Raw genomic sequence first — 57,671 nt, forward strand, 5'->3', positions numbered from 1 at the left:
TAACATCTGCCCTTTTGCATAACGCTGTATGTAATAAACGATTCCGATAATCACGGCGATGGTAATGACGTAGAAAAACCACATTTGGCCGGCTAAAATCCCCCACGCCGCTCCCGTGTTGCGATGAGATGTGATATAAAGCACCTGATTGATGACAGGTATGCTTTGTCCCAATTCCATATGGCTGACGACAAGCCATTTGGTCAATTGGTCGGCAATAATAATAAAAAGAGCGATAAGATAATAAAGCACACACGTTCCTCCAGTATACAGTTACTTTTATCCTTTATGAATTTTATCAGTAAAAGATGCCAGAGTAAAGGCAGATCATAAGCGCATGCAAACAGACGCTGTCACTCATACAGCGCCTGATCATATGCATAATCTCCGGGTTCCCAATATGGAAGGGTTTTCTTTTCAAATTGAGCGGGATAATAAAAATCATCAGCGGTTCTGGCCGTCGGCAACACCGCAAGTTTTTCAATCGGAATGGGGGCGCCTGTTTTTTCACAATAACCGTACGTATTGTTTTCAAACTTAGACAGGGCAAGAAGAACGTCCTGAAGTTCTTCTTTTATATGATAGATCAGAGTTGCTTCTTGGTCGTTCATTGAAGGTTCAACAGATGCTGACATTTGAAAGCAAGAATATTCGAATAATCTTGATTGAAGTTCTTCTTTCATCATGAGAAGCTCCGTGTGGATTGCGGTCAGTTGATCATTCATTCATCACAACTCCTGCTCTTGATGTTATGGCTTTATTGTTGCCCCCAGAGCGCCATTTGAAGCCCATAAGATTTTTCCTGTCGTTCTAATCGATGACATTGCTGGCATGTAAAAAAGCGCCCGGCTGACACCGGGCGCTTTCCCATTTATTATTTTTGATAATATTTTTCAACGATTTCCGCATTGCGCAGTGATAATGTCGGATATTTCGGATTGGCTCCGACATCTTTAGAAATGACGCGGGAACGTTCACACATCTGGCCTTCCGCTTTTTCTACGGTCATTTTTCCTGTTGTGAAACTTTGCGCGTTTTCAGGCGCTTCACTTTCGTCTTTTACTGTCAGTTCTGAGACGATAAACAGCTGCGCGATGTTTTCTTTAATGGATGACAAGAGGTCGCGGTTTTCTTTGTTCGGATACAAAGTCAGGCTCGCTTCCAATGATCTTCCGATAATTTTTTCGTTACGGGCTGTTTCCAAAGCTTTCAGCACGTCGTTTCGAAGCTCCATGAAGCGGTCGAACTTTTCTTCTGTCGCTTGACTGTCCGGAACAGCAATGGTTTCCGGCATATCTGTCAGCTGCACGCTTGCTTCTTCAACAAATGATAAGTGAGACCACATTTCATCCGCCGTATGCGGGAGAATCGGCGCCGTCAGCTTCACTAACGCCAGCAGCGTTTCATAAAAGACGGTCTGCATGCTGCGGCGGTCCGGATGATCCGCATGCTCGATGTACACAACATCTTTTGCAAAATCAAGATAGAAGGAGCTGAGCTCGATCGTACAGAAATTGTGAATGCTGTGATAAACCACCGCAAATTCATATTCATCGTACGCTTTTTTCACCTTATCAATCAGCTTATTCAGCTTGATCAGCATATATTGATCCACTTCGCGGAGATCTTTTACATCAACGGCATTGACACTTGGATTGAAATCGAACAGGTTGCCGTGAAGGAAGCGGAACGTGTTGCGGACTTTCCGGTATACTTCCGCAACCTGCTTCAGAATGGCGTCAGACACGCGAACGTCCGCCTGATAATCCACTGACGATACCCATAATCTTAAGATGTCGGCACCAAGCTGTTTCATGACTTTAGCCGGAACAACAACGTTACCGATTGATTTACTCATCTTGCGTCCTTCTCCATCCAGTGCGAACCCATGGCTGAGCACACCTTTATACGGCGCTTTTCCTGTTACGGCTACTGCTGTAGAAAGAGAAGAGTTAAACCAGCCGCGATATTGGTCAGATCCCTCTAGGTATAAATCAGCCGGGCGAACGAGGTCATCACGTTCTTCAAGCACTGCTTGATGTGAAGAGCCTGAATCAAACCAAACATCCATGATATCCTGTTCTTTTGTAAATGTGCCGTTCGGGCTGCCAGGATGCGTAAAGCCTTCCGGAAGAAGATCCTTTGCTTCTTTTTCAAACCAAATGTTTGATCCGTGCTGTCTGAACAACTCAGAAACATGTTCAATGGTTTCATCTGTAATAATCGGTTCTCCGTTTTCAGCGTAAAATACCGGAATCGGCACACCCCACGCACGCTGTCTGGAAATACACCAGTCTCCGCGGTCCCGAACCATGTTGTGCAAACGCTGCTCGCCCCATTCAGGAACCCATTTGGTTTCTTTAATGGCATCCAGCAGGTCTGATCTGAAATCTTTAATAGACGCAAACCATTGCGCTGTCGCTCTGAAAATGGTTGGTTTTTTTGTTCTCCAATCATGCGGATAAGAATGAGTAATGAATTCAAGCTTCACAAGTGCGCCTTTTTCATCGAGCTGCTGTGTGATCGCTTTGTTTGCATCATCATAGAACATGCCTTCAAACCCAGGGGCTTCGCTTGTCATTACACCTTTTTCATCGACTGGGCAAAGCACATCTAAACCGTATTTTTGGCCAATGATAAAGTCATCTTCCCCATGTCCTGGCGCTGTATGAACACAGCCTGTTCCGGCATCAGTTGTTACGTGTTCACCAAGCATAACGAGAGAGTCTCTGCCATATAGCGGGTGTTCAGCGATAATGTTCTCAAGGTCTTTTCCTTTGACCGTTCTTGTCACTTCATACTGATCAAATCCGCATGCTGATGCAACACTTTCGACTAAGGCACTTGCTACGACAAAGCGGTCTTCACCTACTGCAATCACGCTGTACTCAAGATCAGGGTGCACTGAGATTCCGAGGTTCGCCGGAATTGTCCAAGGCGTTGTTGTCCAAATGATGATGCGCTCGCCGTTTTCAAGAACGCCTTTTCCGTCTTTTACACCAAAAGCGACGTAAATAGATGCTGAACGTTTGTCTTGATATTCGATCTCGGCTTCAGCCAGAGCAGACTCACTTGAAGGTGACCAGTTAACCGGTTTAAGGCCTTTGTAAATGTAGCCTCGTTTTGCCATTTCACCAAATACGCGGATTTGCTGCGCTTCGTATTCCGGTTTTAATGTCACGTATGGGTTTTCCCAGTCACCGCGGACACCAAGACGTTTGAATTGCTCACGCTGTCCCTCGATTTGCTTCCAAGCGTACTCTTCGCATAGTTTGCGGAATTCCGCTACTGACATTTCTTTCCGGTTTACTTTTTTGTTTTTCGTCAGAGCTGTTTCAATCGGCAGTCCGTGCGTATCCCAGCCCGGCACGTACGGTGCGTTGTAGCCGCTCATTGATTTATAGCGGACGATGAAGTCTTTCAGGATTTTGTTCAGGGCATGGCCCATGTGGATGTCTCCGTTTGCATAAGGAGGTCCGTCATGCAGCACGAATTTCGGGCGGTCTTTCGTCCGTTCTTGAACAAGACGGTAAATGTCCTGCTCCTCCCAGTCTTTTTGCATGTCCGGCTCACGATTCGGCAGATTTCCGCGCATCGGAAAATCTGTTTTCGGCATTAACAGCGTATCTTTGTAATCCATTTCCATTCCTCCACAACATTTTTCAGAAAATAAAAAAAGCCCTCTCATCCCATAAGGGACGAGAAAGCTTATCTCGCGGTACCACCCTTTTAGAAAAAACGGATCATCCGTCTTTTCCTCTCGAACATCGTAACGTGATGGAACGTCCTATCCTACTCTCGGTTCAGAAAGGAAACTAAAGGGCTGATCTGCATGATTCCGGCCATCCCGGGCTTTCACCTTCCCCGGGTCGCTTTATAGCCTGTTTTGAGTCATGCCGGTCCCTTTCAATCGTCTTTTCATCTGAATTTATGAACGTATTATATTCGAACGGGCCGGAGAATGTCAAGAAAATCAGAAAATTATTCTTTTTCCTCAAAAACCGCGTCGACTTCGTATTCCAGCAGATGATCCCAATCATCGTTCTTCAGCAGGTCGAGCTGCGCCTCAATCAGCATTTGGAAACGCGTTCTGAAGACTTTAGACTGTTTTTTCAGCTCTTCAATTTCCATTGCGATTTTTCTTGATTTGGAAAGCGACTCATTGATGATGCGATCAGCATTTTTTTCTGCTTCACGGACGATCAGCTTCGCTTCTTTCTGCGAGTTGCGCTTTACGTCTTCTGCGGCTTCCTGAGCTACGAGAATTGATTTATTCAGCGTTTCTTCGATATTGGCAAAGTGGCCGATTTTTTCGTCCAGCTCGTTCACTTTCGCCTCAAGCTCCGTTTTTTTACGGAGTGCGATTTCGTAATCTTTTCTGACCTGCATTAAAAATTCATTTACTTCATCTTCATCATATCCGCGAAAACCTTTTGTAAACGTTTTGTTATGGATATCATTCGGCGTTAATGGCATATTGCCACCTCCATTTTTACATTTCAGTACGGTTATCTAGTTCACATTATAAAACAAATACGGCGCAGATGGAGAAAAAAACTGAAAAAACGACTCATTTTTGCCGTTCAAATGTAACTTTCCATTTGTCTTTTTTCGTTTTTCCGTCAACTTTTGCCAAACTGCATCGTCCGAAGCCGCGAATCGAGAGCATGTCCCCTTCAGCAACCTGATAAGACGGATCTTCAATGGCTTTCCAATTCACCTTAACGAGCCCGTTTTTCACAAGCGCCTGCGCTTTCTGACGGGATTGCCTGCTCATTGAAGCGCAGACGGCGTCGAGACGCAATGAAGAAACCGTGTCATCCCTTATTTCGACATCTGAAGCGGGAATGTGAAGAGCGGAAAGCTCGATTTTCTCAAGCTTTACCGGCGCTTTGCCCGCTTTGGTCAGCTGAGTGCTGACAAAATCGGCGATTTCACCAGAGACGATGAGCTGCACGGCTTCCTCTGAGAAAATCAGATCGCCGTATTTCTGCCGCTTTAAGCCGATCCCCATTAATGATCCGAGAAGAGAGCGGTGGTCAATGCTGACGAATTTTTCAGCGTATTGAACGTCAAAAGCCCGAAGCTCAAAATCATCCTGTTCAGGTTCCATATATTCAGGGTATAAAATCGCGCGTTTGCGCTCAGCTCTGTCATATCCTCCGAAAAACGCAAGACCGCAGGCGTCGCCGATAACGGCTTTTACAATCACCTGTTCTCTGGGATCTAAGAAATCAGTCAGCTTCATCCGATACTGGTCCAGGACAATCTGTTTCCATTCAAGCACCTGATCAATAAAAGGCCGCTCGTCTTGTCTGAAGTGCTGGTAAATATCGCTCATGTTCTTTCCTTTCTATGTAAAGAGGCTTGGCTGGTGCCAAGCCCGTATCAAACTGTCGCATTCAAGTATACATTGCGATCATGCGGTATAGGCCCCAAAGTCCCGTCGTGGCAAACCGAAGCACGATAATCGCTACAATCGGGGATATATCCAGCATGGCAATGGGCGGAATGATCCTTCTGAACGGCTCTAAATACGGTTCGCAAATCGCTGCGAGAAACCGTCCGACCGCCGTTTCTCTCGTACTCGGCACCCATGACATAAAGATATAGATGATCAGGGCAAACGAGTAGATGTAAATTAAATAACTCAGAACGGAAAAAATTTGATAAAGAATCATCCTGCTTTACCACCTCTGATGTTCGTCTTCATTTATAAGCTCCGAAATCGTGCCGGAAACGTCGACATTATCAGGCGTGCACAGAAAAATATCTGAACCGATTCTCTGAATGTCGCCGCCGATGGCGTAGACGGTACCGCTTAAAAAGTCGACGATTCTTTTCGCCTGATCATGCTGGATGCGCTGCAGATTGACGACAACCGCCCGCCTGTTCTTTAAATGATCGGCGATTTCCTGCGCTTCCGCATATACACGCGGTTCACTCAACACCACTTTAGAGGATTTCTGAACACTTTGCAAGCTTACTACGTTCTGCTTGCCCTGCGGCTTCTGAGCGTAAGCAGGCTGTTTATCTTTCTGCTGTTCATGCTCTTCCGGATGATCCTGCTCCGTTTCAATGTATTCGTACTCGTACTCCTCCTCATCCATTGAGAAAAAGTTTTTCAGTTTATTTTTCATGCTCATTTGTTTACACCCCCCGGTTCATTTCCGACTAATGAAGAGCCGATTCTGATAAAAGTTGCGCCCTCTTCAACAGCGATTTCATAGTCATTTGACATGCCCATTGACAGTTCCCGGCACGGTGCGTTTGTCTGATTCAGTTTTTGCACCTGATCCCTCAGATCACGCAATTGCCGGAAGCAGGCTCTGATCGTTTCTGTATCGTCTGTCAGGGGAGCCATCGTCATCAGGCCCTCTACAGAAATGTTTCTAAACTCAGAAAGCTCTCTGATAAAGGGGATGACCTCCTCTGTTTTCAAACCGTGCTTAGACGGCTCAAGCGAAGTATTCACCTGCACAAAACAGCGAACCGTATGCTGCGCCCGTTTTTCAATCTCTTTTGCCAATGACAGTCTGTCTAAGGAATGAATATAAGATACACGGTCAACGACGGCCTTCACCTTTCTGGACTGAAGACTGCCGATAAAGTGCCACTCCGGGCTGCCTTTGATGACTTCCTGCTTACGGATAAGCTCGGCATCCCGGTTTTCTCCCAGACTTGTAATACCGGCATCAACGGCCTCTTGAGCCCTTTCGGCTGATACGTATTTTGTAACCGCGATGACGGTAACATCTTCGGGGCTTCGGCCCGATCTGTTACATGCTTCGTTTATTCTTTCGTTTATATGTCGTAATTGATCAGCAACACGCAAGATCTTACGCCTCCTTCATTCCGATAAAGGACATCATGCGTCCCGTTTTCCCTTTGTCGCGGCGGTGTGAAAAGAATAGTTCACGCTCTCGTTCGGTGCATAAACCGCTGACTGAAATGTTTTCTTCCGGAATGCCGCAATGTATCAGAAGAAGACGGTTGACCTCTTTTAAATCAAGCTGATACTGGCCTTTTTCCGTTTCGCATATGGCGGATTCAGCCGTAAAAGGCAGCGCCCGCACTTCATTGATGACGCGGTCGTCGACTGTATAGCTTCCCGCGCTGATGGACGGACCGATGACAGCCTGAATATCTGTTAAACGGGAGCCTTCTTCGTTTACCCAGCGTTCCGTCATGATGCGTCCGATTTGTTTGACCGTCCCCTTCCATCCGGCATGGGCAGCGCCGATAATGGATTTCACCGGGTCATAAAAATACAAGGGCACACAGTCCGCAAAACAAAGGGCCAAAAAAAGATTCGCATCTTTCGTGTAGAGCCCGTCCGTCCCGCGGAATGCGGAAGAATAGTCTCTCGCTCCTTTTCCTTTATCCCCGGCTGTCACGCGCCGGACGCGGTTTTCATGTGTCTGGTCGGCGAACACCCAGGAATCCAGATCAGTACCGCATAAGGACGCTATGACTTCACGGTTTGTCACAACATCATGAGCTTCGTCCCGGACGTGCAATCCGGTATTTAATGACTCATACGGAGGATTGCTGACCCCGCCGTTTTTCGTCGTGAATCCGGCGATGACCTTTGTGTTAAGCTGATTCACACAGTTCCAGTCTTCTATCATGAGTGCCGAGGGGGTGGTAAGACTAAACGGGTGATATGTATTCATGGAGATCCAACCTTTCGACAAACATTAAAAAAGCGTAATTTCCCACTCATTTTAACACAATTTTAAGCATACGTTTAGCGGCTGATTGAAAAATGAGATAAATAAATGTGCCGGAAACATTGAGATTTCCGGCTTTTTACAAGTGAAGGGAGGATTACGCTCCCCCTTTTGGTTCATTTACACGCACTAAGATGACATCTTCCCCAATTTTAACTATATTTCGCCAAGGAATGATCATTTCCTCTTCTTTTCCGAAAAAACCGAGAACTTTTCCGCTGCCGCCTAAAATAATCGCCTGAATTTTCCCCGTTGTCACGTTAATATCAATATCACCGATGCTTCCGAGTTTTTTTCCGTTCGACACGTTTACCACATCTTTTATTTGAAATTCAGATATGCTGATCATCCGTATCACGCCCTTTGCCCGTTCTTTTTCCTATTATATGAACGGCCGGGCTGAACCTTGTCACATCGGGCAATCTTTTTTGCGGCTGCACCAGCCGAGGATAAATCTCAGCATGATTTTCGTATAGTCCATAAGCTCATCAACGGACACTTCCTCGTTTACGGAGTGGGCGTTTTTTAAATCGCCGGGGCCGTATATGACGCTCGGAATCCCGGCATGATAAAGCCACCCTCCGTCTGTTACGGTTTGGGAAACATCAATGACGGGCTCCTGTTTTTTGACGGCTGAGTGTGATGCAGCCAAGACAGAAACTGCCGGATGGTCCGGGTCGATTTTCAGCGCCGGGAACACCTCTCCTCTGTCTTCAATCATCGAAGATCCGCCCCATTTGAACACCGGCCTGTTTTCTTTGAGCCACAGATCACTGTCAGCGACACGATTAATATAGTCTTCGATTTCTGCGGCTGCTTGTTCGTGCGTTTCGTTCGGATAAAAGTGGACGGTGATCCATAAACGGCATTCATCGGCGACAAACGCTGCGTGTCTTCCGCCTTCAATGACGGCGGGGTTGATCGTATTGGTGCCGGGCGCAAAGCCGGGATAGCTTTTCGTTACCGCCCAGTGGCGCTCCAGCTCTCCCAAGGCAGCAATGATTTTCGCCATTTTTTCGATGGCGCTCGCTCCGAATGTGCCTCCGCCTGCATGAATCATATTGCGCCTCATGCCGTCATGAAATGTTTGTTTGCTTTTCAATTCTATCCAGCCGGTGATGACACCGCCCTGCCCTTGAATATGCAGGCTGCTCGTATCCGCGACAACCGCAAAATCCGCGTGATAGCCGCGTTTGCAGCATTCCAGCGTCCCCGCCTCACCGACTTCTTCTCCGATTACAGACTGTACAATGAGGTCGCCCGGAAGCTTAATGCCGGCATCATGGATCAGCTTCAGAGAGAAAAGAACACACGCCAATCCCCCTTTCATATCAGCGGCGCCCCTTCCGATCAGCATGCCGTCTTTTACGAGCGGCTGAAACGGGTCAGAGTGCCAGTCTTCGCCCCCGGCTTCTGCCACATCAATGTGTCCGTTTAAAATCAGGCTTTGATGCCTGCTTGAATCTGTCCCTTCTAAAACACCGACTACATTCGGGTCTTCCGGATACACATCCCACATATCGACCGAGCAGCCCGTTTCTTTTAAAAAGCCGGCCACCCACTTTTGGGCTTCTGCCGTATTTCTTGCTGGCGGGGCCGGAGTGGGAAAGGCTATCAGTCTTTCAGCAATATGTATGAAGTCGTGCCGCCGTTTCTCCGCCTGGTGTAACAGCATATCAATCTGATGCATTGGAAACCTCCCCTTTGGCTGTATCAAAAAACCCGTTCATTCATGAAATGAAACGGGTAAAAAACGGATCTTCCTCCGCTTTTTTCACCGCTTCCCTCCGCCGGCATGATCCGGATCAGGTCCGTTAAGGGTTGAGACAACGTCTCTCTCAGCCGCGTGGCAGCACCCCCAGGGTGAATTTATGTTATTTTACGGATGATGCCTCTTTTGCACGTGTTAAAAACGGGCGGCCATTGTTCCATAAGACATTGACAGGCATATCGAAAAACGCTGTAAGCCGCTCGTCAGAAAGCATGTCCCTGATTTTCCCGGAGGCGAACACCTCGCCCTGTTTTAAAAGAAGCGCCTGATCAAATACCGGCAGAATTTCTTCAGCGTGATGGGTGACATAAAGGATGGACGGCGCATTTTCTTTTTCGGCGATCGACGTAATCGTGTCCAGCAGCTGCTCCCTTGCCATAAAATCAAGACCCGTCACGGGTTCGTCCAAAATCAGCAGTTCCGGATCAGCCATAAGCGCCCGCGCAATCAGCGCTCTTTGTCTTTCCCCTTGTGATAATGTTTCATACCGTCTGTCGGCGTAACTGATGGCGCCCAAATCCTTCAGAAGACCGATCGCTTTTTCCCTTACTTGCTCACTCGGAGTTTCGTACAGCCCGATTGAGGCGTACGCGCCGCTGAGGGCGATTTCAAAAGCGGAGTCCGCGGCATATAATTTGTGCTGAAGACCTGCCGAAACAAGGCCGATTTTCCTTCTGAGCCTGTCACCGAGCTCTGTTTTGCCGAATTGATGGCCGAGCACCTGCATCTCTCCTGAAGTGGGGAAGTAATAAGAGCATAACATATTCAGCAAAGCCGTTTTCCCGGCTCCGTTTAATCCGTACAGCACCCAATTTTCGTTTTTCTCGACGCGCCAGTTGATATCTTTCAAAATCCATTTCCCGTTTCTTTTTAATGACACACTGTCCAGCTGTAAAATCATTGCAGTTTCCCCCGTTTACTTTATTAAATTTTCTAAAAACTTTTACACATTAGAATACATCACTTCTTTGCAAACGTAAACCATCGCATGAAAAAAGCCTTTAAACAAGGTTTAAAGGCTTTTTCCGTTATTGATGGATATTCTTATTCATTTGTTTAATGGCTGCCTTTTCAAGCCTTGAGACCTGAGCTTGGGATATGCCGATTTCTTCAGCGACTTCCATTTGGGTTTTCCCTTGGAAAAAGCGCTTTCGCAAAATCATTTTTTCCCGTTCGTTCAGTCTTCTCATGCCTTCTTTCAGAGCCAGCTCCTCAATCCATTGTGTATCCTTGTTGCGCTCATCGCTGATCTGGTCCATCACGTAAATCGGATCGCCGCCGTCATTATAAATCGGCTCAAACAGTGAAACCGGATCCTGGATGGCGTCAAGGGCAAACACAATTTCTTCATGGGGCACTTCAAGAACTTTGGCGATTTCCTCTGCTGTCGGCTCCCTGCTTGTCTCACTGATTAACCGCTCTCTTACTTGAAGCGCTTTATATGCGATATCGCGAAGCGACCTCGAGACGCGGATCGGATTATTATCCCGCAAATATCTGCGGATTTCTCCGATGATCATCGGTACAGCGTATGTTGAAAACTTAACATTATGGCTTAGGTCAAAATTATCAATGGATTTCATTAGTCCGATGCAGCCGACCTGAAATAAGTCATCAACATACTCTCCTCTGTTGTTAAACCTCTGAATGACGCTTAAGACAAGGCGCAGATTGCCGTTTACAAGCTTTTCCCTCGCTGAATCATCGCCCTCATCCTGTAATTGCCTAAACAGCTTTCTCATCTCTTCATTCTTGAGCACCGGTAATTTGGAGGTATCCACCCCGCAAATTTCGACTTTATTTCTTGACACGTTTTTCCCTCCCACTAGGAGCTGCTGTACAACGTTAAGTATCTCCTCGGGTGGGAAAAATATGCACCGCCATTTTACAGAAATAAACATCCGGCTGCGGCAATCCTTGCAGCAGTAAGGGCTGTCAGATGGAAAAAATTTTACACCATTTTGTTAAACTCTTTTCTCAGTCTTTTGATAATCCGCTTTTCGAGCCGGGAGATATAAGATTGTGAAATCCCCATCATGTCGGCTACATCTTTTTGTGTTTTTTCTTCTTCTCCGACAAGCCCGAAACGCAGTTCCATAATCTGCTTTTCTCTTTCGTTTAATTGCTCAAGCGCTTTTTTCAGAAGTTTTTTATCCACATTGGCTTCAATGTCTTTTGTAATAATATCATCATCTGTGCCGAGCACATCCGAAAGCAGCAGTTCGTTTCCGTCCCAATCAATATTCAGCGGTTCATCAAAGGACACCTCTGAACGGATTTTGTTGTTACGGCGCAAGTACATTAAAATTTCGTTTTCGATACATCGCGACGCATAGGTGGCGAGTTTGATTTTCTTTTCCGGATTAAAAGTGTTTACCGCTTTGATCAAACCGATGGTGCCGATGCTGATTAAGTCCTCGATATTGATGCCGGTGTTTTCGAATTTGCGGGCAATGTAAACGACAAGACGTAAGTTTCTCTCAATCAGGATGGCCCGCGCCGCCTGATCCCCGCTCGGCAGCTTTAATAAGAGCACCTGCTCCTCTTCTTTAGACAAAGGCGGCGGCAGCGCCTCGCTTCCTCCTATGTAATATACTTCATCGCTTTTCAGTCCGAGTTTCATCAGCCATTTATACCACAAATATGTCAGACGCAGCTTAAGTTTTTTCATCTTCCTCCCCCTTCTAAATACAATGCATTTTGAGTATGATGAATAACAGACTTTTCGTCAGGAAACATGTTTTACAGCCTTCCCTGTCAGCATCTTCGGATGAACGATTCCGTCAAATTCACCGTCCGCGGATAATGGTTTCGTGCTGATGCCGATCAGGCATTTTTCACAAGCGATCATTTCGTCTTTTGTTAAAATCGTGACGTAATCCGGCTTTAAACAGAGTAAAAATTGATTGTCCTGGCCGACGCCCCTGTACGGAATCAGCCTCAGCTTATCCGCATGGCGGAACGAATCATCAAGCTGCTCTATCACTTCAAGCGGACTGGCGGATTTGATGAGGTCCGTTTCCTTTTCGCTGAGAATCGGAGCGAATTTGTCAATGCAAAGGATCATGACCGGCGTTTTCGTCAGCGGATCATACAGCTGATTCCCGGAATCCACCAATCCTTTCGCGCGGATTGTCTGTCCGCTGAATTCCGCCTGCACCATGACAAGTTCATCGTACTGAATGGACTTCGTCTCGATGTCTTCAATTCTCTTTTTCGAAAAAAACCATATGGCCGGAAATCCGATAACTACAAACATCCAGCTGATCGGGTCGCCGAATCCGGTCTGGCTTGTGACCATTACGCCTTGCTGCACAATTGATTCTGTCTGCAGCAGGGAATGTACGCCGATCATTCCCCCGCCGACGAGAAAAGTCGCGAAATAAAAGGCGAACAAATTTTGAAAAAAGTATCGGAACCGTTTAAAGCCAAAAGCCGTAAGCACGATGACTACTGAAAACGCCATTTTTCCCGCCGGATGCTCCACAAAGGGAGAAACAGGCGTAAACATCAGAAGCACAATGGCTGACCCGATGAAACCGCCGGCGGCCACTCTTCTTTTTTTCACCTGGCGTTTTAAAATAAAGGCGGTCAATAAAAGCAAAAGAGAATCAAAACAAAAGTTCAACAGCCAAATGACATCCAGATAGATTTTCACATCTGACCCCTTTCCTCTTTTGTCTTACTTATCTGTTTCTCTCTCTTGTTTCATAAGTATAAAGCAAGCTCTGTGGGAAAGTCTGTCAATTAATGTTGAGGGTAAAGTACAATTTTTAAGGGATAACCGTTTTATTTGTCGAGGGCCGAAAGGGTTGATTTCCTATTGTCCCCTTCAACTAAAAAAGCGCTGCCGTGATTTGGCAGCGCTCTGTTTTTACTCATTGATATAAAGTTTTCCTTTAGCCGTCTGTCTCGTTTCATTTCCGTAGTCATCTCTTGCGATAACGTCAATTTTTGCTCCGCTTGCTTTGATGGAAGAAGTCGCCGTCCAGTAACCCTCATATCGTCCCGGAGAAATTTCTCTCAGCGGAAGCTCTGTTGCGTTTTGGCTCCCTGCCCGGGCGTTTGTCAGAGGCAGACGGATCACGAAGGAAGCGTCTAATTTCTTTCCGCTTGAAAAAGCGATTTTCACTGATTCTCCGGCTTTTAATTCCTTATCCGCTCCGGGAACCAATCCGGAAATGACGGGAGCATTGTAATTGACATCGATTACCGTCTTTTTCGTTGTTTTGTTACCCGCTTCATCTGAGGCCGTGACCTTGATCTCATTGCTGCCGTTTTCCAGAAGGGTTCTCGCTTGATAAGAACCGTTATTTACTTCAGCTTTTTTTCCGTTCACCTTTACCCATTTTAAATGGGCGTCGTGCACTTTTCCTTTTACAGTCACTGCTTCTTTATTTGTTTTATCACCGTTTGCCGGACTGTCAATCGTCACATCCGGCTTATCCTCATCCAGTATGACCGTGACAGGGCGTGACTCATCGGTTGACCCGCTGTCTGTCACAGATGCCGCTGTCAGCCGATTGGCATCTTTAGTGAGTGTGACATCAGCCTGGAAATTGCCGTCTGCATCTGCTTTCGTTTCTGCGGCGGTTTTACCGTTATTGGTAAGACGGACAGCGGTTTTTGGTGAAGCCGTTCCCTTCACCGTGATTGACTTCTTGTTTGTAAATGACTGATCTTCAGGCGAGGTTATCTCAGGCACAGAAGCTTCATAGTCGACCAAAGCCCTGATCATAAAGTTTCCGTCTGATTTATCGGCTTTTGACCAGCGGCCGTCGAGGTATTGCCAGTTTCTGTTCGAGTACGGACTGCCGTCATCAGATGACAGGGCAGGTGTATAAGGATCGGGTTTCGTCTGGCGGAACACAAGATAAAAATCCTTTCCGACCGCGATTCCTTTTGAGCTGAGATCCACTTTGGTCCATTCGCCGTTTCGAAGCGCTTCAGCTTGGAACGGGCCGGCAATTTTGCTGCCCGGAGCTCCATCAGGGCCGGATGCATCATATACTTCTGCTTGAAATTCGGTACCTCCCGGATCAGGCCAGTCGGCGCCCCAAAATTTAAAAAGGCCTCCCGTCAGCATACCGTGTTCTTTTCCGTCTTTAAGCGTCATCTTAACGGCAGATTTGCTGCCGGCTTTAAAATATGACAGCGCGGCTTCTTCCGTCCCGTTATCATAGGCAATTTCCCCTTCATAACCGACATACGGCTTAAGCTTGACGTTTTTTTCAGCATCTCCTTTGATGTCAACAGAAAATTCGCTATTGTAAAAGCCTTTTGCCGCTACTTTGATTGTGTAGGAGCCTTCGTACGCCTTAAGCGAATATTCCCCTTTATCGTTTGTCACCGCCGGTTCAATTGCGGCATCCTCAGCCACATAAAGCGCAGCCCCTTTTACCGGTTCGCCTGTTGACTGATTGGTGATGGTTCCTTTTAGCGTGCCGGACGGCATTTGCTCCAGTGTAAAGTCTGCCTGTGCGGTTTTGTCTGATTGAATAGAAACTTGTTTCGAAGCGGACTTAAATCCGTAAGCCTCGGCTTTCAGCGTATAGCTTCCCGCCTTATGTGACAGGCTGTAGCTTCCGCTTGCAGGGTCGGAATATACGGATTTCCCCGTCTCGGAGACACTGATTTGCGCTCTGAGCGGCAGGAGGTTTGTTTCACGTTTCACTCTTTTTCCGGGTGATTTCACTGCCGGTTTGGCCTGTTTCGGACTGACGGCTTTTTTCTTCAGGTGGCCGGGAGGTGTTTGTCTTTTGTGTTTATTTTTTTTGGCCGCCTTGCCGAGAGGGCTGCTTGAAAGCCGGACATCATCGATATACCATCCGTCTTCATTCAGTACTTCGTCTGACTGCATATTAAACATGAGCTTTATGTTTTGGCCTTTATACGCAGATAAATCAGCCTCTTCATCATTCCATCCTGCGGAGTCACCATTGTAAACGGCCGCCTGCTCCCAATTTGATTTTCCTTCCGGCAGAACGAACACATACCCGTAATCAAAAAATTCTTCGAGCTTGTGCCAGCTTTTAAATTGCAAAAACAGCCGTCCTGTTTCCGGAACTTGAATCGGAGGCATCACCAAATTCATGTTGGCTGAATCGGCATAAGGGCCGGACAGATTCGTCGCATACACTTTATCTCCGGAAAATGCGGTGCCGGGCCCTGAACCCGGGGTACCCCATTCCCATTGGTCATGTGTCCCGTAACTGGACCACCCCGCCGGCTGTGATTCAAAATCCTCTTTGTATCCCGCCGTAACGCTCGGTTTCACGTCAGCCCGGTACGTATCAGATTCTACAGAATGACCTCCGAAATCTTTTATGGTCCATTTATAACTTATCTTGCTTCCCGTTACATCCGGAATTTCCGCCTGGTATGTTCCCTTTTTTTCATCACCGCTTTTTTGAACGGCGGCTGTCGTTTTCCACTCTCCTTCATCAAACTGATAGGAAAGGATGACTTCAGTTACGCTTACATCGTCTTCTGCTGTAACCGTTAACGGAAGGTTTGCCCCTTTGTAAGCCACTGAGACCGGTTCATGATGAAAGCTGGGCGGATTGTGATCTTCGCCCGCAGAAGAGACCTTGCCTTCTACGCTTCCGATTCCGTCCGTTACGGCAGAAACGGCATCAAAAGCGTTAACGAGACCGTGGCCGTAACCGTTATTCGGTGATTCCGGAAAAACGGAATCTGTCAGCTTTTCCGCGGTGCGCGTCAAAACGTCTTCCATTTCATCGACCGTAATAGAGGCGTTTGCCTGCCTTAACAAAGCCGCCGTCGCCGCCACATGCGGCCCGGCCATTGAAGTTCCGTCCCAGCCGCCTTCGTATGTTCCTCCAGGAATCGAAGAACGGATATTCACTCCCGGAGCCGAAATGTCCGGTTTTGTTTCATGATACGGTGAGGGGCCTTGAAGTGAGAAATCAGCGAGTTTCTTGTCGATGTCAGTCGCACCTGTCGCAAATGCTTCAGGATAATTGGCCGGATTCGCGATTGAACCCGGTCCTCCCGGTGTAAATAAGTCTTCATTTCCCGCAGAGAATTCCGGAAAAATCCCTGCCGCTCTCCACGCATTCACCATATCGCGGTACCACTCGTCCATTCCCGAACCGCCTGCCCAGGAATTATTAACAACATCCGGCGCCATCTCGGGATGCGGCGTGCCGTTTTTATCTTTAGGCGCGAGCACCCATTCACCGGCATCCAAAATATCGGCATCGGTTCCTCCGTCATCTGAAAATGCTTTTACTGCGATCCATTTCGCCCCCGGAGCCACACCGATTTGATTTGAGCCGTCAGGTTCTGAACCCGTCATGGTCCCTGTTACATGAGTGCCGTGTTCAAGATCATCGTAGGGAGCGTCTTTATGGGACACGGCATCATACCAGTTCATTTCATGATTCGGCGCTGCGGGATTTGCAGGATCGTAACCCCGGTATTTTTCCTTAAGCGCCGGATGATCCCACTGAACTCCCGTATCAATGGAGGCGACAACCGTGCCGGTTCCGTCGTATCCTGAGGCCCAGGCCTGCGGCGCATCAATTTGGCTGATATTCCATTCGATGCCTTCCTTTGCTTTGATCTCTTTTTGTTTTTTCTTCATTTGAAAAGGAGCTATTGATTGTCGTTGAGTAAGCTGACGTTTTTCATTCGGAAGAACTTTTTCTACTTCAGGAAATGAGGCGGCTTTTTCCATTACCTCTTTCGAAGCAGTGACTGCCATTCCGTTGACAATATAATAGGAATGGATGTGATCAGCCTTGCCTTTCTTTTTTTGTTTTTCCAAATATGTTTTCAGATTCTGCTGCGCATCATGAGCCGCCAGTTTTAAAGAAGAAACGACGGCTGACCGCTTTTGATATTCGGTTTTTGCTGCGGAAAGCGATTGAGACTTGGCGTTTTTTTCTGCTTCTTTGACCGCTTTTTTCGTATTGGCTTTCTCTTTAAATTTGATAAGAAACGTGACTTTATCATTTTTTTCAAAACGCTTCTTGACTGAATCGGAAATCTTATGCTGAATGCTCTTAGAGGAAGAAAGATCTTTGGTGAAAGAAACTGCCCCCGGTGTGCTGTTCGCTCCGGCTGCACCCGGAAACAACAGTGAACTGACGACAATCGCGCTTAAAACGGAGCCTGTCCATCTGTTTCTCGTTTTTTTCTTCAATCGTATCCCCCCTTATTTGGTAACGCCCTATAAAATGTGTATCCCTCCTTCATAATTGGAATCGTTTGTCATTTTCGATGCTGTACGTTAAATGTAGACAATCTTCCATCCAGATATTGTCACATTCTGTAGAAAGCCGTATAAAACTAAAAAACAATCAATTCGTCATAGGTATAAAGTTTCTTTTTTCACTGTATAGATCATGGGGATAGGAAGGAAGACTGGCACAAAAAAGAAAAAGGACAAAACCATGTGGTCTTGTCCTTTTTTACATCAGCCGCGTTTGTTGCGGTTTCTTAAAAATGTAGGAATGTCGAGGGCATCATCCGCCGGCTGTGATGTATGGCGGTTCGCCGTGTTTTGATGCTGTGTTTCTTCTCGTTTCGGCTCACGTTTCGCAGCGTTTTGGCTTTGAGACTTCAATCCTTGGTTTAAAGTCGGGCGCTGCGGTTTTGAGTCATCTTTTTCCTGTTCGATAAAACCGGTCGCAATAACGGTGACGACGATTTCATCTTTCAGATTTTCATTGATAACTGAACCGAAAATCATGTTGACATCAGGGTCAGATGCAGAAGCGACGATGTCGGCTGCTTCCTGCACTTCGTAGAGGCTCAGGTTTGTACCTCCCGTAATGTTCATCAAAACACCTTGCGCTCCGTCGATTGCCGCTTCCAGTAACGGACTGGAGATCGCCTTTTTGGCGGCTTCAGCAGCACGGCTTTCGCCCGTAGCGATCCCGATACCCATCAATGCTGAACCTTTGTTGGACATGATGGTTTTGACATCGGCAAAGTCCAAGTTGATTAAACCAGGCGTTGCGATGAGGTCAGAGATACCTTGCACCCCTTGGCGAAGCACGTTATCAGCTTCACGGAATGCTTCAAGCATCGGTGTGTTTTTATCGACAATTTCAAGAATGCGGTCATTCGGAATAACGATCAGTGTGTCAACGGCTTCTTTCATTGCCGTGATACCGCCTGCAGCCTGCAGCTGGCGTTTTCTTCCTTCAAATGTAAACGGTCTTGTTACGACACCGACAGTCAAAGCGCCTAAGTCCTTTGCGATTTGCGCGATAACCGGTGCGGCTCCCGTTCCGGTACCGCCTCCCATTCCGGCTGTAACGAACACCATGTCAGCGCCTTTTAGCGCTTCTTCGATTTGTTCCTTACTTTCTTCAGCGGCTTTTTTGCCGACTTCCGGATTCGCACCCGCTCCGAGACCGCGGGTCAGCTTTTCCCCGATCTGCATTTTCACTTCCGCTTTTGACAGGTTAAGAGCTTGCGCGTCCGTGTTTACCGCAATGTACTCTACACCCTGTACTTCATTTTCAATCATTCGGTTGACCGCGTTATTACCGCCGCCTCCTACTCCGATTACTTTAATTGATGCTAAGCCGTCTATGTTTGTTTCGAAATCCAACATGCTAAATCCTCCTAATCTGCCGAATGACTATCAATCTATTCCCAAAACATGCTTAATAGTTTTTTCATTTTGCTCGGTTTGTTGTGTTCGGCTTGTGTTTTTTGTTTTGCTTTTGGACGCTGCTGCGCCTCTGGCCGCTGATGATGTTCTTCTTCGTGAGAGACCGCGATTTCCTGCACGGCTTCTTCCGGCATATGAAAGCCTATTTTTCTTCCCTGAATTCTGGCATTTCGGCAGGCAAATTGTATCAAGCCGACACCCGTCATATACTGAGGGTCTCTTACACCGATATAATTCGGGCTTGCAACCCTTACATTGTGCCTCAGCACTTCCTGTGCCAATGAAAGCACTCCGGGCATTGCGGCCTGTCCGCCGGTCAGCACAAAGCCGCCGGGCAGATCTGTAATTCCCATATGCTCAATTTCGGCTGCGGCAATCTCAAGAATCTCTTCCACTCTTGCTTCAATAATATTGGCAATTTCCTGCTGTGTAAAAGATTGCTTTTGATTCGTTCCTATGACGGTGACTTCAAATACTTCATCTTCTGAAGCCTCATCATAGAATGCATGTCCGAATTGTTTTTTTACTCTTTCAGCCTCTTCGGTGGAAGTGCGCAATCCGATCGATACATCTTTCGTGATGTTTTCGCCTCCGAGCGGAATGACGGCTGTCTCCTTCAGGTGCCCCTGTTCAAATACCGCCACCGTCGTCGAGCCGCCTCCGATATCAATCATGGCGACTCCGAGGTTTTTTTCGTCTTTTGACAAAGCCGCCGAACCGGCCGCAAGCGGCTGCAGGCAGATATCAGTAATTTCAACGCCCGCTCTCTCCACACAGCGAAGTAAATTATGTAAGATCGTTTTGGAGCCGGTAATCAGCGTGCCTTCTACTTCCAGGCGCACGCCGAGCATTTTTTTCGGATCGGTAATTTCGTCTCTTCCGTCAACGATAAACTGTTTAGGAACGACGTCAACGATCAGCTGCTCATGCGGAACTGACACGACCTGTGCCGCTTCCATTACCCTGCGGACGTCTTCAACGTGAATTTCTTTGTTTTCACTGGAAACAGCGACAACGCCGTTCGTATCTTGAATATGAATATAATTTCCATTAACGCCGACAATGGCTTTTTTCAGCGGAAAACCTACCATTCTTTCAGCTTGGTCAAACGCTTTTCTTATAGAATGAACGGTTTCATCTATATCAACGATTGAGCCTTTTTTCAACCCTTCAGACGGTACATTTCCCACTCCGATAATGTTAAGGGAATCATCTGTCATTTCTCCGACGATCACTTTTGTATTGGACGTACCGATGTCAAGACTGACGTAAAGTTCATTGTTGTTCATTCTATGGCACCTCCTCACATTTCGATCAAATTCTATTCTATTATTTGCGGAACAACAATACAATGAATGTGGCTTTACAAGTGTGTAACAAAAACAACAGCATCAACAAATTCTTATCTGATTTCTCACAATTTATGTTTAATGAAACTATTCGTTATATTCTATGTATATCCTCTTTTATATCGCATTTTTTTTATTTTTTTTAGAGACGGCCCACCTTACCGTAAGATTTCCTGTCACGGTGCCATAATGTGCAAACCAGATGCAAATATACCCGCTTTCCATTAGTCTACACTAAGATGAACCTCCAGAAAAGCTATAGATATTGCCAGAAACATCCGAAAAAAGAAGAAACAGGAGGAAAATTCCAAATGCAATGCTCATTGCAGAAGACACGCCCATTGCATTGAGAATTTTCCGCTTGTCCGGCAGCCATATCCCGGGCAAAAACAAACATAGTCATAATGATTCCGCTATCGGTTATATCGGCTGCCCCGCTGATTGTAATAGATTCTTTTGAATCACCTTTAAATTAGTTCTTTAGAACTATTAATCATTTTCTTTTTTCTTGGCGGATTTACCTTTGTTAAATTCTTCAAAATACGTAGCGACTTCTAAGTGGATAATCCCCTTTTTCCCGCCGTCCAGCTGGGAAACGATAGAAGGATAGGTCTTCATCCGGCCGGCAAACGTTTTAATAGAAGCGGTAACTACATACCCGTCGTTCATATACAGCTTGATCCGGTCCTGATCCATTTTTACCGGTGTATAATAGATTTCAGAAATCGACTGCTTTAGCGAACCGGAAAGCTTATCAAGCTGCTCCGCCATTTTGACCCGCTTTTTCGCGTTTGTCCAGTCAACCAAAATCGGGCCCGCGTCATCCGGCGTGACTTCGTTCGGCAGCACAGTGCCGTTCTCGAGCACTTCATAATACACATCATGTCGCTGCAGATACGCGATCGTCTTGTATTCTTCAATGTGAATGCTGACTTTGTTAGGAAATACTTTTGAAAGTTCCGCCTTTTTCACCAGCTTATTCTGCTCAATCTTTTCTTCTGTTTGTTTCTTGTTCAGACTCCAGAACTCGGTTTGTCCGTTATGTATATCAGAAAGCGCGTTGATCTCTTTTACAGACACGTTTTCGTTTCCGGAAACGGTGACAGAAGACACTTTGCTGATCGGCATCTGCAAGTACACGATGATCAGCACCATCATAAAAAAAAGCACAATGAATGAAATCAGCCGGCGGTTTGCTTTTTGTTTCCGCTGCTCTTTGATTTTCGGAATCCGCTCTTCAATATTTACGATTTTTTCTCTTTCATGATTTGGGTTCACTGCCTGTCCACCTCACTAAGAATGAAACAGCTTGACATTCGTCTGATTGAAAAACAAACGGCATGCTGTGATGCCGTTTGACATTTGTTAAAAGTATATCACATGAGCTCATGTAATCAGAGAACCTTTTAACGATTCCCTCCGATGATTTCAACTTCTGTATGCATGTCAACATCATACTGCTCACGGATTGTCTTTTTCACATACTCAATCAGGTCGAGAACGTCCTTGGCAGTCGCTCCGCCGGCATTGACGATAAAATTGCCGTGCATTTCGGACACTTTCGCTCCGCCGATCTGATGTCCTTTTAATCCCGCTTTTTCAACGAGGTTTCCGGCATGATTCGGCAGCGGATTTCTGAATATGCTTCCGGCGCATGGGCTTGAATACGGCTGAGTATTTTTTCTGTAATCTTTGTTCTGCTGCATTTGCGCCGTAATGGCTTCCCGTTCCTTCTGCTCAAGCTTAAGAACTGCTTCGAGACAGACACCGGGGCGTTTTTTCTGCAAAACAGACGTTCTGTAGCTGAAATCCATCTCTTCGTTTGTCAGCCATTCGATTGTGCCGTCTTCAAATAAGATACGGGCTTTCACAAGAATCTCACTCATATCAGATCCGTGCGCCCCGGCATTCATATAGACGGCTCCGCCGATTGATCCGGGAATGCCCGCTGCAAATTCGAGACCGGACATTCCTTTTTTACTCATGGAAGTCGCAAGCCGGACGACCGAATAGCCGCCTCCGACCGTCACTTGATCACCGTCAATCTCCAAATGATCCAGACCCGCGCCCAGTTTGATGACAACTCCTCTTATGCCTTCATCAAGCACGAGCAGATTTGAACCGCGGCCGATAACCGTCCATGGCAGATCATGTTTCTTCACAATATCCATAATATCTTTGACCGCTTCCACACGGTTAGGGATGATCAAAATGTCCGCCGGACCGCCGATTTTCATCGTTGTATGGTTCGCGAGCGGTTCTTGTTCCAGCACTTTGCCGACTTCGCGGTCTCTTAATTCCTGAATTACGTTCTCCATCATAAACCTCCGCATTCCATTTGCTCTATTTTTTTATGTCTTCCATGATACTGTACAGTCTGGCTGCCGCATCCGGAACACCGAGTGATTTTGTCCGCTCACTCATGTCTTTTAAGGTTTCTTCATTCATGACGATTTTGTCCAGCGCAGCGATCAGTTTTTCTCCGCTGAGCTCGGTTTCCTTCAGTACGATTGCAGCGTCATGCTGGCTGAGCGCCTTCGCATTGACCTCCTGGTGATTGGCTGTCACATACGGGCTCGGAATAAGCACGCTCGGAATGCCGAGAGCGGTGATCTCCGCAATCGTCGTCGCTCCGGCTCTTGCCACAATGACATCAATTGATTGTAAGTACTCCGGCATTTGGTGCAAAAACGGTTTTGTCACCATATTATCAGCGGCTTTTCCGCCTTTCAGCTCAGCCGTTACCTTCTCGTAATGCACTTCCCCGGTAATATAAAGGACTTGGTAAGGTCTCGTTTTCAATTCTTCCTGCATCTCTATAACGGCACGGTTAATGGGAGCCGCGCCTCTGCTTCCGCCGAAAATGAGCACCGTTTTTTGATTGTCTTTCAGCCCGAACTCAGTTAATGAGCGGCCTGTCTTAATTGAGACGACTTCAGAGGCTCTCGGGTTTCCCGTAAACACAACTTTTTCAGCAGGAAAATGCGATTTTGCCTCTTCAAAGCAAATTGCCACCTTATTAACATATTTCGAGAGAAACTTATTTGTGATGCCGGGCAGGCTGTTTTGCTCATGAATGATCGTCGGAATCCCCATTTTTGCCGCCGCGTATACAACCGGACCGCATACATAGCCGCCTGTACCGATAACGGCATCCGGTTTAAACTCTTTTAAATATGATTTGCTTTTCGTCACGCCTTTTAAGAAACGCATGACGGTTTTTACATTTTCAAAAGAAAGTTTTCGTTTGAAACCTGTAATTTCAATGGCGCGAAACGGAATATTTTCCCGTTCAACAATTTTTTTCTCAAGACCGTTCTCTGTTCCGATATACAAAAATTCCACATCCGGATGCCGGCGCTGAACTTCTTTAATAAAGGCCAGGGCCGGATAAATATGTCCTCCGGTTCCGCCTCCGCTTACTGCAATACGCATTCGTATGTCCCCCTTAATCACATAGCGATAACCCTGTTTTTTAGGACAGGGTTATTGATGTTGTCTGTTTTTTTATAGATAACGAATAAATCATGAGTGATGAGGCAAGATACAGATCAATACCTCGAGTACCGGCTGACATTTAAAAGCACGCCGACCGCTGCGAGCATCAGCGTCAGTGATGAGCCTCCGTAGCTTAAAAACGGCAGCGTAATTCCTGTTACCGGGATCAGCCCCGTCACAACGCCGATATTAATCATGACTTGAATAGCTATCATAGAAATAATACCGATGGCGACAAAGCTTCCGTATAAATCCGGCGCGCCGAGGGCAATCCTGACGCCCCGCCATAATAAAATACTGAACAGCAGCAATATGAGCGAACCGCCGATAAAGCCGAGTTCCTCAGATAAAATAGCAAAAATGAAATCGGTTTGCGGCTCCGGCAGGTAAAAAAACTTTTGCCGGCTTTGGCCCAGCCCCATCCCGAACAGACCGCCCGGACCTACGGCATAGAGCGACTGAATGATCTGAAATCCGCTTCCAAGCGGATCCTCCCACGGGTTTAAGTAAGAGGTAATCCGTTTAATCCGATAAGGAGCGGACAGAACAAGCGCCGCAAATCCGCTTAAACCGATGAGTCCGAGAAACGCGAAATGAGCGATTCGCGCACCGGAAACAAAAATCATCACGATGCACGTGCCCACCATTACCGTCCCCGTTCCCAGGTCGGGCTGGCACATAATAATAATAAATGCAGAAAACACGATTCCGAGCGCGGGAACGAATCCGCGTCTGAATGACGTAATATTCTTCTGTTTTTCAGAAAGAAATTTAGCCAGAAACGCGATCATCGCGAGTTTCATAAACTCCGAAGGCTGAATGCTGAACGCTCCCACTCCGATCCAGCTTCTTGAACCGTTCCGCACCATTCCGACTCCCGGAATCAGCACAAGCACAAGCAGAAAAAAACAAATGATCAGAAGCAGCTTCGACCATGTGCGCCATGTCCAATAATCCACATTCATAATGAAAAACATGGCAATGACGCCGATCCCCGCAAACAGCAGCTGCCGTTTCGCGAAGAAAAACGAGTCGTCAAATTTATAATCCGCCCATACTGCACTTGCACTGTAGACCATAATTAATCCTATTGTTAAAAGCAATAACGTAATGATAACTAATAACAAATCAGGCGCTGTTTTTTTAGTAGTCAAAGCAATCGACACCCCAAGCATAAGTCATTTAGGGCTGCCGATGAACAGAGACAAGCCCTTACTTAAGCATATGCACGGCATCTATAAACATGTCACCGCGTTCTTCAAATGTTTTGAACTGATCCCAGCTTGCACACGCGGGTGACAAGAGGATGACGTCTCCTTCATTTGAGAGCGCAAACGCCGCAGATACTGCTTGTTCAACATTATCGACACGTTTGACATGTTGTATTCCCAGCTCATTGCCCAGTTTTTCTATCTTCGGCGCTGTCTGTCCGAACGTCAGGACCGCTTTGACATTGTCCATATACGGTTTCAGGTCGTCAAAACCGTTGCCGCGGTCCAGTCCGCCTGCAAGCAGAATAACCGGTGCTTTGAATGCGGAGAGCGCTTTGCTTGTGGCCAAAATATTCGTCGCTTTGCTGTCATTATAAAATTTACGATTCTGGATCGCAGTTACATACTGCAGACGGTGTTTGACTCCGGTAAAGCTTGTCAGCACCTTCTGAATCGCTTTATTAGACGCGCCCGCCGTTTTTGCCGCGGCTACAGCGGCCAATATATTTTCTAAATTGTGCGCGCCCGGCAGTACGATGTCATCAACAGGCAGAATCGCTTCATTGCCGAACATCAGCATTCCGTCTTTAATGAATGCGCCGCTTGACAGTTCCTGGTGAACTGAAAACGGAACGGTGCCGGCTTTTCCGCTTTCGGCAAGCCGCACGACTGTTTCATCGCTTTGATTCACGATGGCCGTATCGCTCTCAATCTGATGAAGATACACGTTCTGCTTGGCTTTTTCATAGTTTTCACGGCTGTGATGGTAATCCAAATGAGCGTCGAACACATTTAAAATCAGGCCGATTTCAGGTCTGAACGCATGAGTCCCCATAAGCTGGAACGAAGAAAGCTCTGTGACGATCCATTCATCACCGTCAGCATGATAAGCCACTTCACTGGCGACAGTGCCGATATTCCCTGCGATCAGCGCCTTTATCGAGTCAGCTTTCAGCATTTCATAAATCAGGGTAGTCGTTGTTGTTTTCCCGTTTGAACCTGTAATGCCGATGAATTTTGCATTGGTGATATAATACGCAAGCTCGATTTCCGTCCAGACCGGGATGCCTCTTCTTTGCGCTTCCTCCACCATGATATTTTCATACGGGATTCCGGGATTTTTGATCAGAATGGTGATGTGATGCTGATCAAAAAGTGACGTCGGATGCTCACCGCAGGTGACCTCAATTCCTCTTTCTGAAAGCCTTTGGGCAGGTTCGTTCTCTTCAAAGGCTTTTTGATCATTCACGACGACGTTAACGCCTTTTTCATGAAGAATCGACGCAGCCGCATATCCGCTTTTCGCCAGTCCGAGGACCAGAAAGTTTTGTTTTTGCAAAAAAAGTTCGTTTTCCACTTATAACCACACCTCGATGTAAATTCCTAAAACGGCAAGCAGCAGTCCCGCAGTCCAGAATGTGACGACAACTCTCCATTCAGACCATCCGACCAATTCGTAATGGTGGTGAAGCGGACTCATCTTAAAGATTCGTTTTCCTGTCGTTTTAAAGCTGATGACTTGTAAGATAACAGATAAGGTCTCAATAACAAATACTCCGCCGATAATGACGAGCAGAATTTCAAGCTTCGTCAGAATGGCAACGGTCACGATCGCTCCTCCGAGCGCAAGCGAACCGGTATCCCCCATAAATACCTTGGCGGGATGGGCGTTGAATACAAGAAAACCGAGAACGGCGCCGACAACGGCAACCGAGAAAATCGCAACGTCATATTGTGACTGGTTCCACGCAAGGATGGCGAAAGCGCCGAATGCGATAGCCGCGGTACCGGACAAGAGACCGTCCAGACCGTCTGTCAGGTTGACAGCATTTGAACCTCCGACAAGCATAAAGAGAACGAGGATAAAGTATCCCCAGCCGAGATCGATTGACAGATGTGTGCCCGGCACCCTGATGCCGGTTGAAAAATGGCAATAATGATATACTCCGTAAAATACAATGGCAATAATGATCTGGCCGATCAATTTCTGCTTCGACGTCAATCCGAGATTCCGTTTCATTACTACTTTAATATAGTCATCCAGAAAGCCGAGCAGGCCGTATCCGATCGTGACAAACAGCAGAAGAAACATTTCCGCGCTCAGATGCGAAAATTTCTGCGTCATGACAATCGCCGTAATGGCGATGGATAAGATAATCATGACTCCGCCCATCGTCGGCGTCCCTGATTTTTTCATATGTGATTTCGGCCCCTCTTCCCTGATACTTTGGCCGAATTTTAAACGTCTTAAAAACGGGATAAGAATCGGAGATATCAGAACACTGATTAAAAATCCCATTATTATTGTAAATAAAATCACTTGCTCAAGCATTGCTCTTTTCTCCTCCCGTTTCGTTCAAACGACATACGTATTTATCATATTCACATTGTGTCCCCGTAATTCTTTTCATTTCCCTCATTCTAACACTCTTTCCTGTTTTACTTTTTATTCAGCTCAACAATAGCTCTACCCGCTACTTCGGCGTCATCAAAGTCGAATGTTTCATTGCCGATCTGCTGATAGGTTTCATGCCCTTTCCCGGCAATCAGAACCACATCTCCCTTTTTCGCGTTGGCAATGGCAAAAAAGATAGCCTGCTCGCGGTTTGCGATACTGTGATAGTAGGTGCCTTCTACCCCTCTTTCCATATCTCTTAATATGGCCAGCGGGTCCTCGCTTCTCGGGTTATCTGAAGTGAAAATCGGTTCGTCGGCAATCCGCACCGCAATTTCCGCCATTTTCGGGCGTTTCGTTTTGTCCCGGTCTCCGCCGCATCCGACGACGACGAAAAGCTTGCCCTCTGTCATGTCTTTACATGTATTCAGAACGTTTTCAAGACTGTCAGGCGTGTGCGCGTAATCGACGACCACAGGAAACGGCTGATTATGATTCACCAGTTCAAACCGGCCTCTGACACCTTGAAGCTCTTCAAGAGCGCTTGCGATCGTATCAAACGGCAGTCCCGCTGCGATCGCTGTCGCCGCTGCAGCCAGTACGTTATACACGTTGAAGCGGCCGACGAGTGAAACCGTGATCTGCTTTGTTCCTTTTGGCGTAACGAGTTCAAAGCTTGTGCCTTGCGCAGAGATCTCGATTTGTTTCGCCATGACATCGGCATCGTTCTCGATTCCGTATGTAAGGATGTGCGCCGCCGTCACTTTTTCAAAATAAGCACTGGCTTTGTCATCTGCGTTTAAAACGGCCCGCTTCGGCTTTTCGTGGTTAAAGGAGCCGCCCAGCTGGGAAAACAGGAGGCTTTTAGCCTGTCTGTAGTCTTCCATCGTCTTGTGATAGTCTAAATGGTCCTGCGTCAGGTTCGTGAATACGGCGATATCATAATCGCAGCCGTGAACCCTGCCGAGTGACAGAGCGTGAGAAGACACTTCCATAATAGCTGTGTCAACATGCTCATCATTCATTTTCTTGAACGTTTTTTGCAGTGTGACGCTTTCGGGCGTTGTATTTTTGACCGGGAATGTCTCATCCCCGATTTTAATGTACATCGTTCCGATTAAACCGGTCTGCCTTCCCGCTTTTTTGAAAATCTCATCAACCATGTGCGTCGTTGATGTTTTGCCGTTTGTGCCGGTGATGCCGATAAGCTGAAGCTGCTTTGTCGGCTGCCCATAAAACGCGTCAGAAAGAACGCTGAGCGCCCGCTGTGACCGGCGGACGATAATGACAGGAACATCGACGTCAAGCTCTTTCTCGGCAACGATGGCCGCTGCGCCGTTTTCTGCGGCTTTTTGGGCGAAATCATGTCCGTCTACCGTATACCCTTTTATACATACAAAAAGACTCCCTTTTCTCACTTCCCTGGAGTCCATCTCAATTGAAGTTATGTCAGGGTCATGAAAGTCATTTTGAACAGGTTCGGCCATTAAATATGTAAGCAGCTTTGTAAGTTTCATTGTATCAAACCTCTCAGAAATTCTATTCATTCTTTTATCATGATAACCGTTTATAAAAGTCAGAATGGCTTTTAAACATACAGTTCATATTTTAGCGTAAATAAAAGGATACATCCAGTTAATCTTAAAAGTTATCTTCTTTTTTTCTCTTTATGATAAGAGGCAGCCGAAAACAATCGGCTGCCTCAAAAAGACTCATTCTTCACTCAAGTAAACACGGATCTTTGAGCCTTCTTTTACTTTCGTTCCGGCTGCAGGTGATTGTTTCACAATTTTGCTTCCTTTTCCTGAGGAGTCTATATTCAAATTGACAAGCAGCGACTCAAGATCAGAGACAGACATCCCTACAACATTCGGAACCTCTATTGTTTTTGTGTCGTTCCATTGATATTTTTTCTCGATTTGATTTTTTCGCGGTTTGACGCCGAGCTCAGGCAGACTGTCTCTCATCATATTTCCGACAATCGGCGCGGCGACGGTTCCCCCGAATTGAATCGTACCTTTCGGATTATCAACCGCGACATATACGACAAGGCTCGGGTCATCAGCCGGCGCAAAACCGATAAAGGAGACGATATGGTTGTTTTCGAGATATTTGCCGTCTTTAACCTTTTGTGCGGTACCTGTTTTTCCGCCGACGCGATATCCTTCCACAAAGGCATTCCGCCCCGTTCCCTGAGCGACGACGCTTTCTAAAGCATATCTGATCTGCTTTGACGTTTCCTGGGAAATAACTTGCCTTTTCGCAATCGGCGATTGTTTCTTAACGGTTTTTTTCGTAACGGGATCAACCCACTCTTTGGCGATAAACGGAGTATAAAGCGTTCCGCCGTTTATTGCCGCGGAAACGGCTGCCACCTGCTGAATCGGCGTGACGGAAACCCCTTGTCCGAAAGCGGTTGTCGCCTGTTCGACCGGTCCGACTCTGTCAAGCGGGAATAAGATCCCCGTTCCTTCCCCTTGCAGATCAATGCCTGTTTTCTTTCCAAAGCCGAAGTCCTTAATATATTGAAACAGCTTTTGTTTTCCGAGCCGTTCCCCCAGCTGTACAAACCCGGGGTTGCAGGAATTTTGAACGACTTCAAGATAAGATTGCGAACCGTGGCCGCCCTTTTTCCAGCATCGGAGGCGGGCGCCGTCGACCTCGGCAAATCCTTTGTCATAAAAGTGGTCTCTTTGCAAGTTTACTTTTTGCTCTTGGAGAGCCGCCGCAAGCGTAATAATCTTAAAGGTCGAACCCGGTTCATATGTGCTCCATACCGGCAGGTTCCGGTTGTAAACGGACGGATCCACCGATTGATAGTCAGCCGGATCAAAATCAGGACGGCTTGACATGCCGAGCACTTCCCCGTTTTTCGGATTCATTGCGACCGCAATCATTCCGTCCGGGTTATATTTCGCCGCTGCATTGTCGAGCTCCCTTTCTATAATCGTCTGAACCTTGGCATCAATCGTCAATTTCATATCAAGTCCGTCTTTCGGAGGGTTGTAATCATCCGCTTCATCAGGCATTTTCTTCCCCTTGGCATCCGTATAAAATTTCACAGATCCCTTTACACCTTTTAAGTCATCATCATAATAAGCCTCCAATCCGAGAAGGCCCTGGTTATCAATACCGGCAAAACCGAGAACATGGGACAAAAAGCTTCCGTACGGATAATGGCGGATGCTGTCTTCAGCCACATAAACCCCTTTTAAGTCGAGCGCTTTGATTTCTTTCGCTTTTTTATTGGAAATTTTCCGACCCTCGGGTGAGATTTTTTCTATGGAGGTTTTCTTAGTAATGTGTTTGTAGACCTTCTCTTCCGACATATTTAAAACTGACGCGAGAAGCTTGCCCGTTTTTATGGGATTTTGGATCTGGCGCGGTACGACAAAGACGGTCGGCGCGCTTTTATTAGTAGCCAGCTTCACGCCGTTTCGGTCAAGAATCTCTCCCCGCTCAGGCTCAAACGGCAAATTCCGGCTCCAGGAATCCTTAGCCAGTGAAGTCAGCTTTTCTCCCATCACAAATTGGACATAGCCTAATCTGCTGTCAATGATCAAAAAAATGATTACGCCAAAAAGCAAAACCAGTAATAAACGTTTTCGAACCGTTACATTTGAAACGCGCAAGGGACCGTCCACTCCTTATTTAGGCTTGTTTCAATTTATGCCTCAGCTTGGACACATAGAACGGCGGCGCATAAAAAAGAAGCCCGCGGGCATCCGCGGACTTCTCTGTCCCGTTAATCAGGATTTTTAAATTTCACCTTGATCACGGTATTTTCTTTCAGTTCTTTTCCTTTTTTCACACTTTGGCTTGAAGCGTAACCTTCACCGCTCACATCAATGTGAATGCCTGATACTTTGCTGAATTGAAGCACTTCCCGTCTCGACCATCCGGACATATCCGGCATCGTCATCTTTCCGTCTGTTTTTAAGAAGATTTTCTGATTGGTGATCACATCTTCTCCAGCTGTCGGATACTGCTCTTTTACGGCAACATCGCTGCCGATGACAATCGGTGTGAGATGTTCATTTTTCGCTTCCTTCTCAGCGCTCTTGACCGTCTTATCTGTCAGGTCAGGCATCTTTTGGCTTTTCGTTTCTTCCTGACCGGAATCTGTTTTTTCCGTCGGTTCGATATTCAGGTAGTGGAGGCTGTTTTTCATCGTCGGGTTAAAGATTTCCGCGACAGGATCAGTGCTGCTTTGGCCCGCTTTTAATTGCGGCTGCTGCACGGCTACATAGATGACGAGCTTAGGATCATTTTTCGGCGCCATGCCCATGAATGAAAACACATAGTTGCTCGTTCCCTTTAAATATCCGCCCGTCCCGGCGATTTGCGCGGTTCCCGTTTTACCCGCGACGTCAAATCCTTCAATTTTATAAGGTTTTCCCGTTCCGATGTCTGACGTCACGACTTCTCCGAGCAGGTTCCGGACTTTTTTCGCCGTATCGGCTGAAATCGGCGTGCCTACTTGCTCTGGTTTTGTCTGCTTGACGACTTTTTTCGTATCGGGGTCGACAATATGATCAATGACGTAAGGTTTCATCATTTTGCCGTTATTGGCAATCGCCGTGACGGCCTGAAGCTGCTGGATCGGCGTTATCGCCGATGCTTGGCCGTAAGCCGTAGACGCTTTGTCAAAATCATATTTGTAGTTAATTTTACTTGATACTTCACCGGGCAGATCAATCCCTGTTTTTTGATAGAGCCCGAATTTGTGCAGGTACTCATTAAACCGGTCAAACCCCAGTTTTTCGTTGGCCAGTTTGGCGAAAGCAACATTGGATGACCTCATGAGGCCGTCACGGAAGCTTGTCATACCCCAACCGGCGCCTTCGTTCCAATCTTTAACAGGTTTGCCTCCCACTTTATATGTTCCTGATTTATATTTCTCGTTTGCAGAAAACACATTTTCCTGAATCGCCGCGGCAAGCGTAAAGATCTTCATCGTTGAACCCGGTTCATACGCGTACGACACTAAGTCGTTGTAATAATTGGTGACGTTTCTGATATTCGGGTCGAAACTCGGACGCTGCCCCATCGCAAGCACTTTGCCTGTTTTCGGTTCTACGACAGCCGCCATAATTTTTTTCGGTTTATATTTTTCCGCTACTTTCGTCATGCTGTCTTCTAAAAAGGTTTGAATTTTCTGATCAATGGTTAAATATACATTGTCACCGTTTTTAGGTGCGGTGATTTTTTCTTTGCTGTTCGGAAGTTTCCAGCCGGATTTATCACTTTCGTAAGTGACGGATCCGTCGCGTTCCGTCAGATAGTTATTCAGTATTTTTTCAAGCCCTAAAGAGCCTTGTATCTCGTTTGTTTTTTCATTCACATCGGCATAGCCGAGAACATTTGACAAAAATATGCCGTTCGGATAGTAGCGCTTCGTATCTCTTAAGAAAGAAATACCCGGAAGATTCATTTTTTCGATCTTTTGTTTTTTCGCATAAGAGATATCGCGGCCGGCTGAACCGAATTCCACCTGCTTCGCGCCATCCCTGTTTAAGATGTCCAGAATCTTGCTTTTATCAAGATTGATAACGGTCGCCAGTTTTTCCGCCGTTTTCTCTTTGTCTTTGACATGCTGAGGATGCTTCTTGTCGGTCGTCATCTTTTTATCAAGCACTGCAATGAGCTTATATGTCGCCGTGTCCTCTGCAAGCACTTTGCCGTTCCGGTCAAGAATAGAGCCGCGGCTCGCTTCTATCGTCCGCTTTTTTTCGTGCTGCTCGGTCGCTTTTGTTGCAAGTTCTACACCGTTTGCTTTACCGGTTAATTGAATGTACGCCATTCTCCCGAGAATGACAAAGAAAAAGAGAGCGAAACAAATACTGAGTATCGCTGCTCCTCTGTTCATAAACTTATTTTTTTTCGGCATGGGTTATCATTCCTGTATGTTTTTCACTTTTTTATCTTTCAGATTCAAACCGTGCTTTTTGGCGATATCCATCAGGCGCTGCGGCTGGCTTAAGTCAGCAGCCGTCTTTTCGAGATCACCGATCTGTTTATTCTTCTCAGATACTTTCTCCTCCAGTTTTTGCACCTCAATATTGGATTGGTACGCCGCGTATGCCTTTGATACGATAAACATTGATGTGGAGAGAACGGCAATGGCAAACAGGACGAGCAGCACCTTTTCCCCGAGTGTAATGGAAGCCCTCTTTTTGACAATCACCTTTTTTTCGGGACTTATCACTGGCCGTTGTTGTTTTTCCTGCTGGTAAGCTAAGTTGCTCATAGGCTGATGACCTCCTTTAATGTTGTCATTTGCTGCCCGTTATTTTCGTTTCTCCGCAATGCGGAGCTTCGCTGACCGGGCGCGGTTATTTTCTTCAAGCTCCTCTTTTGATGCCGTAATGGGCTTTCTCGTAATCAGTTTTAATTCCGGTTCAAATTCTTCCGGTATCACGGGAAGACCCGGAGGCAGTTCGGGAAGTGATGATTTTTCCTTGAATGTCGTCTTGCACATTCTGTCTTCCAGCGAGTGAAAAGTGATCACAGACACCCTTCCGCCCGGCTTCAGCACCTCTATCGCTTGCAAGAGGGCCTCTTCAAATACTTGAAGCTCGTCGTTTACGGCGATTCGAATGGCTTGGAATACACGTTTGGCCGGATGACCTCCGCTTCTTCTCGCCGGAGCCGGTATCGCGTCCTTTATTAGATCGACCAGTTGGCCGGTTGTTTGAATAGGCGATTTTTCTCTAGCCTCTTCAATTTTTCGGGCGATCTGCTTGCTGAATTTTTCTTCTCCGTATTTAAAGAAAATCCTCACAAGGTCCTCATACCGCCATTCATTTACGACTTCTTTCGCCGTAAGGGCGGCCGACTGGTCCATCCTCATGTCCAGCGGTGCGTCATGATGATAGCTGAATCCCCGTTCCGGTGTATCAAGCTGCGGAGAGGATACTCCTAAATCAAATAAAATTCCGTCAACACTCGTAATGCCGTGTTCATGTAAACACTCTTTTAAATAACGAAAGTTGCTTTTCACCAGAATAAGCTGTCCTTTGTATTCGGACAATGTTTTCTTTGCGTTTTCAAGTGCTGTGTCATCTTGGTCAAAGGCGATCAAGCGTCCTTTTTCCGATAATTGCTGCAATAAATATGTACTGTGCCCGGCGCCGCCAAGGGTGCAGTCCACATAGGTTCCGTCCGGTTTGATATTTAAACCGTCGACGGTTTCACGAAGAAGTACTGTCTTATGCTGAAACATTTGTGTCGGTCCCACCTTTATCAGGAATGAATTGAATTGTCAGTTGTTGTTGTGATGCACGAAGATCCATTATATATCAAATCCAATCATGTTTTCAGCAATTTCAGCGAATGAATCTTCTTGCTCTTCTGTGTATTGTTCCCATATTACCTTACTCCACAATTCAATTCGATTGGAAACCCCGATGACAACACATTCTTTTTCCAGTTTTGCGTAATTCAGAAGAGATGACGCAATATTAACCCTTCCCTGCTTGTCCAGTTCGCATTCGGTCGCACCGGAAAAAAAGAATCGGGTAAATGCGCGGGCGTCTTTTTTGGTGAGCGGCAGAGCCTTCAGCTTTTCTTCAATCAGCTTCCATTCATTCATCGGATAGCCGAAAAGGCATTGGTCCAGTCCTCTGGTCAGCACAAACTGCTCACCGAGGCCTTCTCTGAATTTTGCGGGTACGATCATGCGGCCCTTTGCATCAACAGTATGCCGGTATTCACCCATAAACATGATAAGGACCCCCACTTTCTCCCCTAAACTCACCACTATCCGCCACTTCTCTCCACAACCTCATTTTACACTGTTTACACATAAAAAAAAACCCTGAACTATTCAGGGTTCTTTAAAACTTTATTTCAAAGTTTGACAATCTGATGTTGGTTTTGAAAAGAAAATGGCAGATGTTTGAAGGTTGTGAAGAATTTTGGACCGTAGCGGTTCAGATAATACATCACATTCCAAATCCGTTCCTGCGGAGCGCCGAGCGGTCTGATGCTGTTTTGGATTCTTTCATAGTCACGCAGCACAAAGCCTTCTTTTTCTTCAATTCTTTTCGTTACCGTCCGTTCTAAAAACAAGAGCTGATCTTGAATGAAAGCGGCATTCTTCTGTAAGAGCGGCTCAAGGCTTGAATCGACCTTCAGCGCTTCGTCCCTTGCGCTTTTATGGACAGCTTCAATCTGCGACTTCGCCTGCTCCATTACAGAAGAAAACTCTTCCGGAATCTGCTCTTCAAAATAATTGTCTTTCAGGTGTCCGGTGCCGTGTTCGATCGCTTCCTGAAGCGGGATATTCCGTTCTGAAAGCTTCTTTTCAATATGGCGCTCAAGAATCGTAATGTTCAGTCTCGGCACTACCGGCGTCATGCGAAAGCCCATTAATGAGAAAGCCTGCTTCAGCTCCCCCCAATAATTGATCTCCCCCGGTCCCGCGATAAACGCCAGAGTCGGGATGAGAAACTCCTGCATAAGCGGCCTTGTCACAACGTTATTGCTGAAACATTCCGGTTTTTCTTCCATATGGGTATGAAGCTCGTCGTTCGTCCACTTCAGGTCAAGCTCTTTAATCATAAAAACGCCGTTTTCTTTTTCAATTAAGAAACGCTCTCCCTCATGTTCGTAAAACAGATTGGCCTGATCTTTGTCCGATTCAATAATCGGGTGATAACCGGCTTCCCGCATAAAACGCTGCTGGTCTGAAACGGCTTTGGCAAGCTCATGATTGTGTTTTAAAATCTGCTGAAACATACCCGTTTCCAGCTTTTTAATCCCCGGATCTCCCGAATTCAACAGAATAAGGCCTTCTTCTTGAAACAAGTCGGCGATCAACAGCTCAAAAAAGTCCGTGAATGTCTCTGATGAGCGTAAACATCGCTTCACGTTTTGAAGGAGTGTGTTTGTGTGATCCGTTTCCTCAAAAGCAGCGAACACTTCATCAATCCAAGCCGCGCATTTTTCCTGATCAAGCTCGGTTTTAGCCGCCGATGTTTTTTTCCAGTACGACTGCGGCAGTTTCTGTTTCACCGGACCTTTATTCTCTGTTGACGTATGCACAAAATTGATTTCTTCCAGATCGTGATCTTCACCCGCCACCCAGAAAATCGGAACGACAGGAATCTGTAACGCCTCTTCCTGCTGTCTGGCAAGTACGATAATGGAGATAATTTTATGTATGGTGTAAAGAGGCCCCGTTAAAAGACCGGCCTGCTGGCCGCCTACAACCGCTGCGCTTTTTGGATCTCTCAGTTTTTCGATGGAGGCCTGCATGGCGGCGGAGTGAAATTTTTCGTGATAGGAGGATAAATAATCCGCTAATTCCTCTCTGGCAAACGGCCGCGAAGACAAGTCATGGAGCCGCTTTTGCCATACGTCCTCTGAATGAATATCATAATCAAAAAATGAAGACATGTTTTCTCCATCTATATAGTGCTGCACAAACTTATTTTGACTTTTGATGGAAAGTTCAGTTAGCTGCATCTGTCTGGAACTTCCTTTCTCCAATAAATAGTTAGGTTTCCGAAATGAGTATAGCATGTTACCGGAAAACCTCAAAAGACTTTGTTTCAGTTTCTTTCTAACGCTTTTATGCTGCGGTGTAAAAACGTGAGATGAACGGCCGGCAATCCGCGGCTTTCCGCTTCTTTTACAAGGTAGCCGATAATCGCATCAACCTCTGTCCGCCTGCCTGCCATGATATCGACGAGCATGGAAGAATGATTTTTTTCCGTCAGTCTGCAAACTTCGCAAACCTTGTTCCACGCTTTTTCTCTATCGGCGAGGCCAAGAATTGTCTCCGCTTCTTCAAATACGTTTCTCATATACTTTTTGTAAGCATCATTTCTTAACAGCTCTCCGTTTTTCACGCGCAGCAATGCAGTTAACGGGTTGATGCATACATTTATGATCAGTTTTCCCGTTAACAGCCGATACCAGTCGTTTTCATCATATACGGGAAAATCCCGGTGCATGCCGGAAAAGATGCTTTTGAGCGTTTCCGGCCGGGATGCGCTGAATACACTCCATCTTACGGCTCCCGCTCCCGTATGTTCAACGGCATGATCTGATATCTTTTTTGCTCCGTGCTCAACAGTGCCGGCATAAAGCGAATGATCCGTATGCCAATCTTTCATGTCGTGTATGTGTCCCATACCGTTTTGCAAAAACAGCACATTCGTCCCTTTTATCGTCTCAAGGTCCCGCAGCACAGCACTGAGCTGATGCTGTTTAACGGCTGCGATTAAAAGGTCGAATCCGGAAGTGATGCCTGTTTGCGCTCTGCATGCCGCCGTACATTCTATTCCGTCTTTCAAAAGCCGTATACCGCCTGAGTTAATCGCATCAGCCTGCTCCGTCCGCCGCGTAATGACCGTTACCTGATGGCGGGACGATAAGTAGTAAGCACATAAAAGGCCTACCGCTCCGCCGCCGATAATTCCGATTTTCACACTGTCACACCCTATATCTGCATTTTTCCATATTATCATAGCAGAAGCCGCCGCAAATTACTTCAATTTCGTTTTGAGCAAAAAGACTGGCAAGCATATTATAGTTGGAATTTTCAATTAAAGCGTTTACAATAATGGTAGAACACAACAAAGGGGGAGTTTGTGTTGAAAATAGAGCGACTGCTCATCAACTTTAAGACACTCGAAGAATTTAAAAGGTTTAAGGAATACGGGATGCAGGAGCTGTCGATGCTTGAAGATCTTCAGGATAATATCATTGAAAATGACAGCACCTCGCCTTTTTACGGGATTTACTTCGGGGATAAACTAGTGGCGAGAATGAGTTTATATCAGGTAAACGGAGGCACGAATCCGTATTTTGATCAGCGTCAGGACTTTTTGGAACTTTGGAAGCTTGAGGTTCTTCCGGGCTATCAAAACAACGGATACGGAAAAGCGCTTGTTGATTTTGCAAAATCCTTCAGAATGCCGATCAGGACAAATTCACGCATGAAATCAGCAGATTTCTGGGATAAGATGAATTTTGAGCCCGTTAAATATGATATGGCGCGTGATAAAGGAGAAAATCCTTATATCTGGCATCCCGATATGGACGGTGAAATGACATCCGGAGAAACGGCATAATAAAAAACCGGCCGGGCCGCCGCCCCCAGGCCGGTTCATTTTACAGGCTCTGCGCCGATTTTCTGTCGTCTTCTTTTGAATTTACCATCCTTCTCGCTCTGTCCATAATGTCAATTAACGCTTTATAATCTTCTTCCGTCATCTCCAGCTTGTTTCTCAAGCTTTCATTTTCCTCACGCAGATCCTCGACTTCTTTTTGCAGCGCGGTCAGCTGTTCTGTGAGTTTTTCTTTTTCATGACGCACATCCGCTGCGGCCGGCGACTCTTTAAATTGCTGCAGAAACAAAATGACATCATCAATGGACAGCTCTTTTTCTCCTTCCGCCCTGCGGATCGGAGGCTGTTTGACGGTTCCCGGCAGATTGGCGGAATGCACCCCGATCTGCTTTCTTAATTCCTTCCGCTGTTTTTTCGCAAGTTCTATCCCTGACTGATATTGTTTTCTGACATAAGAATTCCATCTGAACCCGCAGGCGGCAGCCGTTCTCGTCAGCGCTCTGCCGACTTCTTCAAAAGCGGAAAGCTGGGTCCCGCCTTCCCGAATATGCCTGAGCACCACTTCGGCCAGCAGCAAATCTTCATCTTGCGTCCACGCGTCTTGTCTCGTTATCGTCAATCGTATCTCCCTCCATATTTGCTCATTTACCTCATACATATGCCGCTGATAGATTAGATAGACTACTGGCGCTCACAATTTTTTCGGCGGAAGCAGGCCGGAGGGGCAAAAAAAAAGAAAAGCGCAGGAACCGAGATTCCCGCGCTTTTCTTCATACATTAATTGCTTTTAACATTTATGTCTTTGCCGTTGTATGATCCGCATGCTTTACATACACGGTGAGACAATTTCATCTCTCCGCATGACGGGCATTCTGTCATACCAGGTACATTTAGTTTGAAATGTGTACGGCGCAATCTTTTTTTCATTTTAGAAGTTCTTCTAAAAGGTACAGCCATTATTCCCACCTCCTTAAAGAGTTAAGATTCATCATCTTGTGTTAAGAGCTTTTTCAGATCTGCAAGTCTGGGGTCGATTTGATTTTTCTTGTCTTCCTCAGAAATCACTTGCCAATCCTTCCCCACTTGGGGAGCGGCTCCTTCTTTTTGTTCAGTTTCACAAAAGACTTGCATAGGAATTTCTAAAAGAATCTCTTCTTTTATGATCGGAGTTAAGTCGACGATATCGTCTTCAGCAATATGAACGTCCTCATCTTCTATATCATCCGACTTATGAAATCTAAACAGTTCTTTTGTCGCGATTGTAAATGGATACGGCACATCAACTAAAGTTCTTGAGCACGGCAAAACCATTTCGCCTGAAATCGTAAAGTCAAACGAAACTTGCTTGGATTCAATCTCCGCGCGACCCTTCACCCGGACAGGAGAAATGCGGCGGATGTCAGAATTCAATTTTGTCAGCTCATTTAACTCAACTGTTTCATCAAATTCAAAGCTCTTTTTCGCCATTTGATGAAGCTGATAAATCGTCCATTTCATTTGTATCACCTCAGGAAAGCAACAAACATGATTATAGCTTTTCAGAATGTTTTTGTCAATATTTTTTCTTTACAGCATAATGCCGCCGTCATGCAATCGTTGACAGCCGGATAGGCTATGCATACACTAAACGAAACGGACTAAAATATGCACTTCATTTGCAAATGTACCACACGAAGCAAAACATAGCAAGAAAGGCGGGACAAATATGAAAGCAGTCGGCCTGGTTGTTGAATATAATCCCTTTCATAACGGACACCGCTATCATGCGGAACAAGCAAAAATCAAAACGGACAGCAGCGTCGCGGCGGCGGTGATGAGCGGCCCTTTTTTGCAGCGCGGGGAACCGGCCGCCGTCTCAAAGTGGGCCCGGACAAAAATGGCGCTGGAAAACGGCGTGGATATCGTCATTGAGCTCCCTTATATATATGCCGTACAAAAAGCGGAATTATTCGCGCGCGGCAGCGTTTCGCTTCTTCATCATTTAGGATGCAGCAGCTTGTTTTTCGGCAGCGAAAACGGGCGGATCGAACCCTTTATTGAAGCGTCTGAAGCGTTCAGCCGAAAGGAAGATGACTGCAGCCTGATTCTGAAAGAGGAGCTGAAAAAGGGTCTCAGCTATCCTGCCGCCGCCTCAAAAGCTTTTTCACACATATTCAAAGGGCGGGACATGCTCGATTTGTCCAAGCCGAACAATATTCTCGGTTTTCACTACGTTAGAGCGATACACACCTCCGGTTCCGCTATGAAGCCTTATACAACAGCCAGAATCGCTTCCCAATATCATGACGCCGAGCTTCCCGGAGATAACAGCCGGATAGCCAGCGCAACAAGCATCCGGAGAGCGCTGATAGAAAAAGGAACGGCGGCCGCAAAGAGCTTTCTCCCGGAAGCATCTGCGCGTCAGCTGGAGGCATACAGAAATTCATACGGAATATGGCACAGCACGGAAGACTATTTTTCATATGTAAAATACAGCCTCAGCACTCTTTCCGCTGAAGAATTGAGCCGAATCTATGAAGTGGAAGAAGGCCTTGAGCACAGAATTCTGCGCACCATCAGACAAGCCCGATCCTATCGCGAAATGATGGAACGATTGAAAACAAAACGATACACGTGGACGAGGCTGCAGCGGATGAACACGCACATTCTGACACGGACGAAAAAAGAAGACATGCATCGGCTCTTGCAGCCTTCAAGCGCTCCTTATATCCGTCTTCTCGGAATGACGAAAAAAGGACAGGCGTACCTGTCGGCAAAGAAAAAAGAGCTTACCGCACCTCTCGTCAGCAAGCTCTCTTCTTTCTCTCATCCCGCTCTGGATCTGGACATACTGGCGGGACGGGTTTACAGCCTGCCGATAAAAGAACCTGAACGCACATTGTTTGAGAAGCAGGAATTTTCACAAGCCCCGATCCGCTATGATGAAGACGAAAAGCGTTTTTTGAATGCGTAAAAAAAGCACCTGACTGTATCAGGTGCTTTTTACTTTCAGCTGATCCAAATAGTCAAGTGCGTCCTGCATGGTGTCGACAGGGACGATCTTCATATCGGACTTGATTGCTTTCGCCGTTTTTACCGCATTTTTGTAATCAGAATTTTCAGCTCCGTTTTGATTCGGCGCAAAGAAAATATCTTTTCCCGCTTTGTCTGCGGCGACGACTTTCTGATCGATTCCGCCGATCGGTCCGACTTTGCCGTCCACGTCGATTGTCCCCGTTCCGGCTATATTATAGCCTTTTGTTTCGTCAGGTTTTGTCAGCTGGTTGTAAATTTCTAAAGACATCATGAGACCCGCAGAAGGCCCGCCGATGTTTTCAATGCTGAAATGAAGATCCGGCTTCACTTTCACGTTCCGGTCCGTATATAACGCGACGCCGATTCCCGCTCTTTTCGGGTCGTCCGGGAATGATTTCAGCACAATGTCAACGGTCTTTTCTTTCGTGTCCCGTTCAATGTGAAACGTTACTTTTTCCCCCGCTTTTTTGCTGCTGATATAATCAATCAGCTTTTCAGCGGATTCGTATGTTTTCCCGTCCGCGCTGATGATTTTATCACCGACCTCTATTTTTCCTTTTGCCGGCATGTCAGAGACGACTGAGCTGGCATAAATGCCGTTAAATGAGTATTTCACCTGTTTCCCGGCTTTTTGATAAGCGGCAATGACCGCGTTTTCTTGGGAGCTTTTCATCATTTGCAGCTGGCGCTTCATATAATCCGAGTCCGATTCGCCCTCTTCTTTTATGCTTTCGTCAGGGACGATTTCATCGTAAGGATGCACTTTCGCCCAAAGATATGTATACGGATTGGCAGGGCCTACTTTGACAGTCATCAAGGAAAGGCTTCCTTTTTCAGGATAGCCTCCGTCCACCTTAATCAGCGGTCTCAGCTCTGATGCTTCTCCCGGCTGTGTGATGTAATACGGAAGCTTAATAAATGTAACAGCGATTAATAAGATCAGGATGATAAACACCCAGCGAAAATGTTTTGCTTTCATATGAGTTAGCCCTCCCAGTTCTCTATTTCTTGTTTAATCCGGCCGATCATCCGGTCTGCGGCTTCTTCGCCCGCTGTGATCATATGATCAATGTTGGCAAAAGAACTTGAGCTGAATGATTCAAGAGAAGGGCGGATCATGACGTCTGCGGCAATGGTCTGGTGACGGACCAATTCATTTTGCAGTATATCCATACTTTGCATGATTACATCAAAAATATGTGCCGCCTTTTCCGTTTTTTTCACCCGGGATACGTCAGAGGCGATGACGATATCAGCACCCATATCTTTTACGGCGGAAACCGGTATTCTGTCGACCACCGCGCCGTCGACTAACATACGTCCGTTCATTTTTTGCGGGACGAAAACGCCCGGTATGCTGATGCTCGCTCGGACGGCTTCGGATACTGAACCTTTCGTAAAAACAAGCTTTTCGCCGGTCTGAAGGTCGCAGGCCACAATGCCGAGCGGGATCCGCAGTTCTTCTATCGGCTTGCCGTACGTATAGGCATGAACGAGCTGCCTGATGCGGTCTCCTTTTAAAAAACCAAGCCTCGGCATCGTATAATCCGCGTACAGCCGCCGTTTAAATGCTTTAGCGACTTTTTTCATCGTGGCCACGTCATGCCCGGCCGCATAAAAGCTCCCGACTAATGCTCCCATGCTGCTGCCGGCAATCATATCAATTGGAATCTCATGCTTATGTAAACTGGATAACACTCCGAGATGAGCGATGCCTCTTGCCCCTCCCGAACCTAACGCTAACCCGATTGTAGGTTTGGCCAACGCGACGAACCCCCTAATAGACATCCTATACATGAATTCTATGGTCTAAATTGAACCCCTATGCTCGTATATTAGTACAGGATGACAAATAGGTACTTGCCCGGCCGCCTTTAAGGTCTGTTCTATATTTTATCATGATATAAATGTCAGTGTGCAATTTTAGCATCGGGGAGGTAAGAATGAATTTGTCTAAGTTTCATACATTTTTGATTTCATTGTTTTTCATTTTTTTGACGGCGACGGTTATTTCACACCCTCAGGCCTCATTCGAAGCCTCCAAAACCGGTCTTTCCATGTGGTGGGAGGTAGTTTTTCCTTCATTGCTTCCGTTTTTTATTCTATCTGAGCTTTTAATCGGATTCGGCATTGTCAAGTTTGTCGGCCTTTTACTCGAACCCTTTATGCGTCCCATTTTCAGAGTGCCGGGGGTCGGCGGATTTGTACTGGCTATGGGCATGGCTTCAGGCAATCCGGCCGGCGCGAAGCTGACTGCACGGCTGCGCCAGGATAAACAAATCTCCAGAGTAGAGGCTGAACGCCTCGTCTCTTTTACCAATTCATCCAATCCGTTATTTATATTCGCTGCTGTGGCAGTCGGCTTTTTTCATAACGCGTCTCTCGGCATTCTGCTGGCATCGGCTCACTATCTCGGAAACATCGCCGTCGGCCTGACGATGCGTTCATACGGACGGAAAGAAGAAGCGGCGTATACCGGTAAAAAGACGATCGCTCTCCCTTCTCTGAAGGAAGCATTTCTGGCCCTCCACAAGGCGCGGCTTTCGGAAAAGCGGCCGCTCGGAAAAATTTTGGGCGACGCCGTCACCTCTTCTGTACAAACCTTGCTGATGGTGGGCGGTTTTATTATATTGTTTTCGGTTTTCAGCCGGTTATTATCAATCGTACAAGTCATGGATGTGCTTTCTGTATTTACAAACGCGCTGCTTTCGCTTTTTCATCTTCCGGCAAATCTGGACATCCCTCTTATCAGCGGGATGTTTGAAATTACACTTGGGAGCAAACTGGTCAGTGAAGCTGATGCCGACTTGCTGCCGAAAGCCATGATTGTGAGTTTTATTCTCGGGTTCAGCGGCCTTTCCGTACAGGCCCAGGTAGCCGGCATTTTATCGGAAACAGATATCCGCTTTAAACCGTTTTTCGCGGCGCGTATCCTTCAGGGCATTTATGCCGCACTCTTTATTCTCTTACTGTGGAAGCCGCTTTACCTTGCATTGGACGAACCTTACCAGTCCGTATTCCTCCCTTTCCGCGATCAGGAAGCGGTATCTGCTGTCGTCAGCGGATGGAATACACTTGTTGAAACCGGACCCGCCATCACGCTGACAGCTCTCGCCGTATACGCATTGATTTATTGTTACAGGCTGTCAGCACGGACAAAAAAAGGATGAGACGCCAATCAGCGCTTCTCATCCTTTAAATTTCTGCTTCAGCGCCTGTTCAACTTCCGGAGGAACAAACTCTGAAACAGGCCCGTTATATTTTGCGACTTCTTTTACGATGCTTGAACTTAAAAAAGAGTACTGATTGTTCGTCATCATAAAAAAAGTTTCTATTGATTCGTCGAGCACGCGGTTGACGGAAGTCCCCTGCATCTCATATTCGAAGTCAGAAACGGCTCTGAGCCCCCTGATAATCGCCTTCGCCCGCTTTTTTTTCGCATAGTCGATTAACAGTCCCTGTGACGTCTCGACCGTAACATTCGGTATGTCTTTTGTCACTTCTCTTAACAGCTCACATCGTTCCTCAACTGTAAACAGCGGCTGCTTAGAAGAATTATTGAGCACGCATACGTACACCTGCTCAAACACGTTTGCCCCCCGTCTGATAATGTCCAGATGTCCGTAGGTAACGGGATCAAAACTTCCGGGACATACAGCTATACTTGCCACATCACTACCCCCTATTTCGGTATATCGTCACTCCTGTAAGCCCGTAAATTTCCCTTCTTGTTACGGAAAGCGCGCCGACGGCTTCAGGAAGCGCAACGGCTTTATCATGCTCGGCTACGACAAAACCGTCTTCATTCAGCATGTTCTGCTCATCAATCATTTCGATAAGCGCTTTCAGCTTTTGCTCCTTATACGGAGGATCTAAGAAAATTCCGTCAAAACCTTTTTCCCGTTTCGCCGCGGCATAGAGAGCCCGCTCTGCATCATTGCGGTATACTTCCGCTGAAGACAGCAGATCAAGCGCTTTGATATTCGCTTTTACCGTTTGGATGGCTTTGAAATCACGATCCACAAAGATACAGCGGTCAAATCCGCGCGACAGCGCTTCAATCCCGAGACCGCCGCTCCCCGCAAATAAATCCAGCCCCGTTCCTCCGTCAAAATACGGGCCGATCATATTAAAAATAGACTCTTTTACTTTATCCGTCGTCGGCCTTGTTGATGTGCCCGGCACAGCCTTTAAGGCTCGTCCTTTTCTTGAACCGGAAATTACTCTCATTATTCACACCACTTTTTCTGAAAACTTTGATGTTTCTCATCGGCTGAGCCGTTATGTATCAAAACAATCCTTATCTTATCATAAAGCATTCTTTCAAACAATGAACGTGAAACCGTGTATACATATTCACATTCCTGTCAAGACTAAGTGTAACAGCATCAATGAATGATGTTGTTGCCAACCGCGGAGAAGACTTACGTTTCCCCATAAGTTCTTCCTCCGGTTTCTCCTCTCCCTTTTCCTTCTCCTTAACTTGTTAAGGAATAGAAGGACCCCGCAGGTATCTGCGGGGATTTTTTTATATACCGACTTTATAATCGTACTCTTTCGCTTTATCAAGCTTTGATTCAAATTCCAGCTTTAAAAAAGGTTTATAAGAAGGCTCTACCTTCTTCACATAAGAATAAGAAGAAATCTTTTCCATTGTTTTTTCGATTAGATCCATATCGCAATACAGCACAACGTATTTCAGCCGCTTGGAAACATAATGAACGTTGCCGAATTTTCTCAGCATTTTGCTGTGTTTTAAAGAATGCAGATATACGATTATGCCTTGGCGCTTATTTTCCATCATGATCACCCGCCTGACTTTCTGTTCATTTTATGTAAAAGACGAGACGGCCGTCTCGTCAGGAAACTTTGCATCCGCAGCCGCCGCCGGAACCGCACCCGCCGCCGCAGGATGACAGGCCGTCAAAATAAGGATTCCCCGTCGGAACTTTTACATGCTCCGAGACGGCCGTTCCGAGTTCAATGCTGATCTCGTCAAGCAGCGACTGAAGCTCAGTCTCCGCTTTTTTAAATTCGGCCACCTTATCGTTTAAATCCAGTTCCCGCTTCATTTCTCTCATTTTGCGGGAAATCTCTCTATAATCAGGATGGTATTTGCCAAAGCGCTGCACATCCTCATACTGCTCTTTAACGCTCATAAAAGAACGAATGATCCGCCCTGCCTCTTCATCTTCACGGAGACGCTTGTAACAATCGCGGTAATTTTCAGCCGTCTCAGACTGCAGAATCATGCCGGCAAGCTGCTCCGCTTCACTTTGAAGCTTGACGGACTCAATTGTTGCATACATAAATACGCACCTCCAGTTGCTAGTTTACCATGAAACCACCCAATTGGAAAATGCGGCGTTTAAACGCTTTTTAATCCTGTGAACGCATGGCGTGAACCATCTGCATCATCATCTGCGCCATTTGAATCCCGTTTGAGAATTGGCTTACCCGATGCGGTATCGTCTTTTCATAAAAATTCATCATGTCAAGCTGAAAGGAATTGAGATCGTCCGGTTTTCTCGCAAGTCTGCGGTACCAGACGGGACGCTGCCGTATAAACCGTTTCCGTTCCTCATCTGCGGATATGAATTCCTGAACCTCTTTTCGCATACACGATCCCCTTCTTTAATCCTTCCTGAACGAAAAAGGATGTTGTCCGGAGCCTTGCCGGGGCTGCTTCGTGCTGCTCCCCGAAAATTGGCTTAAAAGGCTTTGCAATGATGAAATGGATTGGCTCATTTTATTGATCTGCTCATTCATTTGGTTGATATCCATCTTTTTGACGGCAGTGACCATTTTTGAAACGAAATCGTTTTTTTCAGCTGGTTCCTGTTTGGTTTCCGCGTCGGAAGAAGGCTGAACGGCCTCGTCTTTAAAAGGGGTCCATATCGGATCATCCTCGCCCAGAAGAACCCAGTTTTCATAGACTTCCTGCCAGCTTCTTTGTTCCTTGCGAACATTTTGGATCAGTTTGGGATGCTTTTTTACGAATTGTTTAAAATCATCGATTGATTGCCGTGATTGCTGATTCGCCACAATTCTCACCCCCTCCGAAAAGTTTTGCCTGCTATAATGTATCGGTTCATTCGCCTTAATGTTCGCCTAAATTGCGAAAAAAAGCAGGTATATTTTTTTCAGCAGGAGCGCCGCTCGCGAAAAAACATAAAAAAACCGCGGGGGACGCGCCCCTCTGCGGTTTTTACTGCCAAGGCTTAATGAAGTTTTGCGTATAATACTTCCGGTCCACGCCGACACCGAGGTGCGTATAATCCGGGCTTAACAGCGCCTTTCTGTGGCCTTCGCTGTTCAGCCAGCCCTCCACGGCTGCAGGACCGTCCACATAGTTGTAGGCAATATTTTCACCGGCCTCCCGGTATTTCACATCGCCTTTTTCCAAGCGGTCCTTCAGAGTCCCGTATTTCTTTGAGACGTGAGAGAAATACTTGTTATCCTTCATGTCCTTGCTGTGGCCGAATGCCACTTTTGCGGCGCCTTCGTCCCATTTCAGCCTTGCCAGTCCGTGTTTCACGCGGATGACATTTGTAATGTCGAGAATCTGCTGCTCACTCGCTCGTTCAATGTCGTTCCATTTTTCATCAGAAACTGGCTCGGGTTCTGTCAGCTTTCCTCTGTACATGACTTCATACGGCCTTTGTTTCACAAGTGTTTCCGCATCAAATGCCCTGATGCTTGACAGATTCCCGTCAAATTTGTCCATGTACAGCTGAACATACATCCCGCCTATTTTAACGGTGGGACGGGTATTGATATCTTCTTCAGAAAACTCGAACCGATACGTGTTTCCCTTGTCAGTCACATTGACAAAAGGAGAAACCTGCGTCGTTTTAAAAACTTCGCCCGTCGATTCGCCGATCTTAAACGGTTTTGCGTTGATGCCGCTTCCCGAAGCATATAAAGTCACGGCTTTATCATTCAAAATACCGACTTGTACGTATTGGTCTTTCCCCTGGTTGTACACCCACCACTCGTAATCGTAGGCAGAAGGATCTTTCCGGGACGGTTCCCCAAGTTTCTTTTTCACATCGGCGGCAGATTTCCCCATGAGAGAAAGCAGTCCGGATGACGGCATTTTCAGCCGTTTTCCGCTCTCTTCTTCATTGGAAACCTGAGGCTCCTCCTGATCCGTCTTTTTCTGAGGAGCCGATCCATATTGTATAAACAGAACATACGCTCCGTAAATAAGCAAAAGGATAACGAGAGCCCTTGCGATATTTTTCAACCTCTCACCCCCATATGTTCAAACCGTTCTGTTTTTGTTTACTCTTATACAGTACAGCCTATTTGCATCGTCCGTGATTTATGTTTAATGGATAAACCCCTCCGGACCGCCGTCTTCAGAAATGTCAGACAGCGCCCGGCCTGCTTGCTCATTTGATTGCTCGGCCAACGAAAGATCGCCGAGCGTAACAATGCCGACCAGTTTTTTATCCTTTGTGACGGGAATTCTTCTGAGCTGATGTTCAGCCATCAAATGGAGCACCTCCTCCACAGAGGCGTCTTCTTCTGCACTGATAACCCGCTCTGTCATTGCGTCGGTTATTTTTTGAGAGTTCGGCTTTTTTGAAGCAATTCCCCGTAATACGAGATCTCTGTCTGTCACGATCCCGACAAGGGTCGCGCCGTCTTCATCCACTATCGGAATGGCGCCGACATCCGCGTCTTTCATCTTCACCGCAGCTTCATATACATTATCTAATACTGTACAATATTGCAAGTCTGACGTCATGAGCTTATTGATCTTTGTCATTGCGGAATTCCTCCTTTTTTCTGCTACTATTGTCGTCAAATTTTTCTTTTTGCATACTTTCACCGTATGAATCATTGAAAGTGTAACGCTTTCATACTATGATTGTCAGGAAAGGGCATTTTTAAAAGGAGGGGGAAGGTTTGAAGTTTGAAAACAGCGGTCTTGAAGGGGTAACAGCGGAGCTCAGCCGCTTGAATGATCTGATGGAAGGTAAAGGGCTCATTCTGGCTGGACAATGGGATTATGAAAGAGTGACTTACGACAAAAAGTTTTCAGTACCTGAGGGAACATTTTATCTGCGGATTCAAGGAACGGCAAAAGAGGGCGATGTCGGCGGCAGCAGGGCCGTGATTCAGCTGAAGGCCCCTCTTTTAGGAAAGCATTATTATCCGCACGGCGTAGAATACGGCAGCGCTGAAGAATTTCCGGAACATGTCGTCGCTGAAAGCAAAGCTTTACTGCTTGAATTGGAAGAGTCATTAAAAACAGTGCAAATGTAATAAAAAAGTACAGCATATTCTGCTGTACTTTTTTTATGAGACGGTATGCTCGATATACGGCGGCTCTGACAGCGTATCTTTTTCCCGTTCCGTTCTGACCCACTGAAAAAAGATGACAGCCAAATAAGTTCCGTAGACCGCCTCTTGAATGATTTTCATCAGTACTGCCCCAAGCTGCTGATCTTCCAGAGGAGGCAGCGTGTTAAACATCTCCGGTCCGGATAAAGGGATCTCCTCCAGCAAATCTAAAGGAACGCAAAGCTTCATTGCTTCGGCCCAAGCCGCCGGATCTGTATACGTGGCATACATGGGCGCCCCGCTGAACATAATGAGCGCGCAGGCCGGCGTTAACAGAATCCCGTCTGCCATAATATACCCCAGCTTCATTAAACCGCTGAGACGGGGCAGACCGTCCACCTTATGCACAAGCGGCCACCACATAAAAAACGCCGTTACAAAGATGAGTCCGTTCATCAGCGTGTGATACAGCGAATCCGTTTTGACGAAATCAAATATAAACGGGATGTGATACAGTGAAAAAATACCGTTAAACAGCACTAATGCAATAAGCGGCATTGAAAAGAACGAAAACAGCGGCTTTACGACAGGACGGAAGATCAGTTTTTTCCATGCCCAGCCGGGAATTCCGGAAATCAACAGCGGCGGTACGACTAAAAACAGAACCGCCATCTGCGCCATATGGGCACTGAACATCACATGGCCCAATAAATCAACCGGACTTCCCGCAGCCGTGTAAAAAAATAGCGCGGAAAGCACAAACAGCACCTTCTCCTTAGCGGCCACACGTCCTTTATGCCGGCTGCACCAGTAAAAGTAAACACCTGTTATCACGGCAGTTATACAAAACAGATACGGGCTCCACATTGCGCGAAACCCGAACATTTCCAAATTAATCAAATCTCTCACTCCCCGCCGTCCCGATTACCACCAAATAATCGTGACAAATGCAAGCACGGTGATAAACGCGACAAATATTCCCGAATACAGAAATAATGACGGCGCTTCATGCCCCTTCTGGCTCATATGCATAAAGTAAAACAGCTGAAAGATGACCTGGATGACCGCAAGCAGGATCAGAAACGGCATCGTAAACCATCCGGCAATGCCGTCAGCAGCCACCGTCAAAAACGCGACAAGCGTAAGGCCGATCATCAAACCGAAGGATATGACCTGATATTTCATCTCCTCGGCATTTTTCTTTTTCCGATATTCGAGATCCGTACTGACAGTCCCTCTGTTTTTGTTATCGTCCATCGTTATCCCACCATCCCCATCAAATATACAACGGTAAAGATAAAGACCCACACGACATCGATAAAATGCCAATATAAGCTGGCCACATAATATTTCGGCGCATTATAAAGGCTGAGCCCTCTTTTCGCATTCCGGATCATAAGCGCGCTGATCCACAACAGCCCGAACGCCACGTGTGCTCCGTGTGTGCCGACCAGCGTGTAAAACGCTGAGCCGAGCGCAGAGCTTGTAATGGTAAAGCCGAATTCGTGAGTGTAATGCATAAATTCATAGATTTCTACCCCTAAAAATCCTGCTCCCAATAAAACGGTAACCAGAAGCCACACCTGCATTTTTTTAAAGGAGAAATTTTTCATATGATACATCGCATACACACTCGTTAAGCTGCTCGTTAAAAGAAGCATCGTCGCGATAAATACGATCGGCAGCTCAAACATCTCAGCCGTTGACGGCCCTCCGGCTTTAGATTCCCGTAAAGCAAGGAATGTCGCAAATAGCGAGGCGAACAGAACCGTTTCGCCGCCGAGAAACAGCCAAAATCCCAAAAACTTATTTTTCCCTTCCAGCGTTGCTTTTTCAGGAGAAGCCGGAAAGGTTTCAGCCGTCATTTTTTCCTGCAGCTGCATTACGCCTTCACCCCTTTATCATCATTCGGCAGATCTTCTTTGTGAATATGATAGCCGTAATCATCGACCACAGAGCGAAGCAGCATGGTAAAGAATGTGATGCCGAGCCCTATGAAGATAACCGGAAGCCCCCATGAATAATCGGAGTGGTATAAAAACCCGAACGCTGCGACAAACAGCCCGAAAGATATGATAAACGGCATGATGGAGCCGTTCGGCATATGAATGTCCTCTACAGGCTCTGCTGGCGCCATCCCTTCATTTCCGGCCTGCTTTTCAATCCACAGCGGGTCAAGTCCCCGGACAAACGGAAGCTGTTTAAAATTATATTCCGGCGGCGGCGAAGAGACCGCCCATTCAAGCGTACGACCGTCCAGCCACGGGTCGTTCCCGACGTATTTCCCCTTTATTGAGGTATAAATAATATTGACCACGAGTAAAGCAGCCGCGCCCGCCATGAAAAACGCGCCGATTGAACTGATCAGGTTGCCGGTATCAAGACCCTGGCCGGGCAGATATGTGTAAACGCGCCGCGGCATTCCCATCAAGCCGAGGAAATGCTGAATGAAGAAGGTAAGATGAAACCCGATAAAAAATAAGACGAACGAAATTTTTCCCATCGTTTCATGAAGCACCTTCCCGAACATTTTCGGCCACCAGAAATGCACACCCGCCAGGATGCCGAACACAACGCCGCCGATAATGACATAGTGGAAATGCGCTACGACAAAATACGTATCATGGAACTGATAATCTGCCGCTGCGGCCGCCAGCATGACACCCGTGACTCCTCCGAGTACGAAAGAAGGAATAAAGGCGACGGCATACAGCATAGGCGTCGTGAATTTGACGTTACCTCCCCAGATGGTCAAAAGCCAGTTGAAAATTTTAATGCCCGTAGGCACCGCGATCGCCATCGTCGCAACCGCAAATATTGCATTAGCGATCGGTCCGAGTCCCGTCGTAAACATGTGGTGAACCCAAACCATGAACCCGAGAAAGCCGATCAGCACGATCGCAAAGACCATAGACGAATAACCGAACAGACGTTTCCTCGCAAATACGGGAATGATTTCTGAAAAAATCCCAAAGGCGGGAAGAATTAAAATGTATACTTCCGGATGCCCGAAAATCCAAAACAGATGCTCCCAGATTATCGTATTGCCGCCCAATTCAGGATTAAAGAAATTCGTTCCGAACAAACGATCCAGCATCATCAGCGCCAAACCGACGGTGAGCGGAGGAAATGCGAATAAAATGAGTGCCGACGCCACAAATGTCGTCCACGTAAACAACGGCAATCTCATATACGTCAAACCCGGCGCCCTCATATTAATAATCGTGGCGAGAAAATTGATCCCCGCAATCAGCGTACCTAAGCCTGATATTTGCAGGCCGAGCACGAAAAAGTCTATGCCGTGCCCTTTCGAATTTAGCGCAAGTGACGCGTACGACGTCCATCCTGCATCAGGAGCGCCCCCTAAAAACCAGCTCAGATTCAAAAAGATGCCTCCGAAGAAAAACAGCCAAAATCCGAGCGCATTCAAAAATGGGAATGATACGTCACGCGCCCCGATCTGCAGCGGCACAACCGCGTTCATCAGCCCGAATAACAGCGGCATCGCCGCCAGGAAGATCATTGTCGTGCCGTGCATCGTCATAATTTCATTAAACTGCTGCGCACCCATAAAATCGTTCCCCGGCCTCAAGAGCTGAATCCTGATAAGCATGGCCTCAAGTCCGCCGACGACGAAGAAAAATCCCCCGGCGATCATATATAAAATCGCGATTTTCTTATGGTCAACCGTCGTCAAATAATCCCAAAGCAAAGAGCTTTTTCTTTGCTGTCCTGTAAGCGTATTCATCATTTGCGACCTCCCCCCTGATATCTCCCTGTCCTCACTTGTTCTCCGCTTTCAGCCCTTTTAAATATTCATACAGCGCATCCGTTTCAGCGTCCGAGAGCTTCGGATAAGTGCCTGTCATTTTATTGCCCGGTTTAATGCTGTCCGGATTTTTCAGCCAGGCTTTTATATTCTCTTTATTCGCATCCTTAATGCCGGCCACTTTGACCCGTTCACCGAAGGTAGCGAGGTTCGGAGCTGTTCTTGCCGCTTCAGCCCGTTTATCATTGGGCTCAACCGCATGACAGCTCAGGCAGTTTTTTTCCTTAAAGAGCTCTTCTCCTTGCGCGGCTAAACCGGAATCTGTTGTATGCTTATAATTTTTCATCGCTTTCGTCCATTGTTTAAATTCTTTTGACGGCAGCGGTTTCACTTTGAAATCCATCAGCGCATGTGAAGGTCCGCACAGCTCTGCGCATTTCCCGAAGAAATATTCTCCCGCTTCTTTGCTGCGTTTAGAATCGAAGGTCAGAAAGAAAGTATTGTCATTATCCGTATTCGTATCGATTTTCCCCCCGGCTGACGGAATCCAGAAAGAGTGTTTCACATCTGAGGACTTCAGCTTGAAATAGACGCGTTCATCTGTGGGAACGATCAGCTCCTGACTTGTCACAAACCCGTAATCAGGATACTCGAATTCCCACCAGTATAAATTCGCCCTTACATTAATCACGAGCGCATCCTCTGCTTTACGGTTTTTCTTATCCATCGGCGACGTATCCGCCAGTGCCAATGTGTCGATGACAACCGGAATGACAAGAATAATCAGAAGCAGGATCGGAATAACGGTCCAGGTGATTTCTAAAAAACGGTTCCCCTCCACCTGTTTCGGTATCGTGTCTTCCCCTACACGCGACCGTCTGAATCTCACAATGACGTAAAAGAAAATAACTGCTACGACCGCAACGACGACAACCATGATAAGTGTGCTGAGCACCGTCAGATCATATTGTTTATCAGCCACTTCGCCGGCAGGCTTGAGTGTGGACAGAAACGGTTTTCCACAGCCGCTCAATAAAAGCGGCACTAAGGCTAATAATGATAAAAGACGCCAACGCTTTAACATTTCACCCAACCCCTTTTTTGAATCAGTACGAGATGCACAAGCAGTAAATCTGCTTCCAGCCGAAATACTTCATTTCCTCATTTCTTAAAATATGAGATTTTTTACTTAAAATTCCATCTATGTATAAAAGCAAAGCCGCCTGATTAAACAAAAGGTCAAGGCGGCGTTTACTAGTTGTCATTGTTTGTTTTGGCGATCAAACAAGCTCATTATTCAATTAAAACAGCGTGAAGACCACCATCGCTACAAAATAAATGGTCATGTAATTAAGCGAATAGACAAACATAAGAGTTGCCCACTTCATGATGTTTTTCATGCGGAATCCCATCAGTCCGAGAACAAGCCATCCGACATTCAGCAAAGTGCCGAGAATGACGATCGGAAGACCGAGACTGCCGAGGAAAAACGGAAGAGGCAGCAGGCATGCGACCCAGACGATAATCTGTCTTTTCGTCACTTCAAAGCCGTGCACTACCGGAAGCATCGGGATATTCGCTGCTCTGTAATCTTCCGTCTTTTTAATCGCAAGCGCTAAAAAGTGCGGAATCTGCCAGATGAATAAAATCATGAATAAAACCCACGCGACAACACCGATGTGCCCTTCAACCGCTGTCCAGCCGATTAACGGCGGCACGGCGCCTGATACACTTCCGACAACCGTATTAATCGTATAACGGCGTTTCGTCCACATTGTATAAAGAACAACGTACGTAAACACGCCGATAAAACCGATGACTGCTGCCATCACAGTGGTCATCAAGAGCATGATAAGTCCTAAAGCAATGAGTAAAATTCCTGACCACAGCGCTTGATTCGGCTGAATCTTTCCGGTTACCGTCGGTCTTACTTTCGTGCGTTCCATTAAATGATCAATATCACGATCGTAATAGTTGTTAACCGCACAAGAACCGGCGATGATCAAAGAAGATCCTATTAATGTAAGAAGCACGGTGTTTAAATTGCCTAAAAAACTCAGACCGGATATATGTAACGCAAGCCACATGCCGGTAAAAGTCGTAATTAAATTCGAATTGACGATTCCTATTTTGATAAGCGAAAGGAAATCCTTCCATGCCGTCGTCTCTTCAATCTGTCCGTCTATAGCTGTATCGTTTAAAATTCTGGAATTAGCCATAACGTAAACCTCCCTTACAAACCTAAAGCAGGTTTTTTAAGACCTGCAACTCTATCATACAAGATAATGACCTGTAAAAAAACATCCTCTTAAATATTAAACGAGAAACAGGAATTTATTTGTGAACTTTTTATGAATTTTACCAAATCCGCCGGTTTCTTAATAAAGCGGTTACTTTATTTCTATCAGACCCATCTGGAATAATCAACCCCATTATCTAAGAAGTCCTGATTCTATTATATTTTTGTGAACAAACAGAATTGAGAATTGCCACAAAACACATATTCGCTTACACTTGGTACGTATATCATTTTGTCCAGTTTGTTAAGAAGGTGAATGTAAAATGAATAAAGCTTTGAAAGCGCTCGGCGTACTGACGACATTCGTCATGCTCGTCGTGCTGATCGGCGGCGCTCTTGTCACAAAGACAGGATCGGGTCTCGGTTGCGGAAGGCAGTGGCCGCTTTGCCACGGCCGGTTTTTCCCGGAGCTTAACGCCGCTTCTATCATTGAATGGAGCCACAGACTCGCAAGCGGTGTCTCAATCGTTCTCGTGCTGAGCCTCGCTTTTTGGGCATGGAGAAAAGTCACGCCTGTTTTCCGTGAAACAACCTTTCTCGCCATTATGTCCATTATCTTTTTATTTTTACAGGCGCTTCTCGGCGCATTAGCGGTTGTTTTCGGATCAAATGCGCTCGTTATGGCGCTTCATTTCGGCATATCGCTGATTTCTTTCGCTTCTGTTCTGATTTTGACACTGCTCATATTTGAAGCTGGTAAATCAGACAAAAAGCTCGTCAAGCCGCTCAGAATCGGCAGGAAAATGCAGTTTCATATGATCGGCCTTTCGATTTACACGTATATCGTCGTTTATACGGGGGCTTATGTGCGCCATACGAAATCAAGCCTTGCCTGCCCTGACGTTCCGCTTTGCAGCAGGCTGAATCACGGGCTTCCGTCCCATTTTCAGGAATGGGTGCAGATGGGCCACAGAACGGCAGCGCTGCTTCTGTTCGTATGGATTCTTGTCGCTTTTGCACATGCGGTGCGCTCCTACAAAGATCAAAAACAGATTCTTGGGGGCTGGATAGCGGCTCTTGTCTTTGTTTTATTACAGGCGCTGTCCGGAATCATGGTTGTTTATTCAGAAATGGCCACCGGTTTTGCACTTGCCCATTCGCTCTTTATTGCCGGCCTGTTCGGCGTCTTATGCTATTTCTTATTATTAATCGCCCGCTTCCGCTATGAATCAAAACAGCGGAACATCTGAGGCACATGAAAAGGCCGAAGCATTAGAGCTTCGGCCTTTTTACATATAAAAAACCTGATCGCACACGGGGGCGGATCAGGTTTTTTATATTCATTTTACGCTTTTTCAATTTCGATCAGTAAATCGCCTGTCTGAATCGGTTCACCGTTTTTCACATGAATCTGCTGTATCGTCCCGGAGAACGGCGCCTGTACCGTCGTCTCCATTTTCATCGCTTCATTAATCATCAGATGATCGCCTTTATTCACCTTTGCCCCGGTTTCCGTTAACAATTTAATGACGGTTCCCGGCATGGATGCCGCAATGTGGCTTGGGTTTGTCCGATCTGCTTTTAATTTTTCCTGTACGGACGATTTAATGCTTTCATCTTTAATGACCACCTCGCGCGGCTGGCCGTTCAATTCGAAATAAAC

57 protein-coding genes and 1 riboswitch (2 of these 58 cut by a window edge) are annotated in these 57,671 nt (G+C 46.5%); of the genes, 5 read left to right on the forward strand and 52 right to left on the reverse strand.

Features of this window, described 5'->3' with window-relative positions; genetic code table 11:
* The 32 genes from lspA to G9F75_RS09530 form a co-directional block, all read right to left on the reverse strand.
* A protein-coding gene (gene lspA / locus G9F75_RS09375) for a signal peptidase II (RefSeq protein WP_014417726.1) crosses the window boundary here: on the reverse strand, positions 1–252 show its 5' portion. It extends 210 nt beyond the left edge of the window; 252 of the gene's 462 nt are visible here — the first part of the coding sequence; its start codon is at positions 250–252; the stop codon falls past the left edge of the window.
* 101 nt (positions 253–353) lie between these two features.
* Positions 354–725, reverse strand: coding sequence for a TraR/DksA family transcriptional regulator (locus tag G9F75_RS09380; RefSeq protein WP_003154399.1), 372 nt, complete (start codon positions 723–725; stop codon positions 354–356).
* Between the two features lie 149 nt (positions 726–874).
* The gene (gene ileS, locus G9F75_RS09385; protein WP_012117512.1) at positions 875–3,640 is read right to left on the reverse strand and encodes an isoleucine--tRNA ligase; all 2,766 of its coding nucleotides are present in this window, start codon (positions 3,638–3,640) and stop codon (positions 875–877) included.
* Positions 3,641–3,981: 341 nt separating this feature from the next.
* Complete coding sequence (gene divIVA / locus G9F75_RS09390) at positions 3,982–4,476, reverse strand: septum site-determining protein DivIVA (protein WP_003154406.1); 495 nt, start codon at positions 4,474–4,476, stop codon at positions 3,982–3,984.
* A gap of 94 nt (positions 4,477–4,570) precedes the next feature.
* Positions 4,571–5,341: a YlmH family RNA-binding protein gene (locus tag G9F75_RS09395; protein ID WP_015388260.1), complete on the reverse strand. Its 771-nt coding sequence runs from the start codon at positions 5,339–5,341 to the stop codon at positions 4,571–4,573.
* 61 nt (positions 5,342–5,402) lie between these two features.
* Complete coding sequence (locus G9F75_RS09400; protein ID WP_003154408.1) at positions 5,403–5,681, reverse strand: YggT family protein; 279 nt, start codon at positions 5,679–5,681, stop codon at positions 5,403–5,405.
* A gap of 6 nt (positions 5,682–5,687) precedes the next feature.
* Positions 5,688–6,146 carry a cell division protein SepF gene (gene sepF / locus G9F75_RS09405; protein ID WP_007409719.1) on the reverse strand — a complete coding sequence of 153 codons (459 nt, stop codon included), beginning with the start codon at positions 6,144–6,146 and terminating at the stop codon, positions 5,688–5,690.
* Complete coding sequence (locus G9F75_RS09410) at positions 6,143–6,835, reverse strand: YggS family pyridoxal phosphate-dependent enzyme (protein ID WP_021493712.1); 693 nt, start codon at positions 6,833–6,835, stop codon at positions 6,143–6,145. The genes sepF and G9F75_RS09410 overlap by 4 nt, the downstream gene beginning before the upstream one ends.
* 4 nt (positions 6,836–6,839) lie before the next feature.
* Positions 6,840–7,676, reverse strand: coding sequence for a peptidoglycan editing factor PgeF (gene pgeF / locus G9F75_RS09415; protein ID WP_014304972.1), 837 nt, complete (start codon positions 7,674–7,676; stop codon positions 6,840–6,842).
* A gap of 154 nt (positions 7,677–7,830) precedes the next feature.
* Complete coding sequence (locus tag G9F75_RS09420) at positions 7,831–8,082, reverse strand: YlmC/YmxH family sporulation protein (protein ID WP_003154415.1); 252 nt, start codon at positions 8,080–8,082, stop codon at positions 7,831–7,833.
* Positions 8,083–8,142: 60 nt separating this feature from the next.
* Positions 8,143–9,423, reverse strand: coding sequence for an acetylornithine deacetylase (locus G9F75_RS09425; protein ID WP_021493713.1), 1,281 nt, complete (start codon positions 9,421–9,423; stop codon positions 8,143–8,145).
* 75 nt (positions 9,424–9,498) lie between these two features.
* Positions 9,499–9,603, reverse strand: a riboswitch (TPP riboswitch).
* Positions 9,604–9,607: 4 nt separating this feature from the next.
* On the reverse strand, positions 9,608–10,405 hold the full coding sequence (locus G9F75_RS09430; protein ID WP_021493715.1) for an ABC transporter ATP-binding protein: 798 nt from the start codon (positions 10,403–10,405) through the stop codon (positions 9,608–9,610).
* Positions 10,406–10,532: 127 nt separating this feature from the next.
* Positions 10,533–11,315, reverse strand: a complete 783-nt coding sequence (gene sigG / locus G9F75_RS09435; protein ID WP_003154420.1) for an RNA polymerase sporulation sigma factor SigG — start codon at positions 11,313–11,315, stop codon at positions 10,533–10,535.
* A gap of 140 nt (positions 11,316–11,455) precedes the next feature.
* Positions 11,456–12,175 carry an RNA polymerase sporulation sigma factor SigE gene (gene sigE, locus G9F75_RS09440; RefSeq protein ID WP_007409714.1) on the reverse strand — a complete coding sequence of 240 codons (720 nt, stop codon included), beginning with the start codon at positions 12,173–12,175 and terminating at the stop codon, positions 11,456–11,458.
* Positions 12,176–12,232: 57 nt separating this feature from the next.
* Positions 12,233–13,162 (reverse strand): sigma-E processing peptidase SpoIIGA, encoded by a 930-nt coding sequence (gene spoIIGA / locus G9F75_RS09445; protein ID WP_014417723.1) that lies wholly within the window; start codon positions 13,160–13,162, stop codon positions 12,233–12,235.
* A gap of 216 nt (positions 13,163–13,378) precedes the next feature.
* On the reverse strand, positions 13,379–17,674 hold the full coding sequence (locus G9F75_RS09450; RefSeq protein ID WP_021493716.1) for a S8 family peptidase: 4,296 nt from the start codon (positions 17,672–17,674) through the stop codon (positions 13,379–13,381).
* Between the two features lie 273 nt (positions 17,675–17,947).
* The gene (gene ftsZ / locus G9F75_RS09455; RefSeq protein WP_014417721.1) at positions 17,948–19,096 is read right to left on the reverse strand and encodes a cell division protein FtsZ; all 1,149 of its coding nucleotides are present in this window, start codon (positions 19,094–19,096) and stop codon (positions 17,948–17,950) included.
* A gap of 35 nt (positions 19,097–19,131) precedes the next feature.
* Positions 19,132–20,445 carry a cell division protein FtsA gene (gene ftsA, locus G9F75_RS09460; protein ID WP_003154425.1) on the reverse strand — a complete coding sequence of 438 codons (1,314 nt, stop codon included), beginning with the start codon at positions 20,443–20,445 and terminating at the stop codon, positions 19,132–19,134.
* A gap of 549 nt (positions 20,446–20,994) precedes the next feature.
* A complete protein-coding gene (locus G9F75_RS09465) occupies positions 20,995–21,783 on the reverse strand; it encodes a cell division protein FtsQ/DivIB (protein WP_021493717.1) in 789 nt (262 codons plus the stop codon).
* Positions 21,784–21,911: 128 nt separating this feature from the next.
* A complete protein-coding gene (gene murB / locus G9F75_RS09470) occupies positions 21,912–22,823 on the reverse strand; it encodes a UDP-N-acetylmuramate dehydrogenase (RefSeq protein WP_014417720.1) in 912 nt (303 codons plus the stop codon).
* Positions 22,824–22,848: 25 nt separating this feature from the next.
* A complete protein-coding gene (murG, locus tag G9F75_RS09475) occupies positions 22,849–23,940 on the reverse strand; it encodes an undecaprenyldiphospho-muramoylpentapeptide beta-N-acetylglucosaminyltransferase (protein WP_063636626.1) in 1,092 nt (363 codons plus the stop codon).
* A gap of 116 nt (positions 23,941–24,056) precedes the next feature.
* The gene (gene spoVE / locus G9F75_RS09480; protein ID WP_003154430.1) at positions 24,057–25,157 is read right to left on the reverse strand and encodes a stage V sporulation protein E; all 1,101 of its coding nucleotides are present in this window, start codon (positions 25,155–25,157) and stop codon (positions 24,057–24,059) included.
* A gap of 58 nt (positions 25,158–25,215) precedes the next feature.
* Positions 25,216–26,571, reverse strand: a complete 1,356-nt coding sequence (gene murD, locus G9F75_RS09485; protein ID WP_167409070.1) for a UDP-N-acetylmuramoyl-L-alanine--D-glutamate ligase — start codon at positions 26,569–26,571, stop codon at positions 25,216–25,218.
* Positions 26,572–27,546: a phospho-N-acetylmuramoyl-pentapeptide-transferase gene (gene mraY / locus G9F75_RS09490; protein ID WP_021493718.1), complete on the reverse strand. Its 975-nt coding sequence runs from the start codon at positions 27,544–27,546 to the stop codon at positions 26,572–26,574.
* Positions 27,547–27,653: 107 nt separating this feature from the next.
* Entirely contained in the window at positions 27,654–29,126 is a 1,473-nt protein-coding gene (locus G9F75_RS09495) for a UDP-N-acetylmuramoyl-L-alanyl-D-glutamate--2,6-diaminopimelate ligase (protein WP_017417733.1), read from the reverse strand.
* Positions 29,127–29,321: 195 nt separating this feature from the next.
* Positions 29,322–31,241 carry a stage V sporulation protein D gene (locus tag G9F75_RS09500; protein ID WP_014417716.1) on the reverse strand — a complete coding sequence of 640 codons (1,920 nt, stop codon included), beginning with the start codon at positions 31,239–31,241 and terminating at the stop codon, positions 29,322–29,324.
* 113 nt (positions 31,242–31,354) lie between these two features.
* Positions 31,355–33,499, reverse strand: coding sequence for a penicillin-binding protein 2B (gene pbpB, locus G9F75_RS09505; RefSeq protein ID WP_167409071.1), 2,145 nt, complete (start codon positions 33,497–33,499; stop codon positions 31,355–31,357).
* A gap of 6 nt (positions 33,500–33,505) precedes the next feature.
* The gene (ftsL, locus tag G9F75_RS09510; RefSeq protein WP_003154442.1) at positions 33,506–33,859 is read right to left on the reverse strand and encodes a cell division protein FtsL; all 354 of its coding nucleotides are present in this window, start codon (positions 33,857–33,859) and stop codon (positions 33,506–33,508) included.
* Positions 33,860–33,898: 39 nt separating this feature from the next.
* Positions 33,899–34,834, reverse strand: a complete 936-nt coding sequence (rsmH, locus tag G9F75_RS09515) for a 16S rRNA (cytosine(1402)-N(4))-methyltransferase RsmH (RefSeq protein WP_007409704.1) — start codon at positions 34,832–34,834, stop codon at positions 33,899–33,901.
* Positions 34,835–34,903: 69 nt separating this feature from the next.
* Positions 34,904–35,335 (reverse strand): division/cell wall cluster transcriptional repressor MraZ, encoded by a 432-nt coding sequence (gene mraZ, locus G9F75_RS09520; protein WP_007409703.1) that lies wholly within the window; start codon positions 35,333–35,335, stop codon positions 34,904–34,906.
* Positions 35,336–35,460: 125 nt separating this feature from the next.
* On the reverse strand, positions 35,461–37,080 hold the full coding sequence (bshC, locus tag G9F75_RS09525) for a bacillithiol biosynthesis cysteine-adding enzyme BshC (RefSeq protein ID WP_029973503.1): 1,620 nt from the start codon (positions 37,078–37,080) through the stop codon (positions 35,461–35,463).
* Positions 37,081–37,166: 86 nt separating this feature from the next.
* The gene (locus tag G9F75_RS09530; protein WP_029973504.1) at positions 37,167–38,048 is read right to left on the reverse strand and encodes a 2-dehydropantoate 2-reductase; all 882 of its coding nucleotides are present in this window, start codon (positions 38,046–38,048) and stop codon (positions 37,167–37,169) included.
* 162 nt (positions 38,049–38,210) lie between these two features.
* Here G9F75_RS09530 and G9F75_RS09535 point away from each other — a divergent pair, with 162 nt between their 5' ends.
* Positions 38,211–38,693 (forward strand): N-acetyltransferase, encoded by a 483-nt coding sequence (locus G9F75_RS09535; RefSeq protein ID WP_012117497.1) that lies wholly within the window; start codon positions 38,211–38,213, stop codon positions 38,691–38,693.
* Positions 38,694–38,733: 40 nt separating this feature from the next.
* Here the strand turns inward: G9F75_RS09535 and gerR are convergent, their stop codons facing one another.
* From gerR to G9F75_RS09550, 3 genes are all read right to left on the reverse strand, one after another.
* The gene (gene gerR / locus G9F75_RS09540; protein WP_003154450.1) at positions 38,734–39,309 is read right to left on the reverse strand and encodes a sporulation-specific transcriptional regulator GerR; all 576 of its coding nucleotides are present in this window, start codon (positions 39,307–39,309) and stop codon (positions 38,734–38,736) included.
* Positions 39,310–39,467: 158 nt separating this feature from the next.
* On the reverse strand, positions 39,468–39,647 hold the full coding sequence (rpmF, locus tag G9F75_RS09545; protein ID WP_003154457.1) for a 50S ribosomal protein L32: 180 nt from the start codon (positions 39,645–39,647) through the stop codon (positions 39,468–39,470).
* Positions 39,648–39,668: 21 nt separating this feature from the next.
* Positions 39,669–40,187, reverse strand: coding sequence for a YceD family protein (locus G9F75_RS09550; RefSeq protein ID WP_007611260.1), 519 nt, complete (start codon positions 40,185–40,187; stop codon positions 39,669–39,671).
* Between the two features lie 208 nt (positions 40,188–40,395).
* Between G9F75_RS09550 and G9F75_RS09555 the strand changes: the two genes are divergently transcribed.
* On the forward strand, positions 40,396–41,643 hold the full coding sequence (locus tag G9F75_RS09555; protein ID WP_021493721.1) for a nucleotidyltransferase: 1,248 nt from the start codon (positions 40,396–40,398) through the stop codon (positions 41,641–41,643).
* Between the two features lie 18 nt (positions 41,644–41,661).
* Here the strand turns inward: G9F75_RS09555 and G9F75_RS09560 are convergent, their stop codons facing one another.
* Positions 41,662–42,684 carry a SepM family pheromone-processing serine protease gene (locus G9F75_RS09560; protein ID WP_012117493.1) on the reverse strand — a complete coding sequence of 341 codons (1,023 nt, stop codon included), beginning with the start codon at positions 42,682–42,684 and terminating at the stop codon, positions 41,662–41,664.
* Positions 42,685–42,689: 5 nt separating this feature from the next.
* The gene (locus G9F75_RS09565) at positions 42,690–43,469 is read right to left on the reverse strand and encodes a patatin family protein (RefSeq protein WP_167409072.1); all 780 of its coding nucleotides are present in this window, start codon (positions 43,467–43,469) and stop codon (positions 42,690–42,692) included.
* A 179-nt stretch (positions 43,470–43,648) separates the two neighbouring features.
* Between G9F75_RS09565 and ylbJ the strand changes: the two genes are divergently transcribed.
* Entirely contained in the window at positions 43,649–44,875 is a 1,227-nt protein-coding gene (gene ylbJ / locus G9F75_RS09570; RefSeq protein WP_053573413.1) for a sporulation integral membrane protein YlbJ, read from the forward strand.
* A gap of 18 nt (positions 44,876–44,893) precedes the next feature.
* Here ylbJ and coaD read toward each other — a convergent pair whose 3' ends face one another.
* From coaD to G9F75_RS09610, 8 genes are all read right to left on the reverse strand, one after another.
* Positions 44,894–45,376 carry a pantetheine-phosphate adenylyltransferase gene (coaD, locus tag G9F75_RS09575; RefSeq protein ID WP_014417707.1) on the reverse strand — a complete coding sequence of 161 codons (483 nt, stop codon included), beginning with the start codon at positions 45,374–45,376 and terminating at the stop codon, positions 44,894–44,896.
* Between the two features lie 4 nt (positions 45,377–45,380).
* Positions 45,381–45,935, reverse strand: coding sequence for a 16S rRNA (guanine(966)-N(2))-methyltransferase RsmD (rsmD, locus tag G9F75_RS09580; protein WP_007409693.1), 555 nt, complete (start codon positions 45,933–45,935; stop codon positions 45,381–45,383).
* 298 nt (positions 45,936–46,233) lie between these two features.
* On the reverse strand, positions 46,234–46,506 hold the full coding sequence (locus G9F75_RS09585; RefSeq protein ID WP_003154470.1) for a YlbG family protein: 273 nt from the start codon (positions 46,504–46,506) through the stop codon (positions 46,234–46,236).
* 58 nt (positions 46,507–46,564) lie between these two features.
* On the reverse strand, positions 46,565–47,014 hold the full coding sequence (gene ricF, locus G9F75_RS09590; protein WP_003154472.1) for a regulatory iron-sulfur-containing complex subunit RicF: 450 nt from the start codon (positions 47,012–47,014) through the stop codon (positions 46,565–46,567).
* A 70-nt stretch (positions 47,015–47,084) separates the two neighbouring features.
* The gene (locus tag G9F75_RS09595) at positions 47,085–47,324 is read right to left on the reverse strand and encodes a YlbE-like family protein (protein WP_003154475.1); all 240 of its coding nucleotides are present in this window, start codon (positions 47,322–47,324) and stop codon (positions 47,085–47,087) included.
* A 15-nt stretch (positions 47,325–47,339) separates the two neighbouring features.
* The gene (locus G9F75_RS09600; protein ID WP_045207344.1) at positions 47,340–47,750 is read right to left on the reverse strand and encodes a YlbD family protein; all 411 of its coding nucleotides are present in this window, start codon (positions 47,748–47,750) and stop codon (positions 47,340–47,342) included.
* 163 nt (positions 47,751–47,913) lie between these two features.
* Entirely contained in the window at positions 47,914–48,954 is a 1,041-nt protein-coding gene (locus G9F75_RS09605; RefSeq protein ID WP_014417703.1) for a CAP domain-containing protein, read from the reverse strand.
* Positions 48,955–49,038: 84 nt separating this feature from the next.
* Positions 49,039–49,482 carry a CBS domain-containing protein gene (locus tag G9F75_RS09610; protein ID WP_014417702.1) on the reverse strand — a complete coding sequence of 148 codons (444 nt, stop codon included), beginning with the start codon at positions 49,480–49,482 and terminating at the stop codon, positions 49,039–49,041.
* A gap of 140 nt (positions 49,483–49,622) precedes the next feature.
* On the opposite strand from G9F75_RS09610, the gene G9F75_RS09615 reads away from it, so the two are divergent.
* Positions 49,623–49,982, forward strand: coding sequence for a YugN family protein (locus G9F75_RS09615; RefSeq protein WP_007409688.1), 360 nt, complete (start codon positions 49,623–49,625; stop codon positions 49,980–49,982).
* Between the two features lie 33 nt (positions 49,983–50,015).
* Here G9F75_RS09615 and ctaG read toward each other — a convergent pair whose 3' ends face one another.
* The 6 genes from ctaG to cyoE all read right to left on the reverse strand — a co-directional run bounded on the left by ctaG (position 50,016) and on the right by cyoE (position 55,988).
* Positions 50,016–50,900 (reverse strand): cytochrome c oxidase assembly factor CtaG, encoded by an 885-nt coding sequence (gene ctaG, locus G9F75_RS09620; RefSeq protein WP_017417722.1) that lies wholly within the window; start codon positions 50,898–50,900, stop codon positions 50,016–50,018.
* 24 nt (positions 50,901–50,924) lie between these two features.
* Entirely contained in the window at positions 50,925–51,257 is a 333-nt protein-coding gene (gene ctaF / locus G9F75_RS09625; protein WP_007409686.1) for a cytochrome c oxidase subunit IVB, read from the reverse strand.
* Positions 51,258–51,259: 2 nt separating this feature from the next.
* Entirely contained in the window at positions 51,260–51,883 is a 624-nt protein-coding gene (gene ctaE / locus G9F75_RS09630) for a cytochrome c oxidase subunit III (protein WP_003154482.1), read from the reverse strand.
* Entirely contained in the window at positions 51,883–53,751 is a 1,869-nt protein-coding gene (ctaD, locus tag G9F75_RS09635) for a cytochrome c oxidase subunit I (RefSeq protein ID WP_007611227.1), read from the reverse strand. Before ctaD ends, ctaE begins: the two co-directional genes overlap by 1 nt.
* Positions 53,752–53,782: 31 nt before the next feature.
* Entirely contained in the window at positions 53,783–54,853 is a 1,071-nt protein-coding gene (gene coxB / locus G9F75_RS09640; RefSeq protein WP_014417699.1) for a cytochrome c oxidase subunit II, read from the reverse strand.
* 217 nt (positions 54,854–55,070) lie between these two features.
* Entirely contained in the window at positions 55,071–55,988 is a 918-nt protein-coding gene (gene cyoE, locus G9F75_RS09645; RefSeq protein ID WP_003154486.1) for a heme o synthase, read from the reverse strand.
* A gap of 343 nt (positions 55,989–56,331) precedes the next feature.
* On the opposite strand from cyoE, the gene ctaA reads away from it, so the two are divergent.
* On the forward strand, positions 56,332–57,258 hold the full coding sequence (gene ctaA, locus G9F75_RS09650) for a heme A synthase CtaA (RefSeq protein WP_095271866.1): 927 nt from the start codon (positions 56,332–56,334) through the stop codon (positions 57,256–57,258).
* A gap of 95 nt (positions 57,259–57,353) precedes the next feature.
* On the opposite strand, the gene pyc is transcribed toward ctaA, so the two are convergent.
* Positions 57,354–57,671, reverse strand: partial view of a pyruvate carboxylase gene (pyc, locus tag G9F75_RS09655; protein WP_167409073.1) — the 3' portion only. It continues 3,129 nt past the right edge of the window; only the last 318 of its 3,447 coding nucleotides appear in the window; its start codon lies off the right edge, out of view; its stop codon occupies positions 57,354–57,356.

It is taken from the genome of Bacillus sp. EKM208B (genome assembly GCF_011800725.1).
Lineage (GTDB): Bacteria > Bacillota > Bacilli > Bacillales > Bacillaceae > Bacillus > Bacillus velezensis.

Coding starts and splice junctions, on each gene's coding strand:
- G9F75_RS09380 (WP_003154399.1), bottom strand. CDS start 725: ATGAATGATCAACTGACCGCAATCCACACGGAGCTTCTCATGATGAAA.
- ileS (WP_012117512.1), bottom strand. CDS start 3,640: ATGGATTACAAAGATACGCTGTTAATGCCGAAAACAGATTTTCCGATG.
- divIVA (WP_003154406.1), bottom strand. CDS start 4,476: ATGCCATTAACGCCGAATGATATCCATAACAAAACGTTTACAAAAGGT.
- G9F75_RS09395 (WP_015388260.1), bottom strand. CDS start 5,341: ATGAGCGATATTTACCAGCACTTCAGACAAGACGAGCGGCCTTTTATT.
- G9F75_RS09400 (WP_003154408.1), bottom strand. CDS start 5,681: ATGATTCTTTATCAAATTTTTTCCGTTCTGAGTTATTTAATTTACATC.
- sepF (WP_007409719.1), bottom strand. CDS start 6,146: ATGAGCATGAAAAATAAACTGAAAAACTTTTTCTCAATGGATGAGGAG.
- pgeF (WP_014304972.1), bottom strand. CDS start 7,676: ATGAATACATATCACCCGTTTAGTCTTACCACCCCCTCGGCACTCATG.
- G9F75_RS09420 (WP_003154415.1), bottom strand. CDS start 8,082: ATGATCAGCATATCTGAATTTCAAATAAAAGATGTGGTAAACGTGTCG.
- G9F75_RS09425 (WP_021493713.1), bottom strand. CDS start 9,423: ATGCATCAGATTGATATGCTGTTACACCAGGCGGAGAAACGGCGGCAC.
- G9F75_RS09430 (WP_021493715.1), bottom strand. CDS start 10,405: ATGATTTTACAGCTGGACAGTGTGTCATTAAAAAGAAACGGGAAATGG.
- sigE (WP_007409714.1), bottom strand. CDS start 12,175: ATGAAAAAACTTAAGCTGCGTCTGACATATTTGTGGTATAAATGGCTG.
- ftsZ (WP_014417721.1), bottom strand. CDS start 19,096: ATGTTGGATTTCGAAACAAACATAGACGGCTTAGCATCAATTAAAGTA.
- ftsA (WP_003154425.1), bottom strand. CDS start 20,445: ATGAACAACAATGAACTTTACGTCAGTCTTGACATCGGTACGTCCAAT.
- murB (WP_014417720.1), bottom strand. CDS start 22,823: ATGGAGAACGTAATTCAGGAATTAAGAGACCGCGAAGTCGGCAAAGTG.
- murG (WP_063636626.1), bottom strand. CDS start 23,940: ATGCGTATTGCAGTAAGCGGAGGCGGAACCGGAGGACATATTTATCCG.
- mraY (WP_021493718.1), bottom strand. CDS start 27,546: ATGCTTGAGCAAGTGATTTTATTTACAATAATAATGGGATTTTTAATC.
- G9F75_RS09495 (WP_017417733.1), bottom strand. CDS start 29,126: ATGAAACTTACAAAGCTGCTTACATATTTAATGGCCGAACCTGTTCAA.
- pbpB (WP_167409071.1), bottom strand. CDS start 33,499: ATGCCGAAAAAAAATAAGTTTATGAACAGAGGAGCAGCGATACTCAGT.
- ftsL (WP_003154442.1), bottom strand. CDS start 33,859: ATGAGCAACTTAGCTTACCAGCAGGAAAAACAACAACGGCCAGTGATA.
- rsmH (WP_007409704.1), bottom strand. CDS start 34,834: ATGTTTCAGCATAAGACAGTACTTCTTCGTGAAACCGTCGACGGTTTA.
- mraZ (WP_007409703.1), bottom strand. CDS start 35,335: ATGTTTATGGGTGAATACCGGCATACTGTTGATGCAAAGGGCCGCATG.
- bshC (WP_029973503.1), bottom strand. CDS start 37,080: ATGCAGCTAACTGAACTTTCCATCAAAAGTCAAAATAAGTTTGTGCAG.
- rpmF (WP_003154457.1), bottom strand. CDS start 39,647: ATGGCTGTACCTTTTAGAAGAACTTCTAAAATGAAAAAAAGATTGCGC.
- G9F75_RS09550 (WP_007611260.1), bottom strand. CDS start 40,187: ATGAAATGGACGATTTATCAGCTTCATCAAATGGCGAAAAAGAGCTTT.
- G9F75_RS09555 (WP_021493721.1), top strand. CDS start 40,396: ATGAAAGCAGTCGGCCTGGTTGTTGAATATAATCCCTTTCATAACGGA.
- G9F75_RS09560 (WP_012117493.1), bottom strand. CDS start 42,684: ATGAAAGCAAAACATTTTCGCTGGGTGTTTATCATCCTGATCTTATTA.
- ylbJ (WP_053573413.1), top strand. CDS start 43,649: ATGAATTTGTCTAAGTTTCATACATTTTTGATTTCATTGTTTTTCATT.
- rsmD (WP_007409693.1), bottom strand. CDS start 45,935: ATGAGAGTAATTTCCGGTTCAAGAAAAGGACGAGCCTTAAAGGCTGTG.
- G9F75_RS09585 (WP_003154470.1), bottom strand. CDS start 46,506: ATGGAAAATAAGCGCCAAGGCATAATCGTATATCTGCATTCTTTAAAA.
- ricF (WP_003154472.1), bottom strand. CDS start 47,014: ATGTATGCAACAATTGAGTCCGTCAAGCTTCAAAGTGAAGCGGAGCAG.
- G9F75_RS09595 (WP_003154475.1), bottom strand. CDS start 47,324: ATGCGAAAAGAGGTTCAGGAATTCATATCCGCAGATGAGGAACGGAAA.
- G9F75_RS09610 (WP_014417702.1), bottom strand. CDS start 49,482: ATGACAAAGATCAATAAGCTCATGACGTCAGACTTGCAATATTGTACA.
- ctaF (WP_007409686.1), bottom strand. CDS start 51,257: ATGGACGATAACAAAAACAGAGGGACTGTCAGTACGGATCTCGAATAT.
- ctaE (WP_003154482.1), bottom strand. CDS start 51,883: ATGCAGCTGCAGGAAAAAATGACGGCTGAAACCTTTCCGGCTTCTCCT.
- ctaD (WP_007611227.1), bottom strand. CDS start 53,751: ATGATGAATACGCTTACAGGACAGCAAAGAAAAAGCTCTTTGCTTTGG.
- coxB (WP_014417699.1), bottom strand. CDS start 54,853: ATGTTAAAGCGTTGGCGTCTTTTATCATTATTAGCCTTAGTGCCGCTT.
- cyoE (WP_003154486.1), bottom strand. CDS start 55,988: ATGGCTAATTCCAGAATTTTAAACGATACAGCTATAGACGGACAGATT.
- ctaA (WP_095271866.1), top strand. CDS start 56,332: ATGAATAAAGCTTTGAAAGCGCTCGGCGTACTGACGACATTCGTCATG.